44 protein-coding genes and 1 CRISPR repeat array (2 of these 45 cut by a window edge) are annotated in these 57671 nt (G+C 68.8%); of the genes, 24 read left to right on the top strand and 20 right to left on the bottom strand.

Translation table 11 applies throughout. The features are described 5' to 3' along the window. The 6 genes from FJV41_RS00940 to FJV41_RS00915 all read left to right on the top strand — a co-directional run. Nucleotides 1-1223, top strand: the 3' portion of a protein-coding gene (locus FJV41_RS00940; protein ID WP_141640459.1) for a gliding motility protein. It extends 724 nt beyond the left edge of the window; 1223 of the gene's 1947 nt are visible here — the last part of the coding sequence; its start codon lies off the left edge, out of view; it ends in the stop codon at nt 1221-1223. Next, nucleotides 1220-2863, top strand: a complete 1644-nt coding sequence (locus FJV41_RS00935) for an SWIM zinc finger family protein (RefSeq protein WP_141640458.1) — start codon at nt 1220-1222, stop codon at nt 2861-2863. Before FJV41_RS00940 ends, FJV41_RS00935 begins: the two co-directional genes overlap by 4 nt. Nucleotides 2864-3028: 165 nt before the next feature. Then, entirely contained in the window at nt 3029-4306 is a 1278-nt protein-coding gene (locus FJV41_RS00930; protein ID WP_141640457.1) for a reverse transcriptase family protein, read from the top strand. A gap of 142 nt (nt 4307-4448) precedes the next feature. Further along, a complete protein-coding gene (locus FJV41_RS00925; protein ID WP_141640456.1) occupies nt 4449-4799 on the top strand; it encodes a BP74-related protein in 351 nt (116 codons plus the stop codon). 101 nt (nt 4800-4900) lie between these two features. Next, nucleotides 4901-5587 carry a YqiA/YcfP family alpha/beta fold hydrolase gene (locus FJV41_RS00920; RefSeq protein ID WP_141640455.1) on the top strand — a complete coding sequence of 229 codons (687 nt, stop codon included), beginning with the start codon at nt 4901-4903 and terminating at the stop codon, nt 5585-5587. 171 nt (nt 5588-5758) lie between these two features. After that, nucleotides 5759-7552, top strand: coding sequence for a trypsin-like serine protease (locus FJV41_RS00915; protein WP_181790309.1), 1794 nt, complete (start codon nt 5759-5761; stop codon nt 7550-7552). 650 nt (nt 7553-8202) lie between these two features. After that, nucleotides 8203-12112: direct repeats of the CRISPR family, unit length 37 nt; unit sequence GTTTCAACCCACGCTCCTCGCGGTCACGAGGAGCGAC. A gap of 203 nt (nt 12113-12315) precedes the next feature. Here the strand turns inward: FJV41_RS00915 and cas2 are convergent. From cas2 to cas3, 7 genes are read right to left on the bottom strand one after another with little or no spacing between them, the layout of a single operon-like run. Then, nucleotides 12316-12615, bottom strand: coding sequence for a CRISPR-associated endonuclease Cas2 (gene cas2, locus FJV41_RS00905; RefSeq protein WP_141640452.1), 300 nt, complete (start codon nt 12613-12615; stop codon nt 12316-12318). Continuing rightward, nucleotides 12616-13644, bottom strand: a complete 1029-nt coding sequence (gene cas1c, locus FJV41_RS00900; protein ID WP_141640451.1) for a type I-C CRISPR-associated endonuclease Cas1c — start codon at nt 13642-13644, stop codon at nt 12616-12618. Between the two features lie 37 nt (nt 13645-13681). After that, complete coding sequence (gene cas4 / locus FJV41_RS00895) at nt 13682-14329, bottom strand: CRISPR-associated protein Cas4 (RefSeq protein WP_141640450.1); 648 nt, start codon at nt 14327-14329, stop codon at nt 13682-13684. Continuing rightward, the gene (cas7c, locus tag FJV41_RS00890) at nt 14326-15240 is read right to left on the bottom strand and encodes a type I-C CRISPR-associated protein Cas7/Csd2 (protein ID WP_141640449.1); all 915 of its coding nucleotides are present in this window, start codon (nt 15238-15240) and stop codon (nt 14326-14328) included. Before cas7c ends, cas4 begins: the two co-directional genes overlap by 4 nt. Nucleotides 15241-15279: 39 nt before the next feature. After that, a complete protein-coding gene (cas8c, locus tag FJV41_RS00885; RefSeq protein ID WP_141640448.1) occupies nt 15280-17025 on the bottom strand; it encodes a type I-C CRISPR-associated protein Cas8c/Csd1 in 1746 nt (581 codons plus the stop codon). Then, nucleotides 17022-17687 carry a type I-C CRISPR-associated protein Cas5c gene (cas5c, locus tag FJV41_RS00880; protein ID WP_181790307.1) on the bottom strand — a complete coding sequence of 222 codons (666 nt, stop codon included), beginning with the start codon at nt 17685-17687 and terminating at the stop codon, nt 17022-17024. The genes cas8c and cas5c overlap by 4 nt, the downstream gene beginning before the upstream one ends. A gap of 19 nt (nt 17688-17706) precedes the next feature. After that, nucleotides 17707-19938, bottom strand: a complete 2232-nt coding sequence (cas3, locus tag FJV41_RS00875; protein WP_141640446.1) for a CRISPR-associated helicase Cas3' — start codon at nt 19936-19938, stop codon at nt 17707-17709. A gap of 385 nt (nt 19939-20323) precedes the next feature. Between cas3 and FJV41_RS00870 the strand changes: the two genes are divergently transcribed. Further along, a complete protein-coding gene (locus FJV41_RS00870; RefSeq protein WP_141640445.1) occupies nt 20324-21832 on the top strand; it encodes an aldehyde dehydrogenase family protein in 1509 nt (502 codons plus the stop codon). Between the two features lie 91 nt (nt 21833-21923). Here the strand turns inward: FJV41_RS00870 and FJV41_RS51995 are convergent, their stop codons facing one another. Further along, the gene (locus tag FJV41_RS51995; RefSeq protein WP_181790305.1) at nt 21924-22730 is read right to left on the bottom strand and encodes a hypothetical protein; all 807 of its coding nucleotides are present in this window, start codon (nt 22728-22730) and stop codon (nt 21924-21926) included. A gap of 299 nt (nt 22731-23029) precedes the next feature. Between FJV41_RS51995 and FJV41_RS00860 the strand changes: the two genes are divergently transcribed. Next, nucleotides 23030-23743, top strand: coding sequence for an esterase family protein (locus tag FJV41_RS00860; protein ID WP_141640444.1), 714 nt, complete (start codon nt 23030-23032; stop codon nt 23741-23743). A 28-nt stretch (nt 23744-23771) separates the two neighbouring features. Here FJV41_RS00860 and FJV41_RS00855 read toward each other — a convergent pair whose 3' ends face one another. The 4 genes from FJV41_RS00855 to FJV41_RS00840 form a co-directional block, all read right to left on the bottom strand. After that, on the bottom strand, nt 23772-25190 hold the full coding sequence (locus FJV41_RS00855) for an MATE family efflux transporter (protein WP_141640443.1): 1419 nt from the start codon (nt 25188-25190) through the stop codon (nt 23772-23774). Nucleotides 25191-25379: 189 nt separating this feature from the next. Continuing rightward, nucleotides 25380-27515, bottom strand: a complete 2136-nt coding sequence (locus FJV41_RS00850) for a beta-propeller domain-containing protein (RefSeq protein WP_181790303.1) — start codon at nt 27513-27515, stop codon at nt 25380-25382. A 171-nt stretch (nt 27516-27686) separates the two neighbouring features. Then, on the bottom strand, nt 27687-28856 hold the full coding sequence (locus FJV41_RS00845) for a TIGR02266 family protein (protein ID WP_141640441.1): 1170 nt from the start codon (nt 28854-28856) through the stop codon (nt 27687-27689). 2 nt (nt 28857-28858) lie between these two features. Then, nucleotides 28859-30682, bottom strand: a complete 1824-nt coding sequence (locus FJV41_RS00840) for an Hsp70 family protein (protein ID WP_141640440.1) — start codon at nt 30680-30682, stop codon at nt 28859-28861. A gap of 156 nt (nt 30683-30838) precedes the next feature. Here FJV41_RS00840 and atpH point away from each other — a divergent pair, with 156 nt between their 5' ends. The 3 genes from atpH (at nt 30839) to atpA (ending at nt 34758) form a co-directional block, all read left to right on the top strand. Then, nucleotides 30839-31384, top strand: coding sequence for an ATP synthase F1 subunit delta (atpH, locus tag FJV41_RS00835; RefSeq protein ID WP_141640439.1), 546 nt, complete (start codon nt 30839-30841; stop codon nt 31382-31384). 145 nt (nt 31385-31529) lie between these two features. After that, nucleotides 31530-33005, top strand: a complete 1476-nt coding sequence (locus FJV41_RS00830) for a PAS domain-containing sensor histidine kinase (protein WP_141640438.1) — start codon at nt 31530-31532, stop codon at nt 33003-33005. Between the two features lie 205 nt (nt 33006-33210). Beyond that, complete coding sequence (atpA, locus tag FJV41_RS00825) at nt 33211-34758, top strand: F0F1 ATP synthase subunit alpha (RefSeq protein WP_141640437.1); 1548 nt, start codon at nt 33211-33213, stop codon at nt 34756-34758. A 103-nt stretch (nt 34759-34861) separates the two neighbouring features. On the opposite strand, the gene FJV41_RS00820 is transcribed toward atpA, so the two are convergent. Further along, nucleotides 34862-35389, bottom strand: coding sequence for a hypothetical protein (locus FJV41_RS00820; RefSeq protein ID WP_141640436.1), 528 nt, complete (start codon nt 35387-35389; stop codon nt 34862-34864). 82 nt (nt 35390-35471) lie between these two features. After that, entirely contained in the window at nt 35472-36320 is an 849-nt protein-coding gene (locus tag FJV41_RS00815) for an HAD family hydrolase (RefSeq protein ID WP_141640435.1), read from the bottom strand. Between the two features lie 178 nt (nt 36321-36498). Between FJV41_RS00815 and FJV41_RS00810 the strand changes: the two genes are divergently transcribed. The 3 genes from FJV41_RS00810 to FJV41_RS00800 all read left to right on the top strand — a co-directional run bounded on the left by FJV41_RS00810 (nt 36499) and on the right by FJV41_RS00800 (nt 39749). Then, complete coding sequence (locus tag FJV41_RS00810) at nt 36499-36879, top strand: hypothetical protein (RefSeq protein ID WP_141640434.1); 381 nt, start codon at nt 36499-36501, stop codon at nt 36877-36879. A gap of 311 nt (nt 36880-37190) precedes the next feature. Beyond that, nucleotides 37191-38693 carry a hypothetical protein gene (locus FJV41_RS00805; protein WP_141640433.1) on the top strand — a complete coding sequence of 501 codons (1503 nt, stop codon included), beginning with the start codon at nt 37191-37193 and terminating at the stop codon, nt 38691-38693. A 186-nt stretch (nt 38694-38879) separates the two neighbouring features. Next, complete coding sequence (locus tag FJV41_RS00800) at nt 38880-39749, top strand: hypothetical protein (protein WP_141640432.1); 870 nt, start codon at nt 38880-38882, stop codon at nt 39747-39749. Here FJV41_RS00800 and FJV41_RS00795 read toward each other — a convergent pair. Beyond that, nucleotides 39739-40149: a response regulator gene (locus tag FJV41_RS00795; RefSeq protein WP_141640431.1), complete on the bottom strand. Its 411-nt coding sequence runs from the start codon at nt 40147-40149 to the stop codon at nt 39739-39741. The two genes, FJV41_RS00800 and FJV41_RS00795, sit on opposite strands and share 11 nt — an antisense overlap. A 347-nt stretch (nt 40150-40496) precedes the next feature. Between FJV41_RS00795 and FJV41_RS00790 the strand changes: the two genes are divergently transcribed. Further along, entirely contained in the window at nt 40497-41426 is a 930-nt protein-coding gene (locus tag FJV41_RS00790) for a hypothetical protein (RefSeq protein ID WP_141640430.1), read from the top strand. A gap of 109 nt (nt 41427-41535) precedes the next feature. Here the strand turns inward: FJV41_RS00790 and FJV41_RS00785 are convergent, their stop codons facing one another. Together FJV41_RS00785 and FJV41_RS00780 are read right to left on the bottom strand one after the other, a co-directional pair. Next, the gene (locus tag FJV41_RS00785; protein WP_141640429.1) at nt 41536-42231 is read right to left on the bottom strand and encodes a nucleotidyltransferase family protein; all 696 of its coding nucleotides are present in this window, start codon (nt 42229-42231) and stop codon (nt 41536-41538) included. Between the two features lie 257 nt (nt 42232-42488). Further along, nucleotides 42489-42806 carry a CBS domain-containing protein gene (locus tag FJV41_RS00780; RefSeq protein ID WP_141640481.1) on the bottom strand — a complete coding sequence of 106 codons (318 nt, stop codon included), beginning with the start codon at nt 42804-42806 and terminating at the stop codon, nt 42489-42491. Between the two features lie 177 nt (nt 42807-42983). Here FJV41_RS00780 and FJV41_RS00775 point away from each other — a divergent pair, with 177 nt between their 5' ends. Continuing rightward, complete coding sequence (locus tag FJV41_RS00775; protein ID WP_141640428.1) at nt 42984-44978, top strand: patatin-like phospholipase family protein; 1995 nt, start codon at nt 42984-42986, stop codon at nt 44976-44978. Between the two features lie 131 nt (nt 44979-45109). After that, nucleotides 45110-45925 carry an OmpA/MotB family protein gene (locus FJV41_RS00770; protein ID WP_141640427.1) on the top strand — a complete coding sequence of 272 codons (816 nt, stop codon included), beginning with the start codon at nt 45110-45112 and terminating at the stop codon, nt 45923-45925. Here the strand turns inward: FJV41_RS00770 and FJV41_RS00765 are convergent, their stop codons facing one another. Next, nucleotides 45926-46450, bottom strand: coding sequence for a hypothetical protein (locus FJV41_RS00765; RefSeq protein WP_174486563.1), 525 nt, complete (start codon nt 46448-46450; stop codon nt 45926-45928). It lies immediately after the preceding gene. Nucleotides 46451-46642: 192 nt separating this feature from the next. Here FJV41_RS00765 and FJV41_RS00760 point away from each other — a divergent pair, with 192 nt between their 5' ends. Next, complete coding sequence (locus tag FJV41_RS00760; protein WP_141640426.1) at nt 46643-49525, top strand: hypothetical protein; 2883 nt, start codon at nt 46643-46645, stop codon at nt 49523-49525. 27 nt (nt 49526-49552) lie between these two features. Further along, the gene (locus FJV41_RS00755; protein ID WP_141640425.1) at nt 49553-50746 is read left to right on the top strand and encodes an OmpP1/FadL family transporter; all 1194 of its coding nucleotides are present in this window, start codon (nt 49553-49555) and stop codon (nt 50744-50746) included. Between the two features lie 111 nt (nt 50747-50857). Here FJV41_RS00755 and FJV41_RS00750 read toward each other — a convergent pair whose 3' ends face one another. Then, nucleotides 50858-52036 (bottom strand): cyclic nucleotide-binding domain-containing protein, encoded by a 1179-nt coding sequence (locus tag FJV41_RS00750; RefSeq protein WP_141640424.1) that lies wholly within the window; start codon nt 52034-52036, stop codon nt 50858-50860. Between the two features lie 27 nt (nt 52037-52063). Beyond that, nucleotides 52064-53278 carry a cyclic nucleotide-binding domain-containing protein gene (locus FJV41_RS00745; protein ID WP_141640423.1) on the bottom strand — a complete coding sequence of 405 codons (1215 nt, stop codon included), beginning with the start codon at nt 53276-53278 and terminating at the stop codon, nt 52064-52066. A 218-nt stretch (nt 53279-53496) separates the two neighbouring features. Here FJV41_RS00745 and FJV41_RS00740 point away from each other — a divergent pair, with 218 nt between their 5' ends. The 5 genes in view from FJV41_RS00740 to FJV41_RS00720 are tightly spaced (at most 21 nt apart) and all read left to right on the top strand, a layout consistent with a single transcriptional unit that may run on beyond the window. Then, nucleotides 53497-54849: a WD40/YVTN/BNR-like repeat-containing protein gene (locus FJV41_RS00740; protein ID WP_141640422.1), complete on the top strand. Its 1353-nt coding sequence runs from the start codon at nt 53497-53499 to the stop codon at nt 54847-54849. A gap of 12 nt (nt 54850-54861) precedes the next feature. Next, complete coding sequence (locus tag FJV41_RS00735; RefSeq protein WP_141640421.1) at nt 54862-55491, top strand: hypothetical protein; 630 nt, start codon at nt 54862-54864, stop codon at nt 55489-55491. Then, on the top strand, nt 55488-56729 hold the full coding sequence (locus tag FJV41_RS00730; protein WP_141640420.1) for a YncE family protein: 1242 nt from the start codon (nt 55488-55490) through the stop codon (nt 56727-56729). The genes FJV41_RS00735 and FJV41_RS00730 overlap by 4 nt, the downstream gene beginning before the upstream one ends. Continuing rightward, nucleotides 56726-57451: a c-type cytochrome gene (locus FJV41_RS00725; protein WP_141640419.1), complete on the top strand. Its 726-nt coding sequence runs from the start codon at nt 56726-56728 to the stop codon at nt 57449-57451. Before FJV41_RS00730 ends, FJV41_RS00725 begins: the two co-directional genes overlap by 4 nt. 21 nt (nt 57452-57472) lie before the next feature. After that, nucleotides 57473-57671: the 5' end (the start) of a DUF1444 family protein gene (locus FJV41_RS00720; RefSeq protein ID WP_141640418.1), read on the top strand. 1088 nt of this gene lie beyond the right edge of the window; 199 of the gene's 1287 nt are visible here — the first part of the coding sequence; its start codon is at nt 57473-57475; its stop codon lies off the right edge, out of view.

Here is a 57671-nt window from a genome sequence, read left to right as displayed (position 1 = left end):
CGGTGAAGGCGCCGGACGCGCTGGTGCGCGCGCTGGGCGAGCACCATCCGGAGTTCGCGCCCACCATGGCCGCCCACGTCTTCGTGGAGCTGGTGGAGAAGCGCGGGCGCGACGTGGTGCCCTATGTCCTGGAGAACCTGCGCTCGGTGTTCCCGAGGTGGGCCGGCAGGACGAGCATCCATGGGGTGAAGAACGCGAAGGCCCTGCCGGAGTTGCTCGAGCTGTGTCGGGTGCGTGGCTGGGAGGACGTGTGGGCGGCGGCGCTGCGCACCTCCTCGACGGAGGAGACGTTCGACACCGAGGTGCGCAAGCTGGTGAAGGACGCGGACCGGGACGAGCCCGTGGCGCGGCGGCGGCTCCTCCAGGTGGCGGGGGCAGGCGCCGAATGGAACCTGCCAGGCCTGGGCTTCGCGAGGGTGCTGCCGCTGAAGGACGCGACGGCGGTGGCGATGTACGAGCGCTTCCCGGAGCTGATGCGCGGCCCCTTCCGGATGCACGTCGCCTCCGGCTGGCATGCGGCATACCCGGAGCTGGTGGCGCGCGCGTTGGAGCAGCGCGATGAGGAGCTGCTGGACTTCATCGCGAGCCGCGCCGCCACGCAGTTCGTGCCCGAACATGGCGCGGACAAGCGCCAGAAGGAGTGGACGCGGGTGCTGGACGCGCTGGCCGAGCACTACGAGAAGTTGCCGAAGGAAGGCGGCGTGTTCGCGCGTCGAGCCGCCAACGCCCTGGGCGCCGTGCCCGCGTTCTCCATCTGGGACTTCGACCGGCTGCTGATGCGGAACCGGCTCACGCGGCTGTTCTTCCAGCGCTCGGATGACTTCTACCTGGCGGACCCGCTGGCGGTGCGGGACCTGCTGGAGGCGCCGCAGATTCACGTGCAGGCGCTCGCGTTCCGGCTCCTGGGGCGGGACTCGCCGCGCGCGAGGGCGCTGGCGATGCTCAACCTGGACCTGCTCCAGGCCACGCTGCTGAGGCCCCTGCACCGGCGCACGCGGCACGCGGCCTTCGCCGCGCTGGCCAACGCGGCGTTGCATGATGTGGAGGCCGCGAGGATGTTGCTGCCCCGGATGCGAGACACCTTCGCGCTGCCGGACAAGCGCTATCCGAAGGAGGCCCTGGTGGAGCTGCTGGCGAAGGTGCTCACGCGCTGGCCGGAGCTGCGAGGCCCGTCGGAGACTCCGCGAGTCTTCTCCGCGTCCACGAAGGAGGCCCTGTCATGACGGTGGTCGACCTCCTCTACGCGACGCCGTCGGTCTTCGAGTCCACGCGGGAGCGCGCGCTGTTGGGCTTGTCGGCGGACCAGCATCGGCCGGTGCGCTTCCACGCGAAGGTGGCGAAGGACGTGCTGCCGATACGGCTGGCGCTCCAGGCGCTCGGGCAGCTCATCTGGCAATCGGACGAGTGGAGCTCGGAGTGGATGGGGGGATTGATGGACCCCATCATCACCGTGCACCCGGACCGCGTCTTCTTCGAGGCGTTCAGTCAGGACCAGAGTTCGTACGGAATGGTCATCGTGGACCGGAGCTGCTTCGCGCCCGAGGGCGAGGTGCGCTGCGGCACCACCAACGTGGACTTCACCGCGTGGCTGTGGGCGGCGCTGGCGGAGATGCGCTCCAGCCGGGAGACACACCTGCGCGTGGGTGCGGAGGGCTTCGAGGTCCGCACGCAGGGCGCGGGAGGACGCTTCGAGCAGAAGGTGGAGGTGCCGGACGCGTGGGTGCGAGGCTTCCTCCAGCTCCAGGGCGGCATGGCGATGCCGGGCACGAAGCTGACGGTGAGGCCGGTGGACCTGCTATCGGCGGTGCGCTACCTCACCTTCACCAAGGCGAAGATGTCTCCCCGGGCGCTGCGCTACGTGCTCACTCCGGGTCAGGACGCGAAGCTGGTGCTGGAGCCGTGGGAGCACGAAGTGCCGTTGCGTGGCGCGACGCATGGCTCCACGGAGCCGCGCACGGTGCGCACGTGGGGTCGGCGGAGGCTGCGGCTGCTGGAGCCATTGCTGCCGTACGCGGACAAGGTGGACATCTACCTGAAGGGCCGGGCACTGCCGCACTTCTACGGGGTGCACCTGGGGCCGGGGGTTCGCTTCGTGCTCGGGCTGTCGGGGTGGACGGAGAACCGGTGGACGGGCACGGCGGGGATGGACCTGCTGCTGGAGCCGGGGCAGGACAGCGAGCTGACGGAGCGGGTGCTCGGGTTGTTGCGTGAGCGCGTGCACGCCTCCACGGACGAGGTCGCGCGGGCGCTGGGCGTGAGCAAGGCACAAGCGGCGGAGGCATTGGCGACACAGTGCGCGGCGGGGCGGGCGGTGTTCGACGTGGAGGCGCGGCACTGGCGGCACCGCGAGCTGTTCGCCACGCCCGTGAACCTGGGCCGGCTGTATCCACCGGATGTGCGGCGCGAGGAAGCCGAGCGCCTGGTGGCGGCGGACGCGGTGAAGGTGACGTCGGAGACGACGCGCGAGACACGCAAGGTGCGCAAGCTGCCGACGCCCGAGGGCGCGGTGGTGCGCGAGGTGGTCCACCGCGACTGGGTGGTGCACGGGCACGTGGGGCCGCAGCAGGGCGTGGAGCTGGTGTTGAACGACGAGGACCGGCTCCTCTTCGGCAAGTGCGGCTGTGAGTACTTCCGCGAGCACCTGATGAACCAGGGGCCGTGCGCGCACCTGCTGGCGTTGCTTCGGCTGGCGAAGGCGCGGCGCAAGGAGCTGGCGAGCTCGGTGCCGTCTTCGGCCGAGGCGCTCGCGGTGAGCACGACGGGAGCGGCGGCGCGGCGACCCAGGAACGAGGACGCCGACACGGACGAGGCGGACGACACCGAGGCGCTTGACGAGGACGGCGGCGATGACGATAACCGGTGATGCTCTCGGGAAGGGCCCGGGCTCGCGGATGAGCCGTCGGTGCCGTGGTGTTTCGCCGCGGCGGTGTTCTGTCTCCTTCTCTTCTCCAGGGTCCCAGCGTACGGAACGCAGGGAACCCCGGGTCCAGCGCCTCGCAGGTCGTCCCCTGGCCCCTCCCGGAGCACCATGAGCTGGCTCGATTGGTTCAAGGGGCTGTTCTCCCCCAAGCCGGTGACACGCGACGTCGCGCGGCTGGATGCGTCCGAGCGAGATGCGCGAGGCCGTCCGGCGGACGTGGTGCGCGAGACGGTGGCCACGTCGGGGCCGCTGAAGCCCGGGCACCTGCGACAGATTCTGCGGGACGCGCGGCTGCTGCCCAAGGGCAAGCGCGTCTACACGCGGAAGCGCAAGCGGCTCTTCGCGGCAACCGAGGCGCGGCGCTTCTTCTCCACGGCGTTCCGGACGCGGAACCGGAACGTGCGCGATTTGCTGCCGGACGAGGCGCAGCTCGCGCGGTACGGGTTGCCGGTGTGGCGCACGGAGGAGGACGTGGCCACGGCGCTGCGTATCTCCGTGGGGCAGTTGCGGCACTACTCGACACACCGGGCGCGGGAGCGCGTGTCGCACTACGTGACGTTCTCGGTGCCGAAGCGTTCGGGGGGCGTGCGGCTGTTGCATGCGCCGAAGCGGAGGCTCAAGGCACTACAGCGAAGATTGCTGGCGGTGCTGGTGTCGAAGCTGCCGGTGAGTGCGCAGGCGCACGGCTTCGTGACGGGGCGCTCCATCAAGACGGGGGCGGCGCCGCACGTGGGCAAGCGGGTGGTGTTGAAGCTGGACCTGAAGGACTTCTTTCCGTCGGTGACGGTGAACCGGGTGCGAGGGTTGTTGTTGGCCTTCGGGTATGGCTATCCGGTGGCGGCGACGTTGGCGGTGTTGATGACGGAGGCGGAGCGTCAGCCGGTGGAGGTGGAGGGGACGGTGTTCCACGTGCCGGTGGGGCCGCGAGTCTGCGTGCAGGGTGCGCCGACGAGTCCGGGGCTGTGCAACGCGGTGCTGACGCGGTTGGACCGGAGGCTGGCGGGCCTTTCGCGCAGGTATGGGTACACGTACACGCGTTATGCGGATGACCTGACGTTCTCGGGGGATGACCTGGGGGCGCTGGAGAAGGTGCGGGCGCTGGCCGCGAAGTACGTGACGGAAGAGGGCTTCGAGGTGAACCGCGAGAAGACGCGCGTGATGCGTCGGGGTGGGCGTCAGCGAGTCACGGGCGTCACGGTGAACGAGGAACTGGGGTTGTCGCGGGAGGAGCGGCGCAAGCTGCGCGCGATGATTCACCAGGAGGACCGGGATGGTGGGGATGCGAAGCGCGGTGCGCGCATCGACGGGATGCTGGCGTATGTGGGGATGTTGAATCCCGAGCAGGCGGCTCGCCTCGCGAGGCGACGCAAGCCTCGGGGTGGGTGAGCCTGGGGACGGATTGAGGTGTGTGGTTTCGCAACCCCGCACATGGAACTGAGAGGTTTTCCACTGCGGGGCGCGCGGGCGGTTTGTGGGTTGAGGAGGTGACCCTTTACATCGGGCGCCCCACCCTCACAGGAGTTGCGCCATGGCGACTGCCACCCGCTTCGCATTCACGCAGCAGAGCTCACCTGGGACCGAGTTCATCATCGAGCTGACGGACGACCAGACCATCAACCATGCACGGAAGATCATCTCCGGTGAGGAGAGCAACGAGATCCATGTGCATGGACGAATCATCAAGAGGACGCAGCCGTACAATCCAAAGTTCTCGTTCCATCTGGACCCAACGACCATCCGGTTCTTCTCGATGGCCATCGAGGTCTGCGATGCGAACATGGTGTACGTGGAGGACCACCTGGATGAGGCAGGGGGAGCGTTCCTGCCGGGCAACCACTGGTGTCCCTGGGATTCCAGGCTCACGCGTGAAGTGAAGTAGCGAGCGGCCTCGACGGGCCTCATGCCTCGGTTGAGCGCGGCTAACTCGGTCCGAGGGTGAGGCCCCGAGGGGATGCGGGCCTGACGGTACAGTGGGTGGTCATGAGTGACCTTCCGTCTGTCCCGGGGCCGGTGGCGCCGCGCTGGCTGTATCTGCATGGGTTCGCGTCGGGGCCTGACTCGGCCAAGGGAGTGGCCGTGGCGAGGCACTTCGAGGCGCGAGGCCACCACGTCGCGAGGCTGAACCTGCGAGTGCCCTCGATGGAGCAGCTCCGGCTGAGCGCGATGTTGGAGACGGTGCGTGCGGCGCTGGGGGGAAAGGAGGACCGGGCGGTGCTGTTCGGCTCCAGCCTGGGAGGCCTGACGGCGGCGAGAATCGCGGCGGAGGATGCGAGGGTGTGTGGGTTGGTGTTGCTGGCACCGGCGTTCCATGTGGTTCCGCAGTTGCGGAAGCGTATGGGTGAGGCGGCGTGGGGGCACTGGAAGACGTCGGGTTGGATTGAGACGGACGACTTCGCGGAGAAGCGCAAGGTGCGCATCCACTCGGGGTTCATCGAGGATGCGGAGGCGGTGGACGCGCGCACGGGAGGTTGGCCGGACGTGCGGGTGCCGACGCTGTTGATTCACGGGAAGGCGGACGACACGTGTGACATCCGTTACTCGCGCCAGTGGGCGGAGGGACGGAGGCATGTGCGGATGGTGGAGGTGGAGGACGGCCACGAGCTGACCGCGTCCCTGCCCCGCATCCTCGCGGAGTCGGAAGAGTTCCTGCGGCCGTGGGGGGCGTGACGCAGTGACTGGCTTTGGGTAGGCCTGGCGCAGGATTGAAGCGCGGCTGCTCAGGCCACACATGTGGGACTGAGTACCCCACGATGACTGTCTGACAAATCTGGCCTTTCGAGTGTCGGCGTGCGAGCCCGCGCAGTCTACTGCGCCCTTACCATGCACAGACCTCTATTCGTGGCGATTGCGGCTTCCCTGGCTTCGTGTGGCGGTGAGCAGTCAACGCTGAAGGAGAATGACAGAGGAAGCGAGAGCGACGTCTATCGCGACGGGGATGACTGGGCAGACGATGCAGGCGCCCACCCGCAGGTCCTCCGAATCATGGGGGCAGGAGGGTTCTGCACGGCGTGGCTGTCATCCAGCAACACGCTGACGACGAGTGCGCATTGTCTCGCGAACGCCACCAATTTCGTCGGATGGACCTACGACACATCGCAACAAAACTCCTCGACTGCCCAGTTCAACGCGCTGAAGAACCTGGGCTCCTCCATTGGGGGTTTCATTCATCCACTGGGTGGAGTCTGTCCCACCAATGAAGATGATTGCTGCTGGGGCGCGGACATCGTCGTGCTGGTCTTCGACCCGGTCAACGCGGTTCCTCGCAACGTCATGAGGCCGCTCGCCATCAAGGCCGCGACAGCGGATGAGCCAGAATGTGATGGAGCGGATCGATGTGTGATGATGGTCGGAACTGGCCTCACCGGCGAGGACGAGTGTCATGACGAGGACGCGACCCCTGCGACTCTCGACAGAGGAGCCACACAGCTATTCCTGGAGTCGGGTCTCGGTAATGGTCACTGCCCCGCCAATGGCGGCATGCTCTACGGAGAGTATGACTACGACGACTCGTCGAGCTGCCAAGGAGACTCAGGGTCACCCATTTTCTGGGGTGGAACCAATGAGGTCTTCGCCACGAACCGGGGTTCGGGAGGAGACGGTAGCGACGATGTCGTGGGGCCCGTGCTCTGGGTCGGCGGCGAAAATACCGCACGCGACTTCTTCATGCTCAGAGCAGGTGACCAGGATCAGGATGGCATTCAAGCGGCTCACGACAACTGTGACCGCACGCCGAATCCCGGTCAGGAGGACTGGAATGGCAATCAGGTTGGTGACGCGTGCGAAGACAGTGATGGCGATGGTCTCCTCGACAGCGAAGAGATCCTGAGAGGAACCGCGCCAGGCAACGCGGATACCGACGGTGACGGGCTCGGGGACGCGGCTGAGGTCCAGACCCATCTCACCAATCCCCTACTGCCAGACACGGACGGCGACGGGTTGACCGATGGCCTGGAGGTCCTGACCCACGGGACGAATCCGCTCGACGCCGACTCGGACGATGACGGGTTGACCGACGGCCAGGAGGTTCTGACCTACGGAACGAATCCGCTCGACGCTGATTCGGACGATGACGGGTTGACCGACAGCCAGGAGATCCGGACCCACGGGACGAATCCGCTCGACTCCGACTCGGACAATGACGGGTTGACCGATGGCCCGGAGGTCCTGACCCACGGGACGAATCCACTCGACTCCGACTCGGACGATGACGGGTTGAATGATGGCCAGGAGGTCCTGACCTACGGGACGGACCCGCTCGACTCCGACACGGATAACGATTTGCTTGGAGACGGGTTTGAGGTCACGCACGCACTCGACCCGCTGAATGCGGACACGGATGGGGACGGGGTGATCGACGGGAGGGACACCGAGTGGATTGAAGCGGCGATCACCGCCCTCCCTGATTCGGCATTCAAGGCACCAGGTCATCGGAACTCGATCGCCGCGCACCTCGCCCAGGTCGAGCGGTTCGCGCAGCGAGGCGAGTTCGACAAGGCACTCCATCATCTCGGCACGCTGAGCACGCACGTCGATGGATGCGGCCCCACGGCGGACAACAATGACTGGCTTGTCGACTGCACGGCACAGCTCGAGGTCCGCGCGCTGCTCGATATGCTCGCCGCCAATCTCTGACCAGCGGGACGATTCCAACCGGAGCAGGCCACGGGAGTCCGGCCACCTCTCGAATCCTCAGGAAGATGAGGGCGGAGGCGGACGGACTCCTGAGGCAAGGGCATGGCCCCGGGTGAGCGGCGAGCACCTCGCGCAAACGAGGCAGCGCGAGTGTGACGCTGGAAGAAGAGTTCCCGGAGACCGGGGTCCACATCGAGTTCCACTCCCTCGGCCCGTTCAACGGCACGGCGAGGAACAAGGAGGGCCAGCCCATCCAGGCGCCGTGGACAAGGTCAGCCCGGCGGGGCCGGGCGAAGTGCGGGCCCTCGTGGATGAGCAAGGCCGCTTCGTCTTCGAGCCCTGGCCCCATAGGACATTCAGGGTGAAAGTGCTGACCGAAGGGTGCGCGGACCGACACCACGAGTTGGAGCATCTGGACGACGCGCCGTTCGCCACGGTGATTCAACCCACGCTCTTTTAGGTCACGAGGAGTGATCCTCGCGTTGAGCGCGGCGATGACCTTCTCGATGTTTCAATTCACGCTCCTCGCAGACACGAGGAACGACAGCCCGAGCACCAGCCGCCGTTGCCATTCTCCGCGTTTCAACCCACGCTCCTCTCGGTCACGAGGAGCGACTGGACCACCAGGGCGCGCGCTGCATCCTTTGGACATTTCAACCCACGCTCCTCGCCGTCACGAGGAGCGACCTTCCAGGTAGCAGTCTTCACGGGAGATGACCCATTTCAACCCACGCTCCTCGCGGTCACAAGGAGCGACTTTGGCGAAGAGGTTCACCACCAACCCACGCTCGTCGCGGTCACGAGGAGTGACAGAGTACGTCTTCCCTGCACCGCGCCCGCCCATGTTTCAACCCACGCTCCTCGCGGTCACGAGGGGCGACCAGTCGGCCCGGTAGCGCTCAACGTCAGCGACGCGGTTTCAACCCACGCGCCTCGCAGTCACGAGGAGCGACACCTTCTCCATGAAGCGGACGATGTTCCCCTGGTTTCAACCCACGCTCCTCGCGGTCACGAGGAGCGACCGCCTCCACTCCGAGTTCCACCAGGTTTGCCGCGTTTCAACCCACGCTCCTCGCGGTCACGAGGAGCGACCTCAGGCGGCGCGGCGCTTTCCTCGTGGGATGGCGTTTCAACCCACGCTCCTCGCGGTCACGAGGAGCGACCAGGGGGGCTGCTGGTACGCCGCAGCGGGCACGGTTTCAACCCACGCTCCTCGCGGTCACGAGGAGCGACACTCCTTCGAGTACTTGGTCATGGCAGCTCCAGTTTCAACCCACGCTCCTCGCGGTCACGAGGAGCGACGGACGACGTTCCAGCAGGCACGGATGCCGGACTTGTTTCAACCCACGCTCCTCGCGGTCACGAGGAGCGACTGGTTGGAGCCCAGAGGTCGCAAGAGCGGCGAGACGTTGTTTCAACCCACGCTCCTCGCGGTCACGAGGAGCGACTCATCACGAAGGAGTCGAGCGCGAGCGCGAGCTGTTTCAACCCACGCTCCTCGCGGTCACGAGGAGCGACTGGGACACAAAGAGCTCCGCATTTCTCAAGGAGTTTCAACCCACGCTCCTCGCGGTCACGAGGAGCGACAGGTGCTGGCCTTCATCTTCACGTCCACCAAGGCGTTTCAACCCACGCTCCTCGCGGTCACGAGGAGCGACGGCTCGTGGCGGAGCGGGAAGGCGGCGCGCGATGTTTCAACCCACGCTCCTCGCGGTCACGAGGAGCGACCCGTGGAATCCACGCTGTGGGACGACAAGCGTAGGGTTTCAACCCACGCTCCTCGCGGTCACGAGGAGCGACCATGCTCGGAATCGAGCACCACTACCGCGCGCAGTTTCAACCCACGCTCCTCGCGGTCACGAGGAGCGACCACCACCGACTGATTGCGCGGCGGTTGCGGAGGTTTCAACCCACGCTCCTCGCGGTCACGAGGAGCGACGTGTGTCCGGACTGCGGCACGGAGCTCAACGCTCAGTTTCAACCCACGCTCCTCGCGGTCACGAGGAGCGACCGTGCTGGCTCGGCGAGCCCTGATTACTGACTACTGTTTCAACCCACGCTCCTCGCGGTCACGAGGAGCGACGTGGCGCAGCGTGTTCGGCTTCGTCGACGCTCGCGCGTTTCAACCCACGCTCCTCGCGGTCACGAGGAGCGACTACTCCGGGGATTCCCGGAGTGGCACTCCTCAGTTTCAACCCACGCTCCTCGCGGTCACGAGGAGCGACTTGAACCTGTCCCGCTCATGCACCACATCCCGTTTCAACCCACGCTCCTCGCGGTCACGAGGAGCGACGTCGCAGCGCGACTTGGCCGGGTCCACGTCCACATCGTTTCAACCCACGCTCCTCGCGGTCACGAGGAGCGACAGTTGGTGCTGGCGTTGTTCGTGTTCGAGCCCGGTTTCAACCCACGCTCCTCGCGGTCACGAGGAGCGACGATCGTCGCCGCGCTCGCCGTCAGGCCCGCGTTGTTTCAACCCACGCTCCTCGCGGTCACGAGGAGCGACTCGACATGGCGGTCGCGAAGTTCACATTCAGGTAGTTTCAACCCACGCTCCTCGCGGTCACGAGGAGCGACAAATGCTGAATGGGCTCTGGTGGGTCGCCGAACTTGTTTCAACCCACGCTCCTCGCGGTCACGAGGAGCGACCGTGGCCCGAGAGCTTGGGGTTGAGCGACAACTCGTTTCAACCCACGCTCCTCGCGGTCACGAGGAGCGACCACCCCGGCTGCCACAAGTACGCATGGACTCTGTTTCAACCCACGCTCCTCGCGGTCACGAGGAGCGACCGTGGCGTCAATCGCGAAGGCATCGCCGTTCTCGTTTCAACCCACGCTCCTCGCGGTCACGAGGAGCGACTCCGCCGCGAGCGCGAGCGGCGTGCCTGGGTCGTTTCAACCCACGCTCCTCGCGGTCACGAGGAGCGACGACGTAGACATACGGCTCGCCCCCGGCCTGGCAGTTTCAACCCACGCTCCTCGCGGTCACGAGGAGCGACTGCAGCGCCAGGGGCAGGCGGCTGAAGCCGCGCGGTTTCAACCCACGCTCCTCGCGGTCACGAGGAGCGACTTGCCCCGTACGGAGTCATGGACACATGCGAACCGTTTCAACCCACGCTCCTCGCGGTCACGAGGAGCGACCATCTTCCTGCCGCATCTCAACGCGGCGCTGGAGTTTCAACCCACGCTCCTCGCGGTCACGAGGAGCGACTCTTTCCGGACCCTGTCATCCCGAGGAGCATCAACAGTTTCAACCCACGCTCCTCGCGGTCACGAGGAGCGACGCCCGCGCTGCGGTACGGAGGACGGCTTCTACATCGTTTCAACCCACGCTCCTCGCGGTCACGAGGAGCGACAGAAGTGGACATCCACGATCAGCTCCATGCCATGTTTCAACCCACGCTCCTCGCGGTCACGAGGAGCGACAGCACGCGAGCGCGGCTGAGTCGGAGGCTGCATGTTTCAACCCACGCTCCTCGCGGTCACGAGGAGCGACGTCGTGCGTGAGGATGGCCGCAGCTTGCACCGTGTGTTTCAACCCACGCTCCTCGCGGTCACGAGGAGCGACGCCCGCCGCCAAGAACAACGAGTGGAAGCCCAAGGTTTCAACCCACGCTCCTCGCGGTCACGAGGAGCGACACGTACACCGGTCCGAGGTCTCCCCACTGAGTCGCGTTTCAACCCACGCTCCTCGCGGTCACGAGGAGCGACTGAGTCCGACGATGTCAGCCGTGCCCTTCGGGTTGTTTCAACCCACGCTCCTCGCGGTCACGAGGAGCGACTGACGCGCGCTACTGCCGCGCTGCTCACGCTGTTTCAACCCACGCTCCTCGCGGTCACGAGGAGCGACCCCACCCCTGCACGGGGCGCAGCTCCAGAATGCAGTTTCAACCCACGCTCCTCGCGGTCACGAGGAGCGACCGTCTGAGGCCCAGATTCCTGGACGCGCCTCGGGAGGTTTCAACCCACGCTCCTCGCGGTCACGAGGAGCGACGAGTGGCGTTCAGCCTGCACCCTGCCCGGGGAGTCGGTTTCAACCCACGCTCCTCGCGGTCACGAGGAGCGACGCGTTCGTCATGGAGTACATGACGCTGCCCGGGTTTCAACCCACGCTCCTCGCGGTCACGAGGAGCGACACGCGCGCTGAGCTTGGGATTGAGCGACAACTCGTTTCAACCCACGCTCCTCGCGGTCACGAGGAGCGACTCCGCAGATGACGCACTTCTGGACTCCGCTGACGTTTCAACCCACGCTCCTCGCGGTCACGAGGAGCGACATGCCGAAGGAGGGTGGCGACGCGCGCCTCCTCGAAGTTTCAACCCACGCTCCTCGCGGTCACGAGGAGCGACCTGATTGGTAACCTGGGTGCTGACCCGGAAGTGAGGTTTCAACCCACGCTCCTCGCGGTCACGAGGAGCGACGTCACCCGGGGTCACGTCCACGGCAAGTGACGTGTTTCAACCCACGCTCCTCGCGGTCACGAGGAGCGACGACCTTCACCTTCCCGCCCACCACCATCTCCCGGTTTCAACCCACGCTCCTCGCGGTCACGAGGAGCGACTCTGCCTGTCCAAGCTACCAGAACTCCAAGGGAATCCAGCCGCTTCGCGCGAACCTGGCTCCACTCGAGTCACCCAGCCCGAGTCGGCGGCTCCGCAGCCCGCGCAACCTCTGAAGACTATTGGAGCTTTCAAAGAACGCGAACCTCCGACGGAGCCCACACCAGCACAGGTCCGCGCGCCCCACTCAGGGCACGCGAGCAACTCAGAGGATGAGCGGTCCCTCGACATCCAGTGGAATCCTCGCGCCATGATGCTCCGTCTTCCGAGCGACATCTTCGCTCAGGAAATAGAACCGCAGGCTGTCGCTCGCATCATCCAGCTCCGCGAGCAGCCGTGCGCGCAGGACCACCCAGTCCTTCGGCTCCAGCACGCACTCGAAGACCGAATACTGCACCCGGACGCCATGGTCCTTGCACGCCCGAGCAATCCGCCGGAGCCGCCGTGGCCCCTCCGCGTCGGAGACCCGGACGTCGTAACACACGAGCACGGTGACCTTTCTCACTCAGCGCACCGCGAACGGAGGATAGCCATCCAGTTCGCCCCGGAGCGCCCGAGCCAGCAGCAATGCCTGCAGATGGGGAACCAATCCCCAGCTCGTCTGCTGCCCCAGGAACACATGCTGGACCTCCGCCTGCTTCGCGCCCTGGTACGCCACGAGGAACGTCTTGCGCGCGTCGTCCTTGAGCATCACCGCTCCCGCCGCCTCCGTCTTGAAGTCCTCCGGCTTGAGCTGTCCCCGGTTCACCAGGGAGAAGACCAACCGGTCCACCACGGGCGCGCGGAGTTCCTCCATCAAGTCCAGCGCGAGTGACAGCCGCCCAGGCCGGTCCTCATGGAGGAACCCCACCGCGGGGTCCAACCCCACGCCCGCCAGCGCCCCCGCGCAATCCTGCGCCAGCAAGGCATACCCAAAGGACAACAGCGCATTCAGCGGGTCCCTCGGAGGCCGCCGGTTTCGGCCATCGAACACGAACCGCCGAGCGTCCCCCTTCAGCAAGCCCGGGAACACCTCGAAGTAGTCCCGCGCCGCGATGCCCTCCAGCCCTCGCACCTGCTCCAGGTCCTCCGTCCGCTCCAGCGCACGAAGATGGCCGGAGAGTCGATGAGCCGCCTCCTCCAGTGCCGCCTTCCGCTCCTCCACCGCATCCCGACGCGCATGCAGCAGGAATTGACGAGCATTCCCCAACTTCCCCACAACCATCGCCCGAGCGATGGCCAGCGTGCGAACCCCGTCATCCGCCACACGGAACTGCGCGCGCCGCAAGAGCACGTTGCCACCAGGCATCCCCTCGACTCGCGCCAGGAACCGTCCCGTCATCCCGAAGAACGACACGTGAATCCCCGCCTCCACGCAACTCTCCAGGAGCTCCGGCGTCATCCACGCGCGGGCCAGACACACCACCGAGCGCAGATGCCGTAAAGGCACCTCCGCCTTCTTCTCGTCCTGAATCGTCACCACCACGCGCTCGCCCTCCTTGTTCAGACGGGTGCCCTCCACGGTGATGAACAGCGTATTGAGCGCGGTCGTCATGTCTGCCCTCCGCCAGTGACACGCCAAGGCCCGTTCTTCAGAGGTCCACGGACTCCACCATCCGCCGCAAGTGCTCGGCAACGCGCCGCTGTCCCGCCGTGACGTGCGGCAGGCACAGCGGCTCCAGCGAGCACGACTCGCACTTCGGCGCCTTCGGCACCACGGGCACATCGCGCCGCTCCAACAGTTCGTGCATCCGCGCGATGGCCTCCTCCGTCCGAGCCCGAAGTCGCACATCGAACGAGACAGCCTGTCGCCGGTGCTGCGCGCCATAGAAGAGCGCGCCCTCGGGGACAGCGACGCCGTGCATCTCCTCCAGACACAGCGCCTGGGCACAGAGCTGCACGGCGTCCGCGTCGTGCGACTTCCGCCGCCCACGCTTCACTTCCACAGGGTACGGCCGCCAGCCGGTGGGGCTGGCGGGGTCCGGGTGGTACTCGACCAGGTCCGCGCGGCCCGTGAGTCGCAGCCGCGAGCAGCCCAGCCGAACCGCCCGCGCCACACGGCGGCCCGGCCGGGCGTCATGACCGGGAAGGTCCACCCGCTCATGGAGCAGCCGACCCAGCGCGGTGTTCACATCCTCCCGCCACAACTGCTCGACATGGATGAGCGCGGCCTGCCGTTCGCAGAACAGCAGGTGCTGCAGGGCGGACAGCGCTACCCACGTCTCACGGGTGTCGCTCATCCCGCCAGGTCCATCACCTCGATGCCCTCGGGCAGCTTCGCCGTGTCCACCGTCACCGAGTAGTCCGTGAACGCCCGAGCGGGCTTCTCCGGCTGCACGGGAGCAATCCGGACGCGGTCGAACAGGGCATGCGCGGGTGCATTGCCCAGCTCGGAGCCGTGCTTGAAGACGATGACCTTGCGCATGGACATCAGTCCGCGCGCGGCGCTGCGGTCCAATTCGAACATGTTCGCGAAGGACTTGAACAACAGCTCCAGGTCCGTCGAGCTGAAGCCGGTCTGCCTCGCGAGGTGCGGCGAGATGAAGCCGTGCGCGCGGTAGAGCCCGTAGGGCACGGTGTTCTTGCGCCCCATGGTCCGGTTGTCTCCACCCTGTTTCTCCGCTTCGGCCTCCGTGGCCACGGCCATGCGAGTGATGGAGTGCTCCTGAGAGACAATGGGGCTCACGGACCGCGCGAAGGTGAGTTGCACCGGTCCGCGCACCTGTCCCGCGTTGGCGCCCGTGGACATGACGGCACCGAAGGTGCGGACATCGAAGAACGTCTTGCACATCCAAACCCGCCCCTGCTCGACTTCCGAGCCCTGGGCCTTTCCCTTGTTGTCGCGCTTCTTGCCGTCCTTCTCCACCTTGGGCTTCTCGTTCAGGTCGATGCCCAGTCCCTTGTACGCGTCGTTGATGGACACGTTCAGGATGGCCTTCTCCTTCACGAAGATGTCGAACCCCGGCTTCTTCTCCTGGGTGAGCTGGATGAAGTTGCGCACCTTGCGCTTGAGGCTCACGTCGGTCACCAGCCCGTGGCCCGTCTCCGGGTCGATGCGCGGCAGGTTGCCCGCGTCGGGGTCACCATTGGGATTGCCGTCCTGGACGTCGAACAGCAGGACGAAGTCGTGGCGGTTCTTGAGTTCGGTCATGGCGTTCTCTCTCTGGAATGGGTGGAAGCGGAAGCGAGGTCAGTCGGCGGACTCTTCCTTCGGAGGCTTGGGCTCGGAGGGCGTGCGCTTGGAGAAAAACGCCTCGCGCTGGTGGTAGTAGCCCACCGCGAAGAGGCCCTGCGCGTTGAGGTCGAAGACGCTGGGCAGGAAGTCGGGCTCCACCAGGGCCATCACCTCGGCCTTCGTCCGCTCCAGCCACCTGCCCTCGTCACCCGCCTTGGCGGCATGATGGATGGAGAGCGGCAGCAGTCGGGAGAAGGCCAGCGCGGGCGTGCGCGACGCCGAGGCGAAGTAGCGGTCCCGAATGGTGGAGTTGAGGTCGCTCCCCAGCGCCACGGCCTGCAAGCGCTCCAGCACGGCGAAGAGACGGCCCAGGACGTACGGCTGGAGCCGGTTGTTCTTGTCCAATGACACGGTGACCTCCTGAGGAAAGGCATGACTGCGAATGAGGGTGGCCTTGATGAGCGCGACACGGAGACGGAGTTGCTCGCGCTCCAGCTTCCCGTCAGCAGGGGGAAGCCGGAGCCGGTCCAGGGATGCGGAGAGGAGCTGACGCGGGAACGGATGTCCTCGGAGCGCGGCGCCCATCATCCGGGTGGCGAGGTCCGGTGACAGCCCCTTGCCCGACGGCGCCTCCACGGCCTTGAGCAGTCGCCACACGGGGATGGGCTGGTCCGGCTTCGCCTCGCCCAGGCGCAGGTCATCGAAGTAGCGACGGATGTTCCGCTTCACCTCACCGACGCTCGTCTGGAACCAGTCGCGCACGGCGACGCGGCCTGAGTTTCCCGCGAGCGTCACGGAGTAGAAGTTCCGTTCGTCCAGGTCCCCAGGTTCCAGTCCACGCAAGGGAGCCTCGAGGAAGCGTCGGAGGCCCTCTTCCGTCGGGTCCATCCAGTTGAGCAGCAGGCTCTCCTGCTCCGCGTTGCTGTTCGTCCAGAACGCCAGCACCGAGTCCTCACCGAGCTGGATGCCTTGTCGATAACGGCGCTCCTCCGACCTGCGCAGCAGGTCATTCAGGGCGAGCACGTACCCCAGCGCCGCCTGTTGGGAGATGGGGGCGTTCTCCCCCTGCTCCAGCCCATGGGACTCAAAGGCATCCGCATTGAAGGACACCAGTGAAGCGCCCGCTCCCTGCGTCTGGGGAATGTACTTGAGCTTGGGATGGGTCTCCGCGAGCACCGCGTTCCTGCCACTCACCAGGCACAGTCCCGTGCGCCCCAGCGCCGCCGCCTGCTCGCTTCGCCGCTCCCACCACGCACGGACCTCCGGGAGTTGGTGCACGGGTGTGACGGAATCCCCGACGACGAAGGCGAGCATCTCCGACCCGGTCCATTCGTTTTCGGGCCGCTCCGCGAGCGCCTTCGCGCGCGCCTTCTCATTCGCGAGGAACGCCTCCACCGCGCGCAATTCGGGCACGTCAGTCTGGGCCACGGCCTCCCGCAGCAACTCCAAGAAGGCCGCGAAGCGCACCGCGCCCTTCCCCGCCTTTCCCGCGCGCGCGGAGGGCTCCTCCTCCTTCTCGTGCCCGAGCACGTACTTCGAGTTGTCCACCACGAAGCCCGCCGCGACGTTCACCGAGCGCTGGGGAATGCGCGGAATCAACACGGGCAGCCCCTTCCCGCGCTCATCCTGCGTGGGCACCAACCCCAGGAACTTCCCCTCCGGACTCAGCCGAATCTGGAAGTCCACGGCCTTCGTCTCATAGAGCGGGTCATCGAGGAGCCCACGCTCCCGAGCGAAGTCGTTGAGCGCAGTGAGCATCATGACGGACCTCCATTGCGTTCCAGCACCTGCTCCCACGTCGGCACCTGGAGCACGCCGTGGTCCAGGTACGCATCGAAGAACAGGGGCCGTGTCGCCGCGCCCGCGTCACCGAAGGCGAAGTCGTAGAACATGAGCCCCAACGGTCTGCGCCCCAGCCCCTCTTCCGAGGGACTCAAGTCCTCCCCCGCGGGCTCCACCCGGGCATCGAACTCGCGGCACCCCAGGTACGGCGCATGGAAGAACTGTCCCTTCTCCAATCGCCGCTCGAACATCTCCTCGAACTTGCGGACGTTGTCCTCGGCGCCCACCTTTCCGGGCACCAGGGTGAAGGACGCGGTCATGACGTAGTCCACGTCACGCAGCGCCACCGTGTTGCGTTGCGCGCGGTCCTCGTCCGCCGCGTAGTCGAACTTCCCCACCACCGCTCGGCTGTTCACCTCGTTGCGACGGAAGCTCGTCCACTTCACCGGCGCCAGGACGGCGATTTCATGGAGGTGCCAGCGAATCGCCGGCTTCCATAGGATGGCCTCCAGCACGCCTCTCGCCGCCGAGGGAGTCATGACCTCATAGCTGACCCGCTCGGCCTTCATCTCCGGCCGCGTGAAGCACGCAATGGGCCCGCTGGCACGCACGCGGAACCGTCTGCTCGCTGCTGTCTTCATCCACACCTCCAGAAGTCCATCAACCGGGGATGAGCACTCCCGGGTCGAGAATCCCCACCCGGGTCGGCACCAGGCCGAACTTCTCGTCGTACGCGGGGCCATGCTCCGGCCCGAGAAACACCACGGTGTCCGCGACGAACCGCGCCAGCTCGCGCGACACCCACGCCTCGCGCACCTTGCGCGGCACCGTGACCGTGAAGCGCTGCAAGGCCCGCAAGCGGTCTCGCGAGGGTCCCAGTTTCCGAAGCGCGTCGAGCAGCGGCTCGCAGCCCGCGTAAGGCACGACGACAGGAGCGCTCCACGTGTCCTCCACGAGCTTGAAGTGCTCGGAGACCGCCTCGAAGCGCAGCGCCTTGCGCATGTCCTGGATGCCCTTGCCGTCGCTGACCGCCGTGGCGTAGAGCCGCTCGAAGTAGCGCTTGAAGCTCTCGGGCGCGAACAGGTCCAGGTCCGGCCGCTGCGTCAGCATCGTCCTGGCGACGCCCAGCGCGGTCTGGAGAACTCCACGAGGAGGCTCCGTCTCCGCCTCGAAGACGCGCAGCTCCCCGAGCCCCTCCAACAGGCCCTCGCGGTTGCACCGCCCCGCCGCCTGAGCGAGCGCCTCCAATCCCGCCATGCTCCGGTAGACGACGCGGAAGTCGAGGTCCACTCCCGCCTCCACCAACTGGGTCGCCACCAGTCGCACGGGCTCGCCGCGTTGCTTGAGTGCCTTGATGCGCGCGAGCACCGACGAGCGGTGCTCCGGACACATCAGCGCGGACAGGTGCAACGTCGTCCCAGGGTTCCCCAGCAGGGCCTCCACCTGCTCATAGAGCCCACGCGCATCGTCACGCCTGTGGACCACCGCGAGCACGTCCCGCTCTCGCGCCACGGCTTCGGCCAGCTCGGCGTAGGAGGTCTTCTCCCGTCCCTTGGGCCACTGGACCTTCACGCGGCGCAGGCGCTCGAACGCGCGCACCTCTGGCGGCACCAGCTCCCGAACGGTTGGGAACCCCATCGGAAAATCCGGCCGCCGTCCCAGCGCGGGCTGCGTCGCCGTGCAGATGACCACCGAGCAGCCGTAGTCCTCCACCAGGGTGCCCAGACCATCCAGGATGGTCGTCAGAAGCGCCGGCGGAAGCGTCTGCGCCTCGTCGAGCACGATGACGCTGTGAGCGATGTTGTGCAGCTTGCGGCACGCCGACGGGCGGTTCGCGAAGAGGCTCTCCAGGAGCTGCACGGTGGTGGTGACGACGACCGGCGCATCCCAGTTCTCGCTGGCCACCCGGTTGTGTGCCGTCTCACGCAACGGATCCACTGCGGAGTGGTGCTCGATGACCGCGCTTCCGTGCGCACCGAATGCCTCCCGGTACACGGCGGCGCTCTGCTCGATGATGGACGTATAGGGAATGGCGACGATGACGCGCCGGAGCCCGTGGGCACGGGCGTGCTCCAGCGCGAAGGCCATGGACGCGAGCGTCTTCCCACCGCCCGTGGGCACGGTGAGGCTGAAGACGCCCGGAGGACTCGGCGCCGTCGCGAGCACGGCGGAGAGCACCTCACGACGAACACGGTTCACCTCCGTGTCCGGCGCTCCACTCTGCTTCTTGTCCATGAAGGCGCGCAGCGAGGTGGCGAGCTGCTCCAGCGTCACGCCGACCCGCCGCTCCGTGCCACGGGTGGCATCGAAGAACGCCTCGGTGTCGAGGAAGTCCGCATCACAGAGTGACGAGAAGAGCATCCGCGTCCAGAACTCGAGCCGGTGCGGCGGGAGCTTCAGCAGGGGCGCGACGGACAGCCCCGCCGGAGGCACTCGAAGGTCCTCGGGGATGCCCGGGGTCAGGGCCTCCTGGAGGAGTGCCTTCTTCTCCGGACGTCCGACGCGCTCCTTGAACTTCTCCAGGTCCGACAGGCCCCCATGATGTCCCGCGATGGCCATCGCCACGGGAAGCAGACCGCGGTCCACGCCCAGCGCCCACAACGCCCCGGCGGTCGCATGGTCTCGGTCCGTCGACGCATCCACATTCTCCAGGTGCGCCTCGAAGCCATTCTCCTTCCGGATGCGGAACTGGAAGTGACGTCTGTATTTACCCAGGTCATGCCAGCGCCCTGTCGCGAGCGCTGGCACCTTCATGTCCTCGCGAGGCGCGAACTCCTCGGCGAGACTCCCGACAGCCTCCAGGTGCTCACGCAGGAGATGCGGGCGCATCGTCTCCGTGACATGAGCGAGCGGCTCTGCCGTCATGACGCGCGGCGGTTCATTCTCTGCCATCGCCATCCCCCATGACCTGGCCGAACCTCCCAGGTCATCTCAAGCACCGTACAGCACCAATGACTTATCGTCACCGCGCTGCCCACGGAGCGGTCAATTCCTCACATCTGCCCGAGGTATGACATCACCCTGATGGGTCGTCTCTACTCCCCAGGGGGTATGGACGCGCCATCAGATCACTGCGTCCAGTTCGACTGACGGAGAAGCCACGTCCTCGAGTTCCCCTGCCTGCCCTGCGCCCCAGTCTCCACCGTCCCGCCGGGCCCTTGCCTGCTTGCCCAGACAGACCGGACGCGCGTGACGATATTCCGCCCACGCCGCGGCTCGTCATGAGTCTCGGCTTCAATGGATTCAGAGCGAATCCCGACGCGCGAGGAGGTGTACCGTGCTGAATACCGAACTCGTTGGCGAGCCCCTTCTTCACCTCGAAAGCCGCCGCCTGCTGGCTGAAGCCAGACGGGTCGTCCCGGAGGCTTTCGACTCTCAAGGACGGCTGCTCTCTCCCATCGCGGGCGCGTGGGTCCGTCCGCCTGCCTGGTTCGACGCCATCTCACCCATCGACGGAAAGGTCCTCGCCGAGCTGCCTTTGCTCGACGCCGCCCAGGTCGCCACGGGCGTCGAGAAGGCCGCCGGCGAGTTCATCCCGTGGGCCGCCCACTCCCTCGAGGACCGCAGCCGCGCCGTCATCGCCGCGGTGGACCTGCTCAAGGAGCACCGCGACCTGCTCGTGCGAATCCTCGCGTGGGATATCGGCAAGACACTGCCCACGGCCTACAACGACGTGGACCGGTGTCTCGCGGGCATCGAGTGGTACCTGGAGCAGATGGGCCCGATGCTCGAAAGCCGGCAACCGCTCGGCCTCGTGTCGAACATCGCCTCCTGGAACTATCCCTTCTCCGTGCTGCTGCTCAACGTGCTCGTCCAGACGCTCGCGGGCAACTCGGTCATCGCGAAGATTCCGACGCAAGGGGGCGGTGTCTCGCTCACCGTCGCCTTCGCCCTGCTGCGCCGCGCGAAGCTGCCTGTCTCGCTCGCGGGTGGACGCGGAAGAGACCTCTCCGAATCACTCGTCGGCCACCCGCGCATCGCCGGGGTCGCCTTCATCGGCGGCCGAGCCAACGGCGCCGAGGTCCACCGCCGCCTGCGCGCCACCGACAAGCGCTACGCCCTGGAGATGGAAGGCGTGAATGCCTACGCCGTCACCTCCTTCTCGGACTGGGACAAGCTCGGCCAGCAGATTCGCGCGGGCTTCGACTTCGGCAAGCAACGCTGCACCGCCTACACGCGCTGGGTCGTGGAACAGTCGCTCGTCCCCAAATTCGTGCGGACGTACGTGGACGCCGTGTCCGCGCTCCGCGTCGGCAACCCGCTCCTGGGCGCGCCCGTGGACTTCGGGCCCCTCATCTCGCCGAGCAAGGTCGAGGAGCTGCGCGCCCTCATCACCGACGCGAAGGAGCACGGCACCGCGGTGCTGTTCCAGGGCGAGCTCGCGGACGACGCCTTCACCGCACAGCAGGAGCGAGGCGCCTACCTGCCCCCCACCTTGCTCTTCGGCGTCCATCGCGACAGCGAGCTGTACCTGCGCGAGCCCTTCGGGCCCATCGACGTGTTGATCTCCGTCGACTCCGAGGAGGAGCTGGTCCGGGAGGCCAACGTCTCCAACGGCGCGCTCGTGGCCTCCGTGGCGACGGATGACCCCGACCTCGGCGAGCGCATCGCCGGAAGGCTCCACGCCTTCAAGGTCGGCATCAACAAGCTGCGCTCACGCGGAGACCGCGAGGAGTCCTTCGGCGGAAAGGGCGGCTCCTGGGCCGGCGCCTTCGTCGGCGGCACGCACCTGGTGCGAGCCTTCACCGACGGGCCGCATCCCATCGAAGGCAACTGGCCGGACTGACGTCGCCAGACCCCAGGAAAGACGAAGGGCGAGCCCCCGGGAGTCACTCACCCCGAGGCGCTCGCCCTCGCGTCAACACATCGCGCCCGCGTCAGTCCAGGTTGCGAACGCCCACGTGGACGTGGTCGTCGTGGTCGATGTTCGAGCCCCAGAGCACCTGCACCCGGTACTCCTTGTCTTGGAAGGTGAACGGCTGCTTGTGATACGTGCCGAGCTGGTCGACGGGGAAGCCGTAGGCCTTGGCAATCGCCTCGGCCAGCTTGGTGCCCTTCGTGCCCTCAGCCGGGAAGTCGTAGGCGTACGCGTTCGTCTGCGACGTGTGGTGGTCGGAGGTGGACTTCGAACCAATCGACCCCGTCTTGGTGCGCTTGGTGCTGGAGACGGAGAACCCCATCTCCGTCGCGATGTCCTTGGCCCGCTGCGCCGCCAGCTGCGCGCCGCTCCACGCCTCGCGCATCGCCGGCGTCTCGAGGCGATTGGCCGCCGCCATCAGCCCCTGGGTGCTCAGGGTTCCCGTGAACGAGGTCGGCTGTCCCAGCGGGTTGGCGGACAACACCGAGGCCGCGGTGAAGCCCGGCGGCTGCCCCGCAACCACCTGCTGCGAGATGGGCGTGGGCGAGAGCATCGACAGCTGGGGGTTGATGTCCACCGGGGCCGCCGGGGGCGCCGCCGTGAAGGCATCCACCTTCAGGGAGGCCTGGACCGCCTGAGCCGCCGCCGCGGCCTTCGCTGCTTCCGCCTTCGCCGCTTCCGCCTTCGCGGCCTCGGCCTTCGCCGCATCCGCCTTCGCCGCATCCGCGCGAGCGGACTCGGTCGATTCGGACCGGGTGGAGGACTCAGACCTGCTGGCGCTGTCTGCGCCCCTGCTGCCGCTCGAACTACCACTCACGCTGGACATGTGCGGACCTCGGTCAAAACACGGGAATCGCCCCTGTCGATTATCACGCGACAAACCTGGAAGTTGCCCCCAGCCCTCCAAGTGGGGACGAATGCCAGCCGCGCCCTCGAGGAAGCGTGCTTGAGACATGTCTGTTTCTCATCCCTCGCGAATCCGCCCGTGACACGCCACGGGGGTGGGACGGCGCGGACCCCAGCCGTGTCCCTGACTCAGCGCGAGGTGTTCAGTCGTACGTAGTGCGGACGCTCTGCCCGCACGCCATTGCCAGTCCTTGACGCGGCGCGGTTAAGTTGCCGGCCATGAACCGCGAATACCACCGCTGGCACAGCGAGCGCCTGCATCGGGACATGGAGTTGCTGCTCTTCGGCCACTCCGGGGAACCGGTGCTGCTGCTCCCCACCAGTCGGGGGCGCTTCTACCAGGCCGAGGACTTCGGCCTCATCGGCGCCATCGCCGACCGCATCCAGTCCGGCCGCTACGTCGTCGTGTGCCCGGACTCGGTGGACGAGGAGTCGTGGTTCAACAAGTCCATCCATCCCCATGACCGCATCGCCCGCCACCAGGAGTGGGAGGCATATCTCTTGAACGAGGTGGTGCCTCTGCTCTTGAGTCGGAGCACGGGAGGCCGGCTCACCCTGGCCGGGTGCAGCTTCGGCGGCTTCCACACGTACAACGTGGGCCTGCGCCACCCGGACGTCTTCCGCCGGCTCATCTCCATGGGCGGCAAGTTCGAGACGGACGAGTTCCTCGACGGCCACCACGACCCGGACGTCTACTACCACTCCGCCACGCAGTGGCTGCCCAACGTCACCGACGGCAACCAGCTCTCCGCGCTCCAGCGCGTGGAGATGGTGCTCGCGGTGGGCGAGCACGACTTCTGCCGAGGCTCCAACGAGCACCTCTCCAGCCTGCTCTGGAAGAAGGACCTGGCCCACCAGCTCGCCATCTGGCAGGGCGGCAATCACGACTGGCCCGTGTGGCGGGAGATGATTCAGCAGTACCTGCCCTGGTAGCCGCGGAGCCCCAGGGGCCCGGGCCCGCTCAGGACTCGAGCGGGCGCAGCGTGCCGGCGCTCACGCGGTTGAAGCGCCAGAGCAGCGAGAGGGCCACCGCGATGAGGCCCGCGCACAGGCCCCACCAGATGCCCACCACGCCCAGCCCCAGCTTGAAGCCCAGGAGCCAGGTGAGCGGCAGGCCGATGGCGTAGTGCCCCACCATGTTGGCCAGGAAGGTGAAGCGCGTGTCCCCGGCCCCGCGCAGCACGCCCGCGCCCACGCCCTGCACGCCGTCGAACACCTGGAAGATGGCGCTCACCATCAGCAGGGGCACCACCAGCGGCAGCACGTCGTCCGGCGCGCCCGCCAGCTTCGCCAGCGCCGTGGGGAACAGGGCGAACACCAGGGCGCCCACCGCCATGAAGCCCGCGCCTCCCGCGAAGGCCATGAAGCCGCTCAGCCGCGCCCTGGGCGTGTCATGCGCGCCCACCGCCCAGCCCACCCGGACGCTGCCGGCGTTGCCGATGCCCATGGCCACCGTGAAGGTGACGCTCGAAAAAGCGATGGCGATTTGATGCGCGCCCACGCTGGCCGGCCCCAGCCCCGCGGCCAGCACGCCGGCCAGGGCGAAGACTCCAATCTCCGCGGCGATGTGCAGGCCAATGGGCACGCCCACCCGGGCCGCCTGCGCCAGGTCTCGCCACACCGGCAGGCGCGTGGGCCTCGGGCCGCTCTCCGCGGGCAACCTCGACACCGCGTACACCACCACGCCCATCTGCAACAACGTGCACAGCGACGTCGCCAGCGCCGAGCCCGCCACACCCATCGCGGGCACCGCGCGCAGCGGCCCGAAGTACTCCGGCAGCCCCGCGCCACCAAACACCAGCAGGATGTCCGCGAACAGGTTCAGGACGTTGGCGAGCACCGTCGCCACCACCAGGGGCCGCGTGAAGGCGGTGGACTGGAGGTAGGAGCGCATCGTCAGGAAGGCCAGCATCAAAGGCATGCTCGGCGCGCGCCACAGCAGGTAGTCCCAGGCGCCGTCGATTTCCGTCGCGCCAATGCCCGCCAGTGGCAACAGCAACGGCGTCAACAACAGCAATCCGCTCAACAGCAGTCCGGCGAACAGGGACATCCATCCGCCTTGCCAGAGCAGCGCCCGCGCCCGCGCCATGGCCCGGCCACCCACCGCCTGGGACAGCAGCGGGTCAAAGCCCATCATCAGGCCCATGCCGAAGCCGCTCATGGCGAAGAACAGGCCATTGCCCAGCCCCACCGAGGCCAGCGCGGAGGTGCCGGCCCGACCCACCACGAGCGTGTCCACCAGGCCCATGAGTGACTGGCCGCCCTGGGCGATGGCGATGGGCACGGCGAGCCGGGTCAGCGCGCGAAACTCCGCGACGATGAGCCCCCGACGGGTTTGCGGCGGCTGAGACGGAGCGGAAGGTGCGACGGCGGTGGACATGACGGCCCGGCCTATAGCGCCTTCCGAAGTGGAATGCGCCAATCGCGAGGGACGCCTCTTTGCCCGCCCACCTGACCTGCCCGGGCGGTGGACCGTCTCCTGAAAAAGACAGGGGCCCCCGGACATCCACTGTCCCGAGGGCCCCGACCCATCACGTCATGTCACGCCCGCGTCGGCGCGGGTGCGACTTCAGCGCACGGGCGGCTGGAACACCGTGGTGGCCACCGGCGTCTGGAGCGAGCCCACCTTCGACGCGCGGATGCCGGCGTCGGTGATGGCGTACACGTAGTCGTCCGCCATGACGCTGCGGCGCACGGAGGGCGACCAGTACCAGCTCCACTGGGGCTCGTTGAAGCGCTGGTACACGTCCTTCATTGACAGCGCGCCCACCGGCGTGAAGCCCGTGGCCGTGTCCACGCGGAACACGCGCAGCTCGCTCGTGAAGCCCGTCCAGTAGTCGTACCCGTTGTTGTAGTTCCAGTCCGTGAAGGGCAGGGCCAGCAGGCCCTTGGCGGGGAAGAAGTTGAACGCCTTGTGGTCGCCCTGCGCGTCGCTGTAGCTGCTCGTCCCGCCCATCCGATGCGTGAAGGCCTCCTTCGGGTGGGCCAGATCCGTCACGTCGAACAGCGACAGCTTCAGCGCGCGGCTGGTCCAGGTCCCGTCCTCGGCTCGGTCCTCTCCGAAGGTGAGCAGGTGCGTGTCACCCAGCGGGTGGATGTACGTGGAGAAGCCCGGAATCTTCAGCTCGCCCACCTTGCGCGGGTGCGCCGGGTCACTCAGGTCGAAGGTGAAGAGCGGGTCCGTCTGGCGGAAGGTGACGACGTAGCCCTTCTTGCCCACGAAGCGCGCGCTGAAGATGCGCTCGCCCGCCGCCAGGTCCTCGCTGCGACCCAGCTCCTGGAGGTGTCCGCCCTCGGCGCCGAACGTGACGACGCGGCTGTGGGTCTCCATCGAGTTGGGGACGGACACGCCGTCATTGCCATTGTTGGTGGGGTCGGCGACGCGCCAGGTGCTCACCGTGGTGGCCACGCGTAGCACGCCCTCGTGCTCGTCCATGGCGAACTGGTTCACCAGGCTGCCCTCCAGCGTGCCGCTGCCCGCGTACGTCGCGCGGTTCGGCTCGCTGAGGTCGAACTTGTGCAGGTACGTGTGGTCGGACTGGTTCGCCTCCGGCCACCACCACCAGTGCGACGCCGCCAGGTAGAGCGCCTCCGTGGACGCGTACACCGTGCCGGGCGCCGACACGATACTGGTGCGGCCCAGGGGAGCCGCGCCCTCCGCGGCGTCCAGGTCCAGCGACAGCACCGTCACGAAGCCCAGCCCGGTGGGCGCGTTGGAGCGGTAGAAGTCCCCGCACGACACGGGCAGCGGCGTGACGGTTCCATCCTCGGCCACGTGCTTGCCCGGAGCCACCCAGTCCGCCAGCGTCTGCGCCCGGATGAGCTGCTCGTTCTTCACGAGGAGCGCGTCGATGGCCTCGTTCATCTGCTTCTTGCTGCGCTCCAGCGACGACGAGTACTCGGGATAGAAGCGCACGTCCGCCGGCCAGCGGAAGTCGTCCGACAGCACCAGCCGCACCGCGCCGTCCATGCGACGGGCGCTGAGGTACGAACCCGGCAGGAACACCTGCTGCTTCACCTGGGGCGAGGACAGGTTGGACACGTCCACCACCGTCACCTTCAGCGTGTCGCCCCCCATGTAGCCGCACCGGAAGCCCGCGCAGTCCATGACGGGCGCGCCCGTGAGCAAGCCGCCCCACACCGTGGGACGTCCCGGACGGTCGTCATCCACCTGCGAGGTGATGACCAGCCGCTTGCGCTCCTTGTCGTAGAGCATCTCCCGGGGCCAGCCCTGGATTTCCATCGACGAGGCCAGGGTGAGCTGCTCCGCGGGCCAGGAGCGGTGCAGGTACAGCCGGGGTCCGGACAGCACGAAGATGTGCGTGCCGTCGTTCTGCACGAAGTCCGCCTCGTGCACGCCCGCCACCTGGTTGTTGGTGCCCGTGTAGTCATCCGGCCCGCGCGGCGAGCCGCCTCCCGAGCTGGCGTCGCCTTCCGTGGGGGCGTCCGCCCTGGGCGGCATCGAGCCGTCACCGAACAGCCAGCCGCCATTGCGAGGCCGCATCTGCTCCAGCGACGCGCGCATCCTCCGGGTCGCCGTGTCCTCGATGTACTGCTCCAGCGGAGCACAGTCCTCGAAGGACTCCAGCCGGGCCTGCTGCTGCACCGGTTCGTTCTCTACCTTCGGGTACTCCGGGTCATCCCCGCAGCCCACCGCCGCCACCGCCGCCAGTCCCACCCACCCGTAGCGCTTCCATTGCCGCATGAGGCTCCTCCCTGTTCGCGTCTTGGCCCCATCCGGCGCGCGAGCTGGCTCGTCCAGCCCCGCCACGTCCAGATGGCTCAACGGTCCGGGCGCGCTCTTGCCACCGTCATGCCAGCACCGGGCAGACAGAGGACTCCGGGATTTCCAGGGGGTTGCGGGAGACAGTGCCTCTCAGAAACCTGAGGAGCGAGGAGTCCCCGAGGGGGAAAAACCGTGGGTCCTGGGCACGAAGCGGACGAACTGCTGCGTCAGCGCCGGGTCCATGCGCTCCAGTCGCAGGCCCATGCCGGCCGGAGCACGGAAGGGGCCCGGGGTGCGCGGCGGGTTGGACCAGACAACAGTGGCCTCGGCCGAGCAGGGCGTGCGCTGCCCGGCGAGCAGCACCTTCAGCGTCAGCCGGGTGCCCTCGCGCGCGGGGGTGAGGGTGCGCACGAAGAGGGCGTCGGGGCTGGCGTCGTGGCTGAAGCCCGTCAACGTCGCGCCACCGCCCACCGGGGCGAACTCCACCACGGTGAAGAAGGGCACGCGCTCCGCGGCGCGCAGCGGCACGCGCTCCGGGACGAGCCGCGACAGCACCCGTCCCAGGAGTTCATCCGCGCCCAGGTGCCGCTTCTCCAACAGCGGCGCCCCGGCGAGCACCTGCGCGCGGGCCAGCACGTCCGCGGACTCCTCCGCGCGCGACAAGAGCACCAGCGGCTTCTTCGGGTTCGCCTCGCGCAGTTTCGTGGCCAGGGCCAGCGTCTCGCGCGGCGCTCGCGAGACATCCACGAGGAAGCCGTCGAGCAGGGCCGCGTGCTCGCTCGCGAGCTTCTCCGCGTCCACCGCGTCGCGCGCATAGAGGACGTGCAGGCCCTCCTGCTCCAGCGCGCCGCCCAGGAAGGTGTGCAGGAAGCGCCCGCCCTCCACGAGCAGCATGCGGCGGCCCTTGGGAGGACCTTCCTTCGCGCGCTCGCGGGCGCCGCGCACGGCCACCAGCTTCGCCTGGAGGGCCTCCAGCGCCACGGGCTTGGGCAGGAAGTCGTCCGCGCCCGCGCGCCAGCAGTGCATGACCTCATGCGGCTCGCCGGCGGAGGTGAACATGATGACGGGCACGTTGCGGCCGGCCGGGTGCGCCTTCACCGCGCGGCACACCTCGTCGCCCTGCATGCGCTCCATGCGCAGGTCCATCAGGATGAGCATGGGCGCGCGGCGCGCGAGCTCCGACAGGCACGCCTCGCCGCCATCCAGCGTCACCGGCTCACAGCCGAGCCGGGCCAGGTGCAACCTCACCACCTCGCGAGCCGTGCGCGAGTCATCCACCACGAACACGGCCTCGCGCGTGGTGGAGGTGGGCGCATTCATGGTCAGGCGCGCGGCTCCTGCTTGCCGGACAACAGCTGCGTGAGCTGACGGGCAATGGCGGCGCACTTCGCCGCGTCCTTGCTGTCCAGCGCGGAGCGCCCGCCGTCGAGCAGTCGCTGCACCGTGCCCACCGCGGCGTCGGCCTCCGGGCTGGGGTTCTCCTGCGCGCTCTTCTGGAGCATCCGCGCCAGCTTCTCGCCGCGCTCCAGCAGTTTGCGGAACAGCTCCTCCGCGCGCTTCGCGTCCACCACGCCCTGCGACTTCGCGTAGTTCGCCTGCTCCGCGCCCAGCTTCTCCGCCTCGCCGTGCGGCAGACCCGCGCGGGCCTCCAGGCGCACCGTCTCCATGTTGCCGGTGGTCAGGTCGGTGGCCTTCACGGACAGAATCGCCTCGCCGGACAGCTCGAAGACGACCTCCAGCGGCACGTCACCGCGCGCGGCCACGTGCAGGTTCTTGAGCACCACCTCGCCCAGCTTGTGGTTCTCGTCCTGGAACTCGCTCTCGCCCTGGTACACGGGGATGCGCGCCTCGGCCTGGCCGGACGTCCCGGGGAAGAAGATGTCGCGCGCGACGACGGGCACGCCCGTGTTCTTCGCGATGAGCCGCTTCACGCGTCCGCCCAGCACGCCCACGCCCAGGCTCTGGCTGGCCACGTCCAACAGCAGGGCCTGACCCGACTGACGCAACAGTTCGTCCGCCTGCACCGCCGCGCCCAGCGCCACGGCCTCGTCCGGGTGCACGTCCGTGGACGGCGCGCGGCCGAAGAAATCCGCCACCAGCCGGCGCACCAGCGGCACGCGCGTCATGCCACCCACCAGCAGCACCACGTCCACCGAGCGCGGGTTCATCTTCGCTTCATGCATCACGCCCTGACACACCTCCAGGCAGCGGCGCGACAGCGGCTCCGATAGCGTCTCGAAGAAGGAGCGCGTGAGCACCGTCTCCAGCTCCGTGCGCCGGCCTCCCGTGGAATGGTCGCCCAGCCCCGACACGGAGACAGTCGCCTCCTCGTGCTCGGTCAGCTCGCGCTTGGCCGCCTCCGCAGCGACCTTCAGGCGCCGCAGGCTCTGCGCATCCTGGGACACGACATGGCGGAGCTCGTCGTCCACCTGCGCGAGCAGCCATTGGACGATGCGTTGATCAAAGTCCTCGCCACCCAGGCGAGGGTCGCCGCCGGTGGCGCGCACCTCGAAGACGCCGGACTTCACGTCGAGGATGGAGACATCGAACGTGCCGCCGCCCAAATCAAACACCAGCGCGCTGCCCTCGAAGCCGCGCGACAGGCCGTACGCGAGCGCCGCCGCGGTCGGCTCGTTCACCAGCCGCACCACATCCAGCCCGGCGATGGAGGCCGCTTCCCGCGTGGCCTGGCGCTGGTTGTCGTCGAAGTTGGCGGGGACGGTGATGACACACTTGGTGACGGTGCGGCCGAAGTGCGCCTGCGCATCGAGCGCCAGCTCCCCCAGAATCATCGCGGAGACCTGGGTGACGGGCAGCACGCGCCCGGCCAGCTTCACGCGAACGTCTCCGGAGGGACCGGCGACCAGTGGATATGGAACGAGGGCCTTTGCTTGTTGCACCAATTCCGGCGTGTAGCGCCGGCCAAGGAAGCGCTTCGTGGCCCAGACAACGGAGTCGGGATGCTCCTCCGCGAGCGCTTGGGCTTGCTGCCCCACGACGCGCTCGCCGGCCTTCGTCACACCGAGCACGGAAGGCGTGAGGCGGCCTCCCGCGCGCGAGGGGATCAGGCGCGGTCGGCCGTCCTCCACGGTGGCGACGGCGCTGTTGGTGGTACCCAGGTCGATGCCGATGACGGGGTCGTGCATGGGGGCGGTCGGGACCCCACGGTACGGGTCTTGCCGCCTCCTCGCCAAGCCCCCTCTCGTCAGACCTGCCCTCCGCGCGTCGCTTCCCTGTCCGGCCAGGCACGTTGGCCGCGGAGGTGGACGCCCCTGGAGCACCATGCTAAGGGCGCGACCGCCATGGTGAACGTGTCCATTGCCCGCCGCTACGCCCGTGCCCTCCTCGACGTCTCGTCGGAGGTGGGCCGCATTGATGCCGTCGCCGAGCAGCTCTCCTCCTTCGCGGATATCTTCGCGAAGAACCCGGAGATGACGGACGTGCTCCACAACCCCATCTACTCCCGCGCGCAGCGAGCGCAGGTGGTGGAAGGGGTCATGAAGCTGGTCCCCAACCTGGAGCCGGTGCTGGCCAACACCCTGCGGCTGCTGGTGGACCGCAACCGCCTGCCCTACGTCGCCGACATCGCCCGCGTCTTCCGCGACATGGCCGACAGCCGGGCCGGACGCGTGCGCGGCAACGTCACCACCGCCGCCACCCTTCCCGCCGACACCCTGGCCGCGCTCCGCCAGTCGCTCCAGCAGATCACCCAGCGCGACGTCATCCTGGAGACGCGCGTGGACCCCAGCCTCCTCGGTGGCGTGTCCGCCCAGGTGGGCAGCATCCTCTACGACGGCAGCCTCCGCACCCAGTTGGAGGAGATGCGCCGCGAGTTGAAGCAGCACTAAGAGTACGGCCGCCGTCTGGCGGCCCACTCCGCAGGTCGTCCCTGCACCCCGCAGTCCGGGGCAAACCGGCATTTCCCGTTGCCCCTGGAGAGAGGTATACTCGGGGGAACGCGGGGTAACCCCGGGTTTTCTGGACGACCTCAACATGCCGCAGTCCCTGCTTCACCCCCTCCCCGGTGGCCCGCTCTTCGCGGTCGCCCCCGAAGAGGCCTGGCCCTTCCTTGGCGCGGTACTGAACGCGACGGGTTGTGGCATCGCCCTGTTGGACAGGGAGCTGCGGACCGTGTGGGTGAATGGCGCGCTGGCGTCGCTTTCCGGCATGGAGATGCGGGCCCACCTGGGGCGCCCTCTCGTCGACCTGTGGCCCAAGCTGGCGGTGTCCCTGGCCCCCCTGCTGTCTCGCGCGCTTTCTGGTGAGAGCGTGGTGGAGGCGCCGGTGACGGGGGTGCTGTCGTCGACGAGTGGAGAGCGCAGCCTGCGCGTGGCGCTGTCCCCGGCGCACCAGGCCGGCGTGCTCACGGGCGTGGTGATGTGGATGCGCGACGACACGGCGCGGACGCACGAGGAGGCCCGGCTTCGGGAGCGCGAATCGCACATGCGCAGCCTCGCGGACGTGGCCTGCGACGGGCACTTCCTGCATGAGAACGGCGTCGTCCTGGACGCCAACCGCGCGCTGGCCCACCTCCTGGGACACGACTCGCCCCGGGATTTGATCGGCCACCACCTCATCGAGTGGGTGTCCCCCGAATACCGCCCCGCCGTCATGTCCGCCGTCGCCCGGGGGGTGGAGACGCCCTACGAGGTGATGTGCGTGCGCCGGGACGGCCAGCGCATTCCCCTGGAGGTGCTGGGCAAGCACGTCCTGTGGGAAGGCCGGCAGGTGCGACTCGCCGCCATCTGGGACATCAGCGGCCGCAAGGCGGCGGAGGAGCGGACGGAGCGCACCGAGCACTTCCGGGAGCAGCTGCTGGGCGTGGTGGGCAATGACTTGCGGACGCCCCTGCAGACCATCCAGATGGGCACCGGCGCCCTGCAGCGGCTGGGAGGAATGGAAGAGCCCCAGCAGCGACTGGTGGGCCACATGGCCCAGGCGGCCCGGCGGATGGAGCGGATGATCCACGAGCTGCTGGACTTCACCCGGGCCCGGCTGGCCGGCGGGCTGCCGGTGCGCCCGGAGTCGCTGATGCTGGACCGGCTGGTGGAGCGGGTGCTGGACGAGCGGCGACAGGCCCACCCCGGCCGCACCCTGCTGATGGAGACGCAGGGGGATTTGCGCGGCCACTGGGACGAGGCGCGGCTGACGCAGTTGGCGGACACGCTGCTGGGCAGCGTCCTGCAACACAGCACGGACACCACGCCGGTGTGGTTGAAGCTGGTGGGCTCGGTGGGAGGCGTGACGCTCTCCATCCGCAATGACTCGCTGACGGTGCCGGTGGAGGAGCACGCCACCCTCTTCGAGCCCTTCCGACGGGGCCGCCCCGCCAGCGCGGAGGGCCTGGGCCTGGGGCTCTACATCGCCCGCCAGGTGGCCGTGGCCCATGGGGGACGCCTCACGGTGGAGTCCTCCCAGGGTGGAACCCGCTTCGTCGTCTGGCTGCCCCGCGAGCCTCCCGGCCGCTGACGGCCACACGTGCCTGGAGGGGCTGTGCTCCCTCGCTCGCCGGGCACCGGGGCACCGTCGCTTACCGGGTTGATAATGCCCCGAGAGCCCCGAATGTCGTGCGCATTGCAGTGGGTAGGGGTGCGTGGTAAGGGGCCCCGACTTCTAGCTTTCGGCGGACCCGAACCGACCCGGCCCGCCCCCTGTTCGAGGACGCAAAACGCCCATGGAAATCCGCGCCGACGAGATCAGCAGAATCATCCGGGAGCAGATCAAGGACTACGGCAAGAAGGTCACCGTCGCGGAGACGGGCACCGTGCTGTCCGTGGGTGACGGTATCGCGCGCATCTACGGGCTCGAGGGCGTGCAGGCCGGTGAGCTGGTGGAGTTCACCAACGGCGTGAAGGGCCTCGTGCTGAACCTCGAGGAGGACAACGTCGGCGTCGCCATCATGGGTGACTTCCAGGCCATCCGCGAGGGTGACGTCGTCAAGCGAACCCAGCAGATCGCCTCCGTGCCGGTGGGCAAGGGCCTGCTGGGCCGCGTGGTGGACCCGCTCGGCCTCCCCCTGGACGGCAAGGGCCCCATCGAGGCCACCGAGACGCGCCGCCTGGAAGTGAAGGCGCCCGGCATCGTGAAGCGCAAGAGCGTGCACGAGCCCCTGCAGACGGGCATCAAGGCGCTGGACGCGCTGGTGCCGGTGGGTCGTGGTCAGCGCGAGCTCATCATCGGTGACCGCCAGACGGGCAAGACGGCCGTCGCCATCGACACCATCATCAACCAGAAGGGCCTGAACGTTTACTGCATCTACGTGGCCATCGGCCAGAAGCAGTCGACGGTCGCCCAGGTCGTGGAGAAGCTCAACCGCTTCGGCGCCATGGAGTTCACCACGGTGGTCGCGGCGAACGCCTCCGACCCGGCCCCGATGCAGTTCTTCGCGCCGTACGCGGGCGTGGCCATCGGCGAGTACTTCCGCGACAACAAGATGCACGCCCTCATCATCTACGACGACCTGTCCAAGCAGGCCGTGGCGTACCGCCAGCTGTCGCTGCTGCTGCGCCGCCCCCCGGGTCGTGAGGCGTACCCCGGCGACGTGTTCTACGTGCACAGCCGCCTGCTGGAGCGCGCCGCCAAGCTGTCCGACGAAGAGGGCGCGGGCTCGCTCACGGCGCTGCCGATCATCGAGACGCAGGCCGGCGACGTGTCCGCCTACATCCCGACGAACGTCATCTCCATCACCGACGGTCAGATCTTCCTCGAGACGGACCTGTTCTTCGCCGGCGTCCGCCCGGCCATCAACGTCGGTCTGTCGGTGTCCCGCGTCGGTTCCGCCGCGCAGATCAAGGCCATGAAGCAGGTGGCCGGCACCATGAAGCTGGAGCTCGCGCAGTACCGCGAGCTGGCCGCCTTCTCCCAGTTCGGCTCGGACCTCGACAAGGCCACGCAGGAGACGCTGGCCCGCGGCGCCCGCATGGTGGAGCTGCTCAAGCAGGGCCAGTACGAGCCGCTGCCCGTCGAGCGTCAGGTCATGCAGATCTACGCCGCCACCAACCGCGACGACCCCAAGAAGCGCGGCTGGATTCGCGAGATTCCCGTCGCGGACGTGGTGCGCTGGATGCGTGAGTTCCTGGACTTCACGGACGGCAAGTACCCGACCATCTCGAAGGACATCGCCTCCAAGCGCGAGCTCACCAACGACATCAAGGCCTCGCTGAACAAGGCCATCGTGGAGTTCAACGACGTCTTCCAGCCCACCCCGGGCGCGAAGGTCTAAGACTCTCCGGCCGCCAAGGCCCGTCGCACCGAGCCCCGCGCTCCCTTCCCTGGGACGCGGGGCTTCGTGTTTCTGGCGTGTGCCCGGGCTCCTGGAGCTTCGGCTACCGCTTCGCGCCGTCGGCGGGCTTCACCTCGCGCTCCACGGTGCCAACGGACTCGCCCGTCCACTCCGGGTCCACGGGGATGATGAGGTAGCCCTCCTGGGCCGTGGGTGGGGGGCGTTGGTGGAGGGGTGGCGGCTCGTCGCTCGAGGCCACGCGGGCGGGCACGTCCGTCCAGGCGACGAAGCGGGCCTCGTACTCCCGCACGCGCTGGCCGCCGGCCACCTTGCGCTCCAAGGGGCGCGGCAGCAGCACCGCATCCGCGCCCATCAAACAGGCGGTCTCCTGGAGCAGCTCCTTGCGGCCCTGCGCGCCCAGGTACTCGTTGCCCGTCACCGCCAGGGTGCCGAGCTCGGCATAGGGGCGCGGGGGCTCGCGCTCCTCGAAGACCTCGAACGCGCAGCCGGGCTCCCTCGCCGGACGCTGGACGCTGACGGAGTGCGCCTCCAGCGCCACCTGTGCCGAGGTCGCGCAGGCGGACATGCAGGCGGCGAGGACGCACGACGACAGCGAGCGGCTGACGGACATGGCGGGCTCCGATGAAAGGGCGCGGCGGACGACAGTCTCGTCAACGCCGCGCCTCTCGGGAGCATATCGGCGGGTGGCCGCGTCAGCGCAGGCGAGGCAGGAGCGCGAGCAGGCTCTTGTCCACGCCACCGCGAGCGCCCAGCGCCTCGATGGCCTTCAGCTCGTATGGCAGCACGTTGTCACGGGCGACGAGCTGCACGTGCGCGCCCAGGGCGGCCGGCAGCGCCAGGTCCAGCTCGTAGATGTCGCCAGCCACCAGCGTGTCCTCGGGCCGCGTGCCCGTGGTGTCCCAGATGCGCTTGAGGGCCTCGAAGTAGCGGCCCCGGCGCAGGTAGACGGGCCGGCGCAGCACGCCGTCCAGCGTCTGCGTCTCCGGCAGCGCGTCGAAGCGCGCGTCGGACACGTCTGGTGGGTCCAACAGGAACTTGCGCGCGTCGCCGGAGACCTTCAGCCGCTCGCGGCCCTTGGGCGCCAGGGTGTCCAGCTTCTTCTCCACCAGCTCCGTGTGCGCGTTCGTGACGACAGTCACGGGCAGGCCCGTGGCGAGCAGCGCCTCCAGCACCTCCTTCGCCTCCGGCTTGAAGGCCGTGGCCGAGTGCACATAGGACTCGCGATACATCGTCTGCACGGCCTCGGAGCGCGTCACCTCGTCGGTGCCCACGGAGAGCCGCTGGAAGATGCGGTGCGCCGCCGTCGTGGCCGTCAGGTACGGGTCCGCCGTCGCGGGTGCCACCACCTTGCCGCCCAGGTTCCACCCCAGGAGGTCGGCGCCCGCTCGCAGCGCCGCGACTTCCTCCTCCCAGGCCTGCTCCACCCCCTGCCCCAGTGCGCGGACCAGTCCGTCACGAAAGTGTTTCAAGAAGGGCGCGCTCTCCGTCGCCACGTCCGTGAAGGTCCCGTCGAAGTCCAGCACCACGCAAGCAATCGCCATCAGCCCACCGACTCCCGAAGTTGGAGGAAAAGGGGCCGGATGACGCCCCGGCCCGGGTTCCGAATCAAGCCTGTGACATCATTTCGGCCCTGTAAACTTGAGGCCGCCCTGTAAATCCCGAGTGGCAGGGCCGTCGCCTTGAGTCCTACAGCGGGTGGCTCGCTAGCCTTGGGCGGGCATGGAAGCGACGCGGCGAAACGAGGCGGCGCTGTGGCGCCGGGCGTGGCTGCCCTGGGGCTTGCTCGCCGGAGTGTGCGTGCTCTGCGGGTCGGCGGCCTGGGCGAGCTCTCGCTCGGTGTCCGCGCTGGCGGAGCGCGGGGCGCAACTGGAGCGCGAGGCGGCCGAGTCCGAGGCCCGCGTGGCCGAGCTGCAGGCGCTGCGCGAGGCCATGGCCCGACGACTGCGCGTGCTGGAGCAGCAACACCAGAGCGCGCGGGCGGAGGTGCTGACCGCGGCGGCGGCCTGCTCCCTGGCGCCACCCGAGGCACCCCAGAGCCAGGGCCGCTCGGAGCCGCGACGCTCGGGCTCCGCGAAGGGAAAGAAGAGCGCGCGCCGCTGACGGGAGCGCGCTCCGACGTGGCCTCCCTCCGCGAGGCCTCTCGCGCCGAGGGCGTGCGCCTCAGCCCAGTCAGGTGCCCGATGTGACGGCCCCCCGCGAGGTCTCTCGCGCCTCAGCCCTGTGCCTCGGTCCAGGGAGCGCGCTTCGACGTGGCCGCCAGGTCCACACCTGCCCTCGCCGCTGTGGACCTGGGGGCAACAGGGCGCTGGGGCCGCGCGCGCAACCTCACGGAAATACTGCGAGGCGAGCGTCGGCCCGCCACGTGCTACCTCGCGACTCCGAGTCTCCTTTTCGCGCGAGGTCCCTTCCGCATGTCTTCCGTCATCCTCCGACTCCCCGCCCCCCTCCGCTCCGCGCTGGCCGCCCTCGTGTGCGTGGCCGCGCTGCTCCCGCTCTCCCGCGCGGAGGCCGAGCCGGGCATCCGCATCCTCAACTCGCTCTCCACCGCCGACCTGGCCTTCAACGCGCTCACCACCAACTCGGGCTCCATCGATGCGCTCACCTCACAGGCGCTGACCTCGCGCGCCTTCGCGGGTGACTGGCGCCTCAAGCACCAGCTCGAGGACCCGGCCGCGCGCAACGTCATGCACTACCTGGTCGAGTGCGCGCTGGCCCCGACCTCCAAGGTGGAGTGGAAGGACCGCCTGGGCAACGTGTACATCTTCGCCGGAGGCGCGGCCCTGTGTCCGGAGTGGGAGTTCACGGCGCCCAGCCCCCAGTGCCTGGGCTACGTGAGCGCGTGCCTGCTGTCGCGCAACAACGCCTACGGCCACACCGTGGAAATCTCCCTGCGCGGCGAGGACCCCCGGGACGACCTGCGCTTCAACCCCACCGGTGACACCAAGCAATGGCACCCCATGTTCCTGCCGTGCGACAAGGGCGGCTCCGGCCTGGGTGACGAGTGTGGCTGGGTGGGCGAGGGCGTGGGCGCCTGCACTCCGGGACTGGAGGTGACGGTGGCCGCCGGCGCGCCGAGGCCGGACACGTGCACCGGCCTGCTCGGCGCCAGCTCCGGCCACCGCGTGCTGCGCGTGTGTGAGAAGCCCTGGGGCTGCGAGGCCGGCGACGCCCTGGCCGCGGCCGAGAAGAACGACTGCGGCGGCGACGCCCCCAGCGCCACGTTCAAATGCCCCCGCGGCGGCAGGTACAGCATCATGTCCGCGCCCTTCAACCGCATGGAAGCGCCGGGCTCGTGGGTGAGGCCCGGCACCACGCACGGCCGCTACCCCGTCGCCTCCTTCGGCGCCTTTACCTTCCGCGAGGGCGCGTTCTTCGGGAACATCTTCGACTCGAAGGCCCTGTCCGTGGAGGTGAGCATCAACATGGACACCTACCTGCCCCAGCTCTCCAAGCCGAACTTCACCGGCTACCCGTACCAGAACGTCCATGCCTGCTTCGCCAAGGACTGGATTGCCGGAGACGTGCACCTGGCCTCGCGCATCTGCGCCAACACCACCATCGGCGACCACAACGCCTTCGGCTGCCTGGCCCGCACCGTGGGGCCCTGCGAGTTCGGCAGCGCCAGCCCCCAGGCTCCCCGCTGCGCCGTGGGCGATGGCTTCAAGGTCCAAGGCGACGGCGACTTCGAGGTCTGCTCCGACGATGACGGCGTCTTCCACCCCGAGCCCATCACCACCTACCTGAACAGCCCCTGCGACGCGCTGCCCGTGACGGACCGCAACACGTGCGGCAGCACCGAGTGCGACCTCAGCGTCTCGCCCCCCATGTGCAAGAAGGGCTGCGCGCCGCGCTCCGCCAGCGAATGCCTGGCCGTGGCCTGCGTGAAGAATCCCAAGCTCTGCGCCAAGCAGTAGCACCGCGCCACGGCGAGCCCGGGGGGTCGGCTTCCACCTCCCGGGCCCGGCACGACGGGCTCGCGAGGGAGGCTGCCCGTCCAGGGGGCCGGCGGCATCCCATACACCATGGGTGTATGAATAAAGCAGGCGGCCCGCCGTCCTGACTCGCGTTGCCTCGTTCCGGCCACCGCCGAGGAGCCCACAGTGTTCTCTTTCCGTTCCGTCCTGAGCGCCGTGCTTGCCCTGGGATTGCTGCTGGGCTCGACGCCGTCCGAGGCGCGCTTCGGCAAGCGTTCCCGTCCTTCGCAGAGCGACTCGAAGAAGGACGACGACAAGAACGACACGCACGAGGCCACGCCGGTGGGCCACTCGGACTCCGACGACGATGACGATGACGACAGGCCCCGGCGGCGGCGCAACAACTCGCGCCACGTCGCGTCGGACGTCGCGGACAGCATCGGCTTCCTCGCCTTCGTGTTCTCCGGCGGCAACCACCGGCTGATGGTGGTGGACGAGCCCCGGCACCGCGGTGAGCTGCGGCAGGAGCGTCACGCGGCGCCCCTGTCCTTCCGCGTGGGCTTCCAGGCCGGGCCCGTCAACAGCGGCGGCGCGGGCGACCTCTTCATCGGCCTGGAGGGCCGGCGCTTCGGCGTGGACGCGCGCATCACCGGCATCAGCGTGGACGCCGATGACGGCACGGACGCGTCGGACAGCATCACGCTGGTGGAGGCGCACCTCACCTGGGCGCTCGTCTCCCTGGAGCGCGTCCGGCTGCGCGTGGAGGCGGGTGTCAGCACCGCGAACGCGCCGGACATCTCCTTCGTGGGCCCCAGCCTGGGCATGTCCCTGGAGGCGTGCCTCGCGGGACCGCTCGACTTCGAGGCGCGCGCGCAGATGACGCCCTTCCCCTACCGCCAGGTGGACGCGAGCGCCGCGCTGGCGCTGCACCTGGGCGCGCTGGTGCTGCGCGGCGGCTACCGGGGCATGGTGCTGGACGACGCGGGCCACGTGGACGGGGTCGTCCACCGCGACGGCTTCCACGGCCCCTTCTTCGGCCTGGGCCTCACCTACTGATTCGTCGAGGCACCTCCGGCCTCGGTCCCGGGCAGTGCTCCTGGACCGTGGCCATCAGGTCCTTGAGCCGCACGGGCTTGCGCAAAAGCGCCACCACGTTCGCCGGACGGGGCCCCGGCTCCGCCGCCATGGCCACCACCCGCGACTGCTCGAAGCGCGCGTCCCGCTGCAGAGTCTCCAGCAACCCCAGGCCCTGCACTCGCGGCGTCTCCAGGTCCACCAACACCAGACACGGCACCTCCAGCGACACGAGCACGCGCAGGGCCTCCCGGCCATTGATGGCCATGGCCACGTCGTAGCCCTCGTCCTGAAGCGCTTCCGCCATCGCGCCCCGCAGGTCCGGGTCGTCTTCCACCAGGAGCACGGTCGGCTGCATCACCACATGGGTCACGATTGCCACCCTAGTGCCTCCGTAGCTCGCTGACACAGTTCACACCGCGAGGCCTTCGCCCACTGTCGAACCGTGAGCATCCGCCCGGTCCAGACAGGCAGATAGTCCCAGCTCCCCCGCGCGATGAGCCCAGGAGATGGGGCGGGGACGGCCGGGATGCACGGCGAGCGTCCGCCGGTGAATGGCGATTCCTCCCACGTGTCGTGCCGTGCGCACTCATTGGACGGTGCGCTGCCCAATGCCACACAAGCGCGATTGGCCAACGTCCGCCCACCCCGGGGGACCATGGCCGCGCGGGGCCGGCGGCCCTTGAATGTCGCTCCCCCGTCGTCCCCCGCCAGGAAGAGGAGTGGACCTTGCCCTCATCGAAGGCCGTGCTCGGCTCCGCGCTCACCGCCACCCTCCTGCTTGGCGGAGCCCCCGCCGAGGCCCGCTTCGGCAAGCGCTCCACGCCGTCATCGTCTGGAGGCACCACCCGCCCGGAGCGCGGCGCGGACCGCCCGGACGCCAGCCACGAGCGCCGCTCGCGTGAGCATCCCGCCACACCCGTCGGACAGGGCTCGAACGACGGGCGCCCCGCGCGCGAGCACCCCGCGACAGCCATTGGCAAGGAGCGTGACGCCCAGGACGACGCGCCCCGCAGGCGGCGGCGACGGGCCCGCGTCCCCGTGAGCGCCGCCGTCGTCGGAGTGGGCGCCGCGGGGGCCTCGGCTTCGCCCCGGCTGAACGCCACCACGCGCACGGAGCGCCGGCGCGACGAGCCCGTGCCGCTCCTGGTGCGCATGGGGGCGCAGGCGGACTGGCTCACCGGCGGCGGCGCCATGGGACTCTTCATGGCCATGGAGGGCCGGCGCATGGGGTTGGACACCCGCATCACCGGCCTGACGCTCCGGGCGGAGGACGGCTCCGACAAGGTGGACCGCATCACCCTCTTGAGCGCGCGGGTGACAGCGGCCCTGTGGGCCAGCGCCCGAGGGCGCGTGCGGGTCGAAGCGGGCCTGACGAGCGCCCACGCCCCCAGCGTCATCTTCGTGGGCCCCAGCTTCGGCGCGTCCGTGGAGGCCTGCATCGGCGCCTCACCGCTGGACGTGGAAGCGCGCGTGAATGCCACGCCCTTTCCCCACCGCCAGGTGGATGCGCAGGCGGGCATGGCCCTGCACCTGGGAGGCTTCAACCTGCGCGGCGGCTGGCGCGCGCTGTACCTCAACGACGCCGGACACGTGGACGGCGTCGAGCACGAAGAAGGCTTCGGCGGGCCGTACTTCGGCCTCGGGTTGACCTTCTAGTCCCCGGGCACCTCTCCACGGGCCGCGCGCACGCACGAGCGGCCCGTCATGCCCTGCTCACACGACGGGCCGGAGCCGCCCGATTGAGGGAGCCCCGGCCCTCCAGTTCTTACTCGTCCGGCGACGCGGCCATGGGAACCGAACCGCCCCCGCCGCCGATATCCGCCACCGTGGTGAGCCCCGAGGACGGCCGCTTGCCGGTGCCTCGGCGCTTGGGCGGCGGCGCCAGCTTCGGCTCCGAGCCGAACAGCCGCTCGTACGTCTCCGGCCCGTTGATGTTCACAATCACGCCCGGGTCCTTCAACGGCACCCGACGCACCTTCATGTTCTTCAGCACCACCTCCAGCTGGTCACCCTCCGCCGCCCGCAGCCGCTCCGCCGCGGCCCGCGACAACATCACCGGCCAGCCAGGTGCCCCCTCGAACTCCGGACGCAGCGCCTCCTCCGCTTCTCCCATCAACTTGAGCAAGGACTTCACCGTGGTGGCCCGGAGCGCTGGCATGTCCACCGGATGCAGGAGCACGACGTCCGCTCCGGCCTCCATCGCCGCGTCCAACCCCACCTTCACCGAGGCCATCTGGCTGTCCTTCCACTGCTCGGACTCCACCAGGTCCAGCCCCGGATGCTGCTCGCGCACGGCCTCAGCATCCTTCCCCACCACACCCAGCACCTGACAGCTCGCCTTGCCAAAGGTCGACGCCAGCGACTGAAGGAAGCTCTTGTCGCCTTCGTGCAGGATGAGCGCCTTGGGGTGGGCCATCCGCCGGGCCTCGCCCGATGCGAGGATGATCGCCACTGCCTTCATACCAAGCCTCCTCCGTCCCCCGGGGAATCGAGTGCCAGCTGGCCCGGGGCCACCGGGAACAGGCTGTGGCCTCCGCGGTGGTTTTTGAGCCCACCCCCCGGTGCTAGCCGTCAGACGGCCCCCAGTCACTTCGCGAGCCGTGTGAGAGGAGCGCGAGCACGCGCGAGCAGCGCCGGAAGAGGCACGGGCCGCCTGCTCGTTCGTACCACCCCGGAGGCTCGCCTCCCCTGCCCTCCGGCCACCTGCCCGCGAAAGACTCAATGCAGCCACCGGGGCGGCGGCGTGTGCAGCAGCAGCGCCGAGGCGGGCACGGACGCGGCGGTCTTTTCTTCCGTGCTCGCCAGCGCCTTGGCGGTCAGAATTTCAGCCAGCCGCGCGAGCGGCGCAAAGGAAGACAGCCGATGCAGCTCATGCTGGGACACCTCGCCCAACCACGCTCCGTCCCGGCCATCCACCACCGGCAGCGCGTGCGCCCCGTGACGGTGCATCACCTGAAGCGCCGAGAGGACGGTGTCCTCGGGGAAGAGCGTCACGGCATGGGCAACGAGCATCTCGAACTCGGGGCTGCGGCACATCGTCACGGAAGGCCTCCATAAAGCAGGCGTCAGGCGCCTCTGATCCACCCCTAAGCAAGGCCCTTGCCGGGCCCGGACGACTTCCGAAAGGCGACACACAACCTGGGACGGCCGGTGAGCGATAATCTCCAGGCAGCCCGCCACCCCCTCGACGCGTCCCGAAGTGGAGCCACCGCGATGAGCATCAAGTCCCTGCCGTCCTCCACACCGTCTGCCGCACCGCGTCGAACCCCGGAGCCCGTGCAGCCGCAGAAGGCGGAGGCCCCCAAGCCCAACCTGCTCGAGCGGATGGGCCAGGGCCTGCAGAACGTGGCGCGCGCGGCGAACCAGGTGGTGGACCGCTTCGAGGCGAAGCTGCCGGACCTGTCCAAGCTGGGCCTGCCCCAGCTCGCCGGCACCGGCGGCAAGCCCTGGGAGGGCATCACCCTCACCGGCAAGCCGCTTCAGATTCCGCTCAACAAGCTGCTGGACGTGGACCTGGGCGACCTTCGCAAGGTCCTTGAGCGCGTCCTGCCCCCCAAGATTGACGACAAGCAGGGCAAGCAGCTCGTCGAACAGACGAAGGGCTTCCGTGACGCGCTGGGTCAAGTGCGCTCGCTGTCGGCGCAGCTGGACATGCTGCCCTCCACGCATCCGCGCTACGCGCAGGTGAAGGCCGCGCTGGAGAAGGCGGAAGGGGCGCTGACGCAGCAGACGGGCTACACGAAGGCCACCGCGCCGCGCCCGGGCTCGCTCTGGTTGGATCCGCAGTTCCTGGCGAAGGAGCTGCCCAACGGACAGGTCCACGCCAGCCGCTTCCCCACGGGCACGCCGGTGACGAAGCCGCCCGCGGCGCTGGACATCGTCGCGGGGGGCGACGCGAAGAAGGCCGCCGAGTACACGGCCTCCGTCGCCCAGAACCGCGCCGAGGCGGGCATGCCGGTGCAGGGCGGCGAGCCCATGGGCGTGCACCTGAGCCTGGAGGGCGGTGGCGGCAAGGGCAAGCGCTACGCGGCGATGCTGACGGAGATGCGCGAGATGGGCGTGGTGCCGGTGAGCCTGACGGGCACGTCCGCGGGCTCCATCGCCGCCGCGTTCGCCGCCACGGGCGCCACGCCGAAGCAGGTGGAGGACGTGGCCAAGGACCCGCGCCTGGGCAAGCTGTATGACGCCGACCTGGACCTGAACGACGGCGGCCTGCTGGATGGCCAGGCCGCGTATGACCTCTTCGACCAGAAGCTGCGCGAGCTGACCGGAATCACGGACCGGCCCGTGACGTTCGCCGACCTCAAGATTCCCCTCCAGCTCGTCGCCGCCAAGGCCTACGACAGCGCCGTTCCCAACGGCGGCTTCAAGAGCGCGCAGGACCGCATCTTCGTCTTCAGCCAGGAGACGACGCCGGACACGCCCGTGGCGCTCGCCATGCGCGCCTCCATGGCCATCCCCGGCGTCTTCGAGCCGGTGCAGGTGGTGGACCCCGTCACCGGCCGGCAGATGCACCTGGTGGACGGTGGCACGCTGGACAACCTGCCCATGGGCTACAACAAGAACGACCTGCCGCAGATTGGCGCGTCGCTCCAGCCGCGCGGCGGCACGCACCCGTCCAACGGCACCGCCCAGCCCAAGCCCTTGCCCACCGGCCAGCTCGACACGGACGACGTGGTGTGGAACGGCTTCAACGGCCTGGCCCTGCTCAAGGACAACGCCACCGAGGCCCAGGACTGGCGCGACAAGGCGAAGCCCGGCGCCAACCAGTTCATGCTCAGCGTCCCCACGTGGAACCTGGACAACCCCAAGCAGGGCAACAGCATCCTGGGCTTCGGCTACGACAACAAGGTGGACCCCATCCTGGATGGACAGACGCGCGAAGTGACGCGCGACTTCCTGCGCGAGTTCATGGATGACATGAAGGTCCCCGGCTCGCGCGGCACCAACATGGTGACCCAGGTGCCCAAGGACTTGAAGTTCAGCGAGCCCGTCCAGATTTGGGGCGAGAAGTTCCAGGTGACGTACAACGGCGGAGACACCGTCGTCGCCACCGCCGCCAATGGCAAACGTCACGAAGTGCGGCTCGGCCAGAAACAGATTGAATCCATGTGGCTGGATGGCCAGGCGTTCAACGACTTCGGCGCGCAGCTGTCTCACTCGCTCAGCGACGTGCGCAGCGTGCGACCTTCCTGGTTCCCTTTCTGACACACCGTGTGGGGCTTGCGCCCCTGCTGCAAGGTTGAACCTCCAGATACCTTCACGCACCCGGGGCGCCTTGAGGCGCACCCGGGTGCCGTCGTTACGGTGGCTCGCATACATCCCCCTGGGAGGTCTTGATGCAAGCGGAGCGAGGGCGGGCCTGGGTGCCCTGGCTGGTGACGGTGCTGGTGGTGCTGCTGGCGGGCGGAGTGCTGTACCTGGCGCACCGAGGCTCGGCGCAGTCGCAGGCGCAAGCGGAAGAGGCGCGCAAGGCGGCGGACGAGGCCACGGCGCGCGCGCGTGACGCGGAGGCCGCGCGCAAGCAGGCGGAGGAGAAGCTCGCGGCGCTGGAGACGGAGCACGCGAAGCTGTCGTCGGAGAAGGAGCAGCTCAGCACGGAGAAGGAGCAGCTCTCCCAGACGGTGCAGGAGCAGGAGGCGGAGCTGGCCAAGCTCAAGGACACCTATGACGACCTCCAGGACAAGATGAAGTCGGAGATCGCCGAAGGCGCCATCAAGCTGTCCCAAGCCAAGGGCCGCATCCAGGTGGACCTGGTGGACAAGGTGCTCTTCGACTCCGGCGACGCGAGCATCAGCAAGCGCGGCCAGGAGGTCCTCAAGCGGCTGGGCGGCGTGCTCGCCAAGGTGGATGACAAGGCCATCCAGGTGTCGGGCCACACGGATGACTCGCCGCCGTCGCAGAAGCTGCAGGCCACCTTCCCCACCAACTGGGAGCTGTCCGTGGCGCGCGCCGTCAACGTGGTGCGCTTCCTGGAGGAGCATGGCGGGGTGCGCTCGCGCCGGATGATCGCCGCGGGCTACGGAGAGACGCGGCCGGTGTCGGCCAACGCCACCCCTCAGGGCCGCGCGCGCAACCGGCGCATCGAGGTGCTGCTGATTCCAGAGCTGCCCGCGAAGAAGGCCGCCCTGAAGACGGCCCGGGACAGCCGCTAGCTACTTCTTCTTCACCGACTCCAACAGCTTGCGGAAGGACTTCTCCGAGGCCGCCACCGTCTTCTCCGGGCCCGTCAGCTTGAAGAAGAGGGCGCCCTCGGGGCCTTCCACAATCGCGCCCAGCAGACGGAAGCCGGGCTTCGGCGTGGAGGGGCCCATCATCGGCCCGCCGCCCATGTACGTGCCCTTCACGTCCACGGTCGTCACCGGCATCCCGTTGAGCTTCTCCGTCTTCGTCTTCGCGACCTTGTCCACCGGCTTGCCCTCCGCCGTCTGGAACTGGCCCAGCCACCGCTTCACGTTGGCGTCCACCGCGCCGCCCTGCCCCTGCCCGAAGTAGAAGACCGCCAGCTCCCCGCCCTCCGTGTCCCCCTTCGCCGCCGGCAGCTTGTACGTCGCCGCGCGCATCGGCCGCTCGCCCTGCGCCGCCCACTCCGCCGGCGCCGTCCACGCCAGCCCTCCGGCCTCCTCCGCGGACGCCGCCATCGCCATGCACATCACCAGCACACTCAGCAGTCGGTTCATCCGCTCAGCGTACCGGTGATTGGCTCCAGCGCAGTGTGTCAAAGACAGTCTGTGCCACTCCCGCATACGCTGATGCATGAGTGACACAACGCGTCAAGTCCCGTCGCTTCCGGCCAACCCACGGACGTGGTACGCCACGCGGCTGTCACCTAGTCCTGAAGTCCAAACCTGGACTCGGAGGGGGTTGTACCCATGAAAAAGGCGTTGTTCCTCGGGGCCCTGGCCCTGGGCACGGTAGCGTGTGATCCAGACATCGCGCAGGACCCACCTCCGAACGCGGCGGATGTCGTCGTGGCGGAGTTCGACCCCTCGGCGTCTCCGGCTGTCGTGCCGTCTCCGAATGACCTGGCCATCGCCAAGTTGCCGGATGGCTCGAACATCGTCGCGGCGCCCATCAACCCGAAGGCGCCGGCAGCCGAGCAGGAGTTCACCCGGGACTACCTCAACACGCTCAATGGCTTCCCGACGTCCGCGATCGCCACGACGCTGGTGAAGGACCTGAACCCGGCGACGGTCAACTCGGACACGGTCAAGGTCATCGACCTCTACGAGGGCACGGAGCTGGCGAAGCCCGTCACGGCGACCATCGGCTACCGCCCGGAGACCAACCAGATCACCGTCATCCCGCCGCAGCCGCAGGGCTGGCCCAAGGGTGGCCGCTACGCGGTGGCCATCATCGGTGGCAAGGATGGCGTGAGGACCAACCAGGACAAGCCCATCATCGCCTCGGCCACCTGGTCCTTCGCCAGCTCGCGCGAGCCGCTCGTCACCTGTCCTGGTCAGGACCTGGCGTCCCCGGACTGCCGCCTCAACACGGAGCTGCTGCCGTCCATCAAGACCGACCCGGCCGAGCGCCTGGCGGACCAGCTCAACAGCGCCAAGCGCCTGGAGCAGCTGCGCCTGGGCTACAAGGACGTCCTCAACGCGGTGTCGGCGAAGTTCTCCGTCAACCGCGACGACATCGTCCTGGCGTGGACCTTCTCCATCCTGAACCAGCCGGAAGCGACGTTCGATCCGAGCACCAGCACCATCCCCTTCCCCAACGACCTGCTGCGCACGCCGAAGACGGCCACGGCGGCGGCGCACCTGAACCTGCCCGTGCCCCCCACGGCCGGCACGGTGCAGGACCTCATCAAGGGCCTGAACACGCTGGACGGCTGGTCCACGACGGCGACCATCATCTCCGAGAACAGCGCCACCCGCGGCGTCATCGACAATGACGCCAAGCTGGACATGAACACCGTCCGGCTGGGCAAGGAGCTGCTGTTCGTCAAGCTGACCCCGGGCGGAACCACGCCCAAGGTCAAGGTGTGCCTCAACTGCGCCTCCAGCCGGAAGCGCGATGGCAGCGCCGCGGACCCCGCGCCCCAGCAGCTGCAGATCATCCCCGAGGTTCCGCTCGACCCCGCCACCCAGTACGCGGTCATCCTCCTGCGTGGCGCCAAGGACGAGAAGGGCAACTTCGTCGCCGCCACCGGTCCCCAGGCCCTGATGCGCCTGTCGTCGCCGCTGTTCGTCGACGGCAAGAGCCAGGTCGCCGCGGTGCCGGACGGCACCGCCGCCGCGCTGGAGCCCATCCGCGCGGGCATGAAGCCGCTGTTCGACAGCCTGGCCGCGAACTTCAAGATTGAACGCAAGGACGTGCTGCTCGCGTGGACGTTCACCACGCAGAGCACCCACACCGTGCTGGCCCAGCTCAACCAGGCGCCCACCCCGGTGCCCACCACGCCGCTGTACATGGTGGACCAGACGGCCCAGCTCACCGGCGCCATGGACGCCAACGGCCTGGAGCACCCGCACGTGGGCAAGGCCCTGGTCGGCGCGTTCCTGTCGCCCATCCTGCTGGACGACGTCAACGGCGCGCTCAACCCCCTGCGTCCCACGCGCCTGGACCACATCCCGTTCTGGCTGTTCCTGCCCGCCTCGGCGCCTCCGGCCACCGGCTACAAGGTCGTCGTCTTCGGTCACGGACTGGGCAGCAACCGCACCTCCGTGCTCCCCATCGTCAACAAGCTCAACGAGGCTGGCTACGCGGTGGCCGCCATGGACACCGTGCTCCACGGCGAGCGCACCAGCTGCGCGGGCATCACCGCCGCGTCGGGGCTGGGCTCCATCACCACCCCGGACCAGGCCTGCGCCACCGGCTCCACCTGTGACGTGACGGCCAACAGCCCCACGTACGGCCGCTGCATCTCCGCGTCGCCCAACGCCTGCAACCCGCAGGCGGGTGGCGACCTGGCGTGCCAGGCTGCCGGCCAGGGCGTGTGCAGCGTGACGACGGCCAAGTGCGAGGGCGGCGACTTCCGCCGCGCGTCCGCGTCGTCCCCGCCGCTCGTCTCCAGCTGGAACTTCCTCAACCTCACCAACCTGTTCGCCACGCGCGACAACTTCCGCCACCACGTGGTGGACTTCTCGCAGCTCACCCGCGTGCTGGCCAGCGACGGCCTGCGCACGCAGCTGGGCACCGTCGTCCCGGGCGCCACGCTCAACGCCGCCACGGTGGACTACGTGGGTCAGAGCCTGGGCGGCTTCCAGGGTGCCCTGTCCGCGTCCGTCAACACGCGCGTGCGCCGCACCGTCCTCAACGTCCCGGGCGGTGACCTGGTGGACACCCTCCTGACGTCCGTCAACCCGACGTTCGTCGCTCGCCGCGAGGGCTTCCTGGGCTTCCTGGAGTCCGTGGGCCGCGTCTCCGGCACCCCGGCCTTCGACGAGTTCATCGTCCTGGCTCGCACCATCCTGGACCCCGCCGCTCCTCGCAACTACGGCTGGAAGCTGGAGAACCTGGAGGGTGCTCCCGCCGAGCGCGAGGCGTTCATCCAGTACATCGAGGGTGACGAGGTGATTCCGAACCCCGTGACGCAAGGGCTCATCGCCGCGGCCAACCGCGACAGCACCCGCACGGTGCAGAGCTACATGGCGGAAGTCGACCTGCTGCCCACGCAGACGCGCCACGTGTTCCTGCTCATCTCCGACCCGTCTGACCCGGGCAACCCGTTCCTGAAGTCCGTGCGCGACACGGCTCAGGCCCAGGTCGTCAACTTCTTCAACACGGGCGACGCGGCCACTCCGTAACGGACAGGACTCAGGGGAATGACTCACATGAAGAAGACACTGTCCCTCGTAGCGCTGCTGGCCGCGGGTTCCTCCCAGGCCGCCGGCTTCCAGATCAACACCCAGAGCGCCCGCTCCACGGGCATGGGCAACGCGGCGGCCGCGTGGCTGGACGACTCGTCCGCCATCTACTCGAACGCCGCGAACATCCTGGGTGTGAACAAGCTGGACGTGCAGATTGGCGACACCGGCATCCTCCCCGGCATCAAGTTCACCCCGGTGAACGGAACCGAGCAGGGCCAGAAGACGACGCTGTCGCCTCCTCCGCACCTGTTCGCCGTGTACAAGCCCTTCGACCGCTTCGCGGTCGGCGTGGGCGTGTACACGCCGTTCGGCGCGAACAGCCGCTGGGTGGATGACTTCGTGGGCCGCTTCAAGGCCCAGGAGTCGGCCATGGCCGTCTACAACATCAACCCCACCGCGGCGTACCAGCTCCACGAGCGGTTCCGCGTCGGCGCGGGTCTGAACATCTACCGCGGCACGCTGGAGCTCAAGCGCGCGCTGGGCTTCGTCGAAAGCGAAGGCCAGGTGCACCTGGGCGGCGCGTCGTGGGGCGTGGGCTACAACCTGGGCGTGCAGGCGGTGCTGCTGCCCAAGTGGGTCACCATGGGCCTGCACTACCGCAGCTCCGCGGACCTGACCTTCAAGGGCAACGCGGACTTCCAGAACGTGCCCGCGGAGTTCCAGTCGCGTCTGCCGGACGGTCCGGTGGAAGGTGACGTCACGCTGCCCGCGACGGTGGCGTGGGGTCTGGCTGTCACCCCGTTGGAGAACCTGACGATTGCGTTCGACGCCAACTGGGTGGACTGGTCCTCGTTCCAGGAGCTCGCCATCGAGTTCCCGGAGAACCCGGCCATCAACAACCCGCTGCCCAAGCGCTGGCGCGCCAAGTGGAACTACCACCTGGGTGCCGAGTACGGCGTGACGCCCGCTCTCCAGGTCCGCGCCGGCCTCATCCTGGACCCGGCTCCGGGTCCTGGCGGCACGCTGACCCCGGACCTCCCGGACGCGGACCGCTTCGGCGTCTCCGTGGGCGCGGGTTACCGTTGGAACTCGCTGCGCGCGGACTTCGGCTACCAGTTCGTCAGCCTGGCCGACAACGAGAGCTCCGCGCCGGGCATCTCCGGCACGTACAACGGCTCCGCGCACGTGTTCGGTCTGACGCTCGGCTACTCGATGTAGTCGGCTGACACCTCCGGCCCGCCTCACCGCGAGCCGGAAGTCCCAAACGCCCGGGTCTCCCTCATGGGGGCCCGGGCGTTGTCATTTCCAGGGCACGCACCACGGCCCGGCTCAGACGCGCAAATCCCCGTCGTGCAGCACGCGGCCGGAGGCCAGCACGCGCGCGGAGTTCTGCAGCCGCTCCGTGCCCATGCGCATGAGCAGCCCCTTCATGCCGGGCTGGCTGAGCAGGTGCTTCTCGAAGGCGGCGCGCGGCAGCCGCAACACCACGCCCTTCACATCCGCGCGCACCGTCGCGGACACCGGCTTGTCCAAGAGCAGGGAGATTTCACCAAACACATCCCCCTCTCTCAGCTCCGTGAGCGGCATGCGCCGCCCACCCGGCTGCTCCAGCCACGGCGTGCACCGGCCCCGCAGCAACACGTAGAAGGCATCCCCCGGCTGGCCCTGCGCCAGCAGCACCTCGTCGGGCGCCACCGCGCGCAGCATGAAGTCGTGGGAGAGCGCCGCCTTCTGCTCCGCCGTGAGCCGACTGAGCAGCGGATTGCTGCGCAGCAGGTTGTCCACCAGTCGCCGTCGGTAGAAGTCCTCCAGCACCTCGCCCACGCCCGGGTGACGCACGGCCACCGCCGTCAGGCTCGCGCGCGTCAACTCCAGCAACACGGCGCGCTCGGTGGCCACCACGCTGGCCAGCCTGGGCCCCTCGGACACCAGCGCCAGCTCTCCGAAGAAGTCCCCGGGCACCACCGTGCCCACCACGCCGCGCGCACCGTCCTCCAGCGCGCGCACCACCTCCGCGCGGCCCTCCACCAGCGCGAACATGGACGCGCCCGCCGCGCCCTCCTCCACCACCGCCTGGCCCGGGAAGAAGGCGCGCACCTCCAGCACGCCCACCAGCGCCACGAAGTCCTCGCGGCTCAACCGGGAGAACAGCGGCACGGGGCGCTCCGCGACAACCCCCGGACAATGGGCGAAGCGCTCGGCCAGCGCCCGCGCGCACCGCAGCTTCGCGGCGTCGGACGCACCCAGCCGGGACAGGGCGACACACGCGGCCACCGCGCGCAGGGGCTCCTCCACCTTCGCCCACGCCAGCGCCGCCGTCTCGTGGGCCGCCGCGGCGTCGGCCGTCCGGCCCAGCCACTCCAGCAACTCCGCCACCCGCTGGCGCACGTCCGCGTCGTCAGGGGAGGACTTCAAGAGGCCCTGGTATTCCCCCAGCGCCTCCTCCAGCTTCCCCTGGCTCGCGAGTTCCACGGCCCGCGCCTTCCCCACGCCACGCATGTCCGCCATCCCGCCATCCTACCGCCACCCCGGGTCCTAGGCGCTCAGCGCGCGCACCCGCTCCGCCAGGTTGTGGGTGAACAGCCGGTAGATGCGCAGCGCCGCGGCCTCGTGCGTGGCCAGGTAGTGCTGGAAGTCCGCGCGAGTCACCCTCAGCGCCCGGACGGCCGAGCGTGAGCGCACGTGCGCGGACGTGGGACCATCCAGGATGAGGCTGATTTCCCCCAGCCACGCGCCCGGCCCCAGCGTGTTGAGCCGCCGAGCGTCCAGGCCCGGACCACTGGACACGTCCACCGTGCCCTCCAGCAGCACCAGGAGTCCCGTGCCCCGCGCGCCCTTCTCCAGCACCGTGGTGTCCTCGGGGATGGCCACCTGCTGCGCCATGCGGAACAAGTCCTTCAGGTCCTCCAGCGCCAGCTCGCCGAAGATGGGGATGGCCTTGAGGTACTCGTACCCGTCGGGCGCGGCGCTCGCCCGCTCCGTGACGGGCGCGGACTCGTGGGACGAGGACGTGCCGTCCCCCAGGCCCAGGTGACGCAAGAGGCGCAGGTGCTCCGCCTGGAGCACCTCGTCCGCGCGCGCGTCCGCGGACTCCTGCCGCGCATCCGCCAGCAGCACCAGGGCGCGCCAGGATTCACCCTGCTCGTCGAGCAGCGCGCACATGCGCAGCACCGCCTCGCGCCGTCGAGGATGCTCGGGCGGCACGCCGCGCAGCGCCTCCAGCTCCGCGTGCGCGTAGCCCAGCGCGTGGTACAGCTCCGCGGCCTCCAGCGGACGCTGCAGTCGGGTGAGGCACTGGGCCATGGACTCGCGCGCGTCGAGCGCGCGGTACAGCTCCAGGGCCCGCTCCAGCGCACCCGCGCTCTCGAAGGCCGCCGCCGCGCGCGCCCGCTCTCCCGCGCGCAGCCACGCCTCGGCCGCCAGCATCAACGCGCCCGCCTGCTCGTGCAGCGCCGCGGCCTGCGCGTCCGCGCCCTGGGCTTCCAGGAGACGGGCCGCGCCCGCGAAGTCCCGGGCGCGCCGCAGCACGTCCACCAGGGCCGAGCGCGCCTGGGCAGGCACGTTCCCGGACTCCTCCAGCACCCGCTCACGTTGCACCGGCGACAGGTCCTCGTAGGCCCGCACCGCCACATCCACCGCTGCCTGCATCAGCGCCTCCCACACCGCACGGCCCGGGCCTCCCACGGGCACACTCCATCCCTTGGCGCCCTCGTCCAGAATGAGGTCGGACACCTTCGCGGCCCCCGCCATGTCGTGCTCCCCCCTGCGACTCAGTCTCCCGCGTCCGTAGCAGACCGGCCGCCAGGAGGCGAGCCCCCCGCACCGACGGCGTGGAAGTGGTGGATGCAGGACTCCGCGCATGTGGCGAAGCGCCACACCCGTCCATCCAAAGCCCGCCGCTATATGTCGGCCATCCAGGCGTTATCGTCCGGGATGGGCCGGCCCCCATACCCCCTGGAGCCCGAATCATGACGACTCGCCACATGCGCCGCTGGAGCCTGTTCGTCACCCTGTGGGTCCTGGGTGTCGGAGGGACGGCGCGAGCGCACGCGGGCCTGCCGGAGACCTCCAACGTCACCCTCCGCCGAGGTCACCCGGAGGATTTCTTCCTGGGCGCGACGTTCGGCGCGGTGATTTCGCGCGACAGCGGGAAGACCTTCAGGTGGATATGCCCGACGGCCATGGGCTACGGCGGATGGAGCCCCAACGCCTACCTGTGGCGCGAGGCGGGCGACATCGTGGCGGCTACCGGCAGCGCGCTCTTGCGCTCGCCCGACGGCGGCTGCGTTTGGAACACCCACCCCTACTTCAAGGAGACCTGGGTGGCGGGGCTGGCCGCGCATCCCACCGACGACCGCATCCTCTACGTCGTCACCTCCCGCCACGGCAGGCCCAACGGTGTCTATCGCTCCTACGACGGAGGTGAGACGTGGGCCCCCTCGCCGCTCATGCGCCTGGGCCTGGTGCTCAACGCGGTGCGCGTGTCCCCGGCCAACCCCCAGCGCCTCTACGTGAGCGGCAAGAACGCGGAGAACCAGCTGCTGCTCTTTCGCAGCGATGACGCGGGCGAGACCTGGACCGAGGTGGCCCACCCGCTGCCGGAGCTGATGCTGCCGTATGACCTGCTCGTGGAGACGGCGGACCCCACATCGCCGGACGTGCTGTGGGCGCGCGTGTCCGCCCAGGGCGCCACGTACCTGCTGCGCAGCGACGACGCGGGCCAGACGCTGAACATCGTCTCCACCATCAACGACGTCTTCATCAACATGGAGCTGTCCGCCGACGGGAAGACGGCGTGGGTGGGCACCCTCAACCACTTCTTCCGGGGCCCCTCCACCGGCCCGCTGCAGATGTTGTCGCTGCCCACGGGCAACGCGTGCGTGCTGCGCGACGGGCAGACGCTCTACGGCTGCGGCTCCACCTGGCTGCACGACTGGGCGCTGGCGCGCAGCACCGACGAGGGCGACACCTGGCAGCCCCTGTTCGGCCTCTACGAAATCCAGGGCACGCACCACTGCCCGAAGGGCACTCCCGTGCGAGACTTGTGCCCCAGCCAGTGGCCGCAGCTCGCGGAGCAACTCGGCGCGCCGCTCTACCCGGAAGGGCCCCCCGGGGAGCCCGACGAGGACGCGGGCACTCCCGGGGACGCGGGCACTCCCGAGGATGCCGGCACCCCCGAGGACGCGGGCTCCACTCCCAAACCATTGCCTACCCCCAAGGGCTCGGGCGGATGCGGGGCCATGGGTGGGAACATGGTGCCCGTCCTGCTGTTGCTCTCCACCCTCACCCTGCTGCGCCGTGGTCGGCGGCGCCAGAACTGAACAGGTCCCCTCATGAAGCCCCTTTCGCGAAAGCCGCTCTGGACCTCCTCCCTGGTCGCCCTGCTCTCCCTGACGGCCACGGCCTGTGGCGACGACGGGGAGCCTGAGTCGAAGTGCGGCGAGCCCCTCTACGGCGGTGACGCCACCGACGAGGCGTGGCGCTCCCTCGTCGACGCGAAGGACCAGCCCGCGGACAGCACGGAGGCCGCGCAGCTCGCGCTGCCCACGACGGGCACCACGTACTCCGTCAACGACGCGCCGCCGAAGTGGACGTGGGCCTCGTCCCTGGCCAGCGCGCTGCCCCGGCCCGTGTCCCCCGCGAGCCCCTTCGACACGGCCCGCTCCATGCTCGCGCGCGTCGGCGAGTGGGTGCTGCCCACCGCCCATGCGCACCTGCCGCCCTTCACCGGCGACATCCACTGGGTGCAAGTCACCGTGCCCGGGCGCGAGTGCCCGGTGGAGATGCTCACGTCGAACCTGGAGTGGCAGCTCGACGCCGCGACCTGGGACACGCTCAAGGCGAGCGCGGGACAGGACCTCTCCGTCCAGGTGGTGAGCGCGTACCTGCTCCAGAACCGCATCACCGAGGGCCCCTACCGTCTGGCCCAGCCCGTCACCATCCGCATCCAGGAGGCACCATGAGGCACGCGTGGGTCTGCGCGCTGGGGCTCGCCTTCGCGGCCTGCAGCGACGACTCGAGTCCCTTCGACGGAGTGAAGCCACCCGAAGGCCTCGAGTATGCGCATCCGGAGCCGTGGGTGACGGGCACGGGCGTGCCGCCTCCCGGGCCCGGTGGACGCGTCATCATCACCAACAGCCTGGACGACACGCTGAGCCTGCTGGAGCTGGAGGGCGCGACGACCCCGGGCTGGCGCGAGCTGGCGCGCGTGCCGGTGGGGCTCAACCCGGTGGAGCTGGAAGGGCCGCACCACACCGCCGTGTCGCCGGATGGGAGCCACTACTACGTCGGCATCTCCAACTACGTGCCGGGCGGAGGCTCCGGTCCTCACGGCGCGCACGGCAGCGGCGCGGATGATGGCTACTGCCTGAAGCTGGACGCGCGCGACAACCGGCTGGTGGGCTCGGTGCGCGTGGACCCCAACCCCGGCGACGTCATCGTCAGCAAGGACGGGAACACGCTGTACCAGACGCACTTCGACACGCTGAAAATCGCGGAGGTGGCGCGTCGCGGCGGCATCGAAAAGGAGATGTACGCGCGGCTGGCCATCATCGACGCGAAGACGATGACTCGCAAAGCCATGGTGGACGTGTGCCCCGCGCCGCACGCCATCCGACTGTCCGCCGACGAGCGCACGGCCTACATCGCCTGCTGGTCGGACGAGGTGGCCATCGTCGACCTCTCCGCGCCCACCACGGAGGCCCCTCGCGTGAAGGTGGCCAACAACGCGGGCACCGCCACGGCGCCCCGGCACCAGCCCTACGCGCTGACGATGTCGCCCACCACGGGGGATGTCTTCGTCAGCTCGATGAGCAGCCGCGAGGTGCAGGTGCTCGAGGCGCGTACGCACGCCATGAACGCGGCCCGGACGATTCGCCTCGCGGGCTCGCCGATGTTCGGTGACATCAGCGCGGACGGGGCGACGCTGTACATGCCGTATCAAGGCGTGGAGGCCCTGGCCATCATCGACGCGGCCACGGGCTTCATCCGTCGCGAGGTGGACCTGGCGCCCGCGGGCTGTCTCAACGCACACCAGGCGAAGCTGACCCCGGACGAAAGCCACGCGCTGGTCGTCTGCGAGGGAGACCACGTGCGTCCTGGAACGCTGCACTCGGTGAATCTGGCGCAGGGCACTGTCGTGAACACGGTGCGGGTCGGCATCTTTCCCGACTCGGTGAGCATCCTGCGGGGGCAGCCATGAGCCACACGGCCTGGAAGGTGCTGCCCTTCGTGGCGCTCGTCACCCTCGCGTCGGCATGCGGTGACGATGCGAAGCCGGTGAACGCGGCGGAGTACGGAGAGTTGCTGTTCCGCGACGCGCGCTTCTCGGAGAGCCAGTTCAACGACTTCTCCTGCGCGACGTGCCACGCGACGACACCCACGCCGCTGAACGGGCGGATGGATTCCGGCTACACGCTCTACAACGTGGCCTCGCGCCCCCACTGGTGGGGCGGCTACGAGACGAACCTGCTGGACGCGGTGAACTTCTGCTACGTCAGCTTCATGCGCGGCGTGCAGAAGCTGCCCGAGGACTCTCCGCAGAGCCGCGCGCTGTATGAGTATCTGGTGAGCATCAGCCCGGATGCCCAGGCCCCCGCGCTGCCCTACACGGTGGTGAAGGACATCCAGGAGGTCCCTCGCGGTAGCCTGGAGCGCGGACAGGTGGTGTATCAAGCCGCGTGTCAGGAGTGTCACGGCGCGCTTCACACCGGCGAGGGGCGGCTGACGGAGATGGCCTCCATCCTCCCGGAGGTGACACATGACTACGATGAACTCTTTCCAGGGATTCCTCACTCACTCGTCGTCATCGAGAAGGTGAGACACGGCCAGTTCTTCCACATTGGCGGCAACATGCCCGCGTACAGCCTGGAATCCCTCTCAGACGCGGATATGGGAGCACTGCTCACGTACCTGGGGCTGTAGTGCTGTAGTAAGGAAGCCCGCATGGGTTTCTGGAAGAAGCTTTTCGGTCTGGAGAAGGCGGGCTCGGAGTCATCCGCGAGCCCGCCCGAGACGGTGAGCCCGCGCGAGTACCTGTGGCGCGAGATGGAGGCGGCGCTGAAGGCCGTCCCCACGGTGACGGAAGTGACGCGGCTGCCGGATGACTACGGCCTGCGGTTCTTGAAGAACGGGGAAGCCGTCC

This window comes from Myxococcus llanfairpwllgwyngyllgogerychwyrndrobwllllantysiliogogogochensis, from assembly GCF_006636215.1.
In the GTDB taxonomy this organism is placed as follows: Bacteria; Myxococcota; Myxococcia; order Myxococcales; family Myxococcaceae; genus Myxococcus; species Myxococcus llanfairpwllgwyngyllgogerychwyrndrobwllllantysiliogogogochensis.
Note: the sequence above shows the minus strand (reverse complement) of the source record. Positions and strands in the feature narration are given on the sequence as shown.

Bases quoted from the DNA above. Each gene is read 5' to 3' on its own strand.
- cas4 (WP_141640450.1), bottom strand. From the start codon at position 14,329: ATGAGCGACACCCGTGAGACGTGGGTAGCGCTGTCCGCCCTGCAGCAC.
- FJV41_RS00860 (WP_141640444.1), top strand. From the start codon at position 23,030: ATGAACCGCGAATACCACCGCTGGCACAGCGAGCGCCTGCATCGGGAC.
- FJV41_RS00845 (WP_141640441.1), bottom strand. From the start codon at position 28,856: ATGAATGCGCCCACCTCCACCACGCGCGAGGCCGTGTTCGTGGTGGAT.
- FJV41_RS51995 (WP_181790305.1), bottom strand. From the start codon at position 22,730: ATGTCCAGCGTGAGTGGTAGTTCGAGCGGCAGCAGGGGCGCAGACAGC.
- FJV41_RS00785 (WP_141640429.1), bottom strand. From the start codon at position 42,231: ATGAAGGCAGTGGCGATCATCCTCGCATCGGGCGAGGCCCGGCGGATG.
- FJV41_RS00725 (WP_141640419.1), top strand. From the start codon at position 56,726: ATGAGCCACACGGCCTGGAAGGTGCTGCCCTTCGTGGCGCTCGTCACC.
- FJV41_RS00780 (WP_141640481.1), bottom strand. From the start codon at position 42,806: ATGTGCCGCAGCCCCGAGTTCGAGATGCTCGTTGCCCATGCCGTGACG.
- FJV41_RS00850 (WP_181790303.1), bottom strand. From the start codon at position 27,515: ATGCGGCAATGGAAGCGCTACGGGTGGGTGGGACTGGCGGCGGTGGCG.
- FJV41_RS00760 (WP_141640426.1), top strand. From the start codon at position 46,643: ATGAAAAAGGCGTTGTTCCTCGGGGCCCTGGCCCTGGGCACGGTAGCG.
- FJV41_RS00755 (WP_141640425.1), top strand. From the start codon at position 49,553: ATGAAGAAGACACTGTCCCTCGTAGCGCTGCTGGCCGCGGGTTCCTCC.
- FJV41_RS00770 (WP_141640427.1), top strand. From the start codon at position 45,110: ATGCAAGCGGAGCGAGGGCGGGCCTGGGTGCCCTGGCTGGTGACGGTG.
- FJV41_RS00750 (WP_141640424.1), bottom strand. From the start codon at position 52,036: ATGGCGGACATGCGTGGCGTGGGGAAGGCGCGGGCCGTGGAACTCGCG.
- FJV41_RS00935 (WP_141640458.1), top strand. From the start codon at position 1,220: ATGACGGTGGTCGACCTCCTCTACGCGACGCCGTCGGTCTTCGAGTCC.
- atpA (WP_141640437.1), top strand. From the start codon at position 33,211: ATGGAAATCCGCGCCGACGAGATCAGCAGAATCATCCGGGAGCAGATC.
- atpH (WP_141640439.1), top strand. From the start codon at position 30,839: ATGGTGAACGTGTCCATTGCCCGCCGCTACGCCCGTGCCCTCCTCGAC.
- cas5c (WP_181790307.1), bottom strand. From the start codon at position 17,687: ATGAAGACAGCAGCGAGCAGACGGTTCCGCGTGCGTGCCAGCGGGCCC.
- FJV41_RS00745 (WP_141640423.1), bottom strand. From the start codon at position 53,278: ATGGCGGGGGCCGCGAAGGTGTCCGACCTCATTCTGGACGAGGGCGCC.
- cas7c (WP_141640449.1), bottom strand. From the start codon at position 15,240: ATGACCGAACTCAAGAACCGCCACGACTTCGTCCTGCTGTTCGACGTC.
- FJV41_RS00735 (WP_141640421.1), top strand. From the start codon at position 54,862: ATGAAGCCCCTTTCGCGAAAGCCGCTCTGGACCTCCTCCCTGGTCGCC.
- cas3 (WP_141640446.1), bottom strand. From the start codon at position 19,938: ATGGCAGAGAATGAACCGCCGCGCGTCATGACGGCAGAGCCGCTCGCT.
- cas1c (WP_141640451.1), bottom strand. From the start codon at position 13,644: ATGACGACCGCGCTCAATACGCTGTTCATCACCGTGGAGGGCACCCGT.
- FJV41_RS00930 (WP_141640457.1), top strand. From the start codon at position 3,029: ATGAGCTGGCTCGATTGGTTCAAGGGGCTGTTCTCCCCCAAGCCGGTG.
- FJV41_RS00815 (WP_141640435.1), bottom strand. From the start codon at position 36,320: ATGGCGATTGCTTGCGTGGTGCTGGACTTCGACGGGACCTTCACGGAC.
- FJV41_RS00925 (WP_141640456.1), top strand. From the start codon at position 4,449: ATGGCGACTGCCACCCGCTTCGCATTCACGCAGCAGAGCTCACCTGGG.
- FJV41_RS00920 (WP_141640455.1), top strand. From the start codon at position 4,901: ATGAGTGACCTTCCGTCTGTCCCGGGGCCGGTGGCGCCGCGCTGGCTG.
- FJV41_RS00820 (WP_141640436.1), bottom strand. From the start codon at position 35,389: ATGTCCGTCAGCCGCTCGCTGTCGTCGTGCGTCCTCGCCGCCTGCATG.
- FJV41_RS00805 (WP_141640433.1), top strand. From the start codon at position 37,191: ATGTCTTCCGTCATCCTCCGACTCCCCGCCCCCCTCCGCTCCGCGCTG.
- FJV41_RS00855 (WP_141640443.1), bottom strand. From the start codon at position 25,190: ATGTCCACCGCCGTCGCACCTTCCGCTCCGTCTCAGCCGCCGCAAACC.
- FJV41_RS00765 (WP_174486563.1), bottom strand. From the start codon at position 46,450: ATGAACCGACTGCTGAGTGTGCTGGTGATGTGCATGGCGATGGCGGCG.
- FJV41_RS00840 (WP_141640440.1), bottom strand. From the start codon at position 30,682: ATGCACGACCCCGTCATCGGCATCGACCTGGGTACCACCAACAGCGCC.
- FJV41_RS00830 (WP_141640438.1), top strand. From the start codon at position 31,530: ATGCCGCAGTCCCTGCTTCACCCCCTCCCCGGTGGCCCGCTCTTCGCG.
- FJV41_RS00740 (WP_141640422.1), top strand. From the start codon at position 53,497: ATGACGACTCGCCACATGCGCCGCTGGAGCCTGTTCGTCACCCTGTGG.
- cas8c (WP_141640448.1), bottom strand. From the start codon at position 17,025: ATGATGCTCACTGCGCTCAACGACTTCGCTCGGGAGCGTGGGCTCCTC.
- FJV41_RS00730 (WP_141640420.1), top strand. From the start codon at position 55,488: ATGAGGCACGCGTGGGTCTGCGCGCTGGGGCTCGCCTTCGCGGCCTGC.
- FJV41_RS00810 (WP_141640434.1), top strand. From the start codon at position 36,499: ATGGAAGCGACGCGGCGAAACGAGGCGGCGCTGTGGCGCCGGGCGTGG.
- FJV41_RS00775 (WP_141640428.1), top strand. From the start codon at position 42,984: ATGAGCATCAAGTCCCTGCCGTCCTCCACACCGTCTGCCGCACCGCGT.